Source organism: Brachybacterium sp. (assembly GCF_052095815.1).
Lineage (GTDB): Bacteria > Actinomycetota > Actinomycetes > Actinomycetales > Dermabacteraceae > Brachybacterium.
Genome location: NZ_JBQDLF010000004.1, coordinates 70592 through 127254, shown reverse-complemented (window position 1 = coordinate 127254; position 56663 = coordinate 70592). Strand labels below are relative to the sequence as shown.

Genomic DNA, 56663 nt, shown 5'->3' with positions numbered 1-56663 from the left:
TCGCGAAGTACATCACCGCGGACATCTTCGTCTCGGACGTCGGTGCCGGCCAGATCACCCTTGCCGAGGGTGAGCAGGCCGCATCCTCCGAAGCCGGTGCAGCCGGTGCAGCCGGTGCAGCCGGTGCAGCCGGTGCAGCCGGTGTCGCTGGTGCGGCCGGTGCCACTGGCGCCGGCGCTGGCACCGCCGGCGCAGACACCCAGGTCGCCGAGGAGACGGAGGAGACCACCTACGAGGAGACTCCCGAGAACAAGGGGTTCACCGGTCTCGTCGTGAAGTTCGGCGGGGCGATCGGCTACGTCATCAACACCCTGCTGGCCGCGGGCCGTCAGTCGATCGACATCATGCTCAAGACGGTCATCCCGTTCATGGCATATGTGGGGCTCCTGATCGGCTTCGTGAACTACACGGGGCTCTCGGACCTGATCGCGCAGGGCGTGAGCCCGCTGGCCTCGAACCCTCTGGGCCTGCTGCTGCTGTCCTTCATCGTCGCCCTGCCGTTCCTCTCGCCGATCCTCGGACCCGGTGGAGCGATCGCGCAGGTCGTCGGTGTGCTCATGGGAACGCAGATCGGTGCCGGGGCGCTGCCGGTGCAGTACGCGCTGCCGACCCTGTTCGCGATCGACGGCCAGGTGGGCGCGGACTTCATCCCCGTCGGCCTGTCCCTCGGCGAGGCGAAGCCCGAGACCGTCAGCGTGGGCGTTCCCGCAGTGCTGTTCACCCGCCTGGTCACCTCACCCATCGCCGTGCTGATCGCCTACGGGGCCTCGTTCCTGCTGGTCTGACGCACCGCAGCTGCACTCATCAGCTCTCACCAGCACGCGACAGCACCACCGCCACACACCACCCACCAGCCTGAAGGAGAGTCACCATGACCACCATCTGGAACGCCACCGTCTCCCGCATCGGCGGCGACGCCGCCGACATGATCGAGGAGGGCGTCATCATCCTCTTCGGTGAGCCCGTCCCGCCCGCCCTGTTCGACGTCAGCGTCGTCCATGAGGGTGCCGAGTCCCCGACCCGTGAGGTCGCCGCCGGTGACGTCATCACCTTCGGCGAACAGACCTTCGAGGTCACCGCCCTGGGTGACAAGGCCAATGCGAACCTCGCAGAGCTCGGCCACGTGGTCCTCTACGTCAACCAGCCCGACCAGGAGCTGCTGCCCGGTGCCATCCTGGCCACCGGCCCGGACGTCATCGTCCCCGCCGTGGGTGCATCGATCTCGGTGGCAGGTGCCTGAGATGGCTGACATCGGCTGGCAGTTCCCGGCCCTGCTGTTCCTCGCCATGGTCGTCTCAGGTGCGCTCACGCTCCTGCAGCAGCGGCAGTACTCGCGAGAGCTCAGCCGGATCGCCGCCGCATCCCACGGCACGGACGACGTGCTGCTCTCCGGGCGCGGGCGTTCCTTCCGCGGGGGCGCCCTGCTGATCCTCGTCGTGGATCGTGGGACCGGACAGATCACCACCGCGCGCGGCATGGTCGGCGTGAGCGTCTTCGCCCGATTCCGGGACCTGCCGGACCTCCTGGGGCCCACGGCGATGGTCTCCGAGCGGGCGCGCGGCAAGCAGCTCTCGGCCGCCGTGACGATGGCCCTGGCCCAGATGCCCTCTCCGCGCGGTCCCCGCGCGAGCCGGCCTCGTCCTGCCGGGGCGGCCTTCAGCCCCCGCCCCGCCACAGCGTCCCCCTCCACCCACCCTGCCCGACAGCCCGTCGCGACTGCCTGAGCAGCACACCACCGCAACCTCACCTCGCCCACCCGGGCACGCAGTCGCCACCGATATCGGTGGCAGAAGGGACATCATCATGGGTTACACCAAGGGGCTCCTGGAGCGCCAAGCGGAACTCGGCCACCCCGTCCGCGTCGGCGTCGTCGGCGCCGGTCAGATGGGCTCCGGCCTGATCGCACAGATCCAGAGGACGCCCGGCATGACCGTCGCGGCCGTCGCCGACATCGTCGTCGAGAAGGCGGAATCCGCGCTCCACAACGCCGGAGTCACCGATGTGCTCAACGCCGGCGACGACATCGATGCCGCTGCCGCGGCCGTCGGCGAGGGCCGTGCCGTGGCGATCCGCGACGGGCTGAACATGCCCAAGCTGCCGGTCGACATCGTGCTGGAAGTCTCCGGAGTCCCGGAGATCGCGGCACAGATCGCCTACACGTGCATCACCCACGGCACCGACGTCGCGCTGATGACCGTGGAAGCGGACATTACCGTGGGCGTGCTGCTCAGCAGCATGGCCAATGCCGGGAGCACCGTCTACACCATCTGCCGCGGCGATGAGCCGGTCGAGTGCCTCAAGCTCGTCGAGTACGCACAGGACCTGGGGCTCGAGGTGGTCGCGGTCGGCAAGGGCAAGAACAACCCCAACATCCCCACCTCGGTCCCCGCGGACAACGAGGCCGAGGCGGCGCGCAAGAAGATGAACCCGCGCATGCTCACCGAGTTCACCGACGGCACCAAGACCCAGCTCGAGATGGCGGCACTGTCCAACGCCACCGGGTTCCCGGTCGAGATCGAGGGCATGCACGGCGTGGAGAGCAACCGGGATCAGCTCGCCCAGATGCTGATCCCCAAGGCCGAGGGCGGGATCCTGAACGGGGACAGGGGACCGGTCGTCGAGTACGTGACCGGCGATGTGGCTCCGGGCGTCTTCGCCGTCGTGAAGTCGACCAGCGACGTGGTCACCCATGAGCTCGACTACCTCAAGCTCGGCACCGGTCCGTACTACATGCTGCTGCGGCCGTGGCATATCGCCTCCATCGAGGCGCCGCTGTCCATCGGTGAGGCCGTGCTGCACCGGAAGGCCGACTTCCAGTCGACCACGATGACCACTGAGGTCGTCGCCCGCGCGAAGTCGGATCTGGAGCCGGGCGTCACCCTCGAGGGCATGGGCGGGAACCACTACTACGGCTGGGCTGTGCCTGCGGAGACCGCCCGCGAGCAGAACCTGGTGCCCATCGGCCTGCTGATGGGCTCCGAGCTGACCTCCGCGAAGGCGGCCGGCGAGACCCTCACCTATGACGACGTGCGCGTGGACGAGACGCGTCCGCTGGTCGCGATGCGTCGCCTTCAGGACTCGCTCGTGGCACGCGGGGTGCTCTGAGAGTCCCTCCCGTCGCGGCCGACCTCGCCATAATGGTGGAGGGTCGGCCGCGTCGTGCTTCGTGGGCAGCACGAGCTCGGCGCAGAGAACAGGAGAGCGACAGTGAGCAAGCGGGACCGGCGGATGCTCGTCGAGGCGGCACGGCTGTACTACGACGACGGCATGGACCAGAACGCCATCGGCGAGAAGCTCGGGCTGTCCAAGTCAGGGGTGTCCCGGGTGCTCCGGGCCGCGAAGGACGAGGGGATCGTGCAGATCCACGTCATCGATGGCGAGGAGGTGCTGCGCGCCGCCGCTCTCGAGGAGAAGCTGGTGGCGGTCTACGGACTGCGGGGCGCCCGCGTCGCCAGGACCCAGGGCAGCATGGCGGATCCGCTCGATGCAGTGGCCAGGCTCGGCGCCGAGATCTTCCATGAGCTGGCCCCGAACGCTTCCCGCATCGGCTTCGGATGGGGCGTGACGATGCAGAGGATGATCGATGCCGTCCCGCCGCGCCGACTGGCGCCCGGGACGACTCTGACCTCCCTGGTGGGAGGAATGCCCACGGTCGACACCGGCCCTTCGGGCAACAACATGCTCGTGACCCTCGCGGAGCGCTGCGCCGTCCGCGCGGAACGGTTCGATGCCCCTGCCATCGTGGAGTCCGCGGCCACCTTCGAAGCCCTGACCTCGGAATCCTCCGTGCGCACCGCCTTGGACCGGGCGCGCGCGGTGGAGGTGGCCTTCGTGGGCATCGGGTCCTACGGGCGCGGAACCTCACGCCTGATCCTGGATGCGATGCAGCTCGATGCCGAGGAGGAGGCGCTGTTCCTCTCCCAGGACCCGGTCGGGGACCTCTGCGGGCACTACTTCGATGCGAGCGGCCGGCCGCTCGGGGAGCCCTCCTCGCGCCGGGTCATCGGGCTGCCCCTCGAGGATGTGCGCCGGTTGCCCCTGGTGGTCGGCGTCGCGGCGGGAGCGGAGCGTCGCCCCGGGGTCCACGCCGCGCTGCGCTCGGGAGCGCTCGATGTGCTCGTCGTCGATGAGGCGCTCGCCCTGGGCTTGGTGGAGAAGGCGGGGGAGTCAGCGGCGACGACCCCGCACGACCCCTCCTCTGTCCAGTGCCCCCAATGCGGGTATCGGGTGCCGACGGGGAACTGAGGGCTCGGCGTGGCCTCTCGTGGACCGTCTCCAACCCCGCCCCTGCCCGTGGATCAAAATATGCGAATTTTGCGAGACCCTGATGCGCTCGCGATGAGCGGTCCGATCACCGGGGATTCGCGGCGTGCCGCTCGAGGAACTCGAAGACCTCCGTGTCGTCCACGCCGGGGAAGCGCCCGGAGGGGAGCGTCGCGAGCACCCGGGCATGCATCTTGGCACTGGGCCAGGCGGTGTCCGCCCAGCGCTCCGAGAGGGCGACCGGGGGCCGTTTGCAGCACGACTCGTCGGGGCAGGTCGAGACCTGGCGCTCGCGGGTCGCCCGGCCGCGGAACCACTTCGCGTCGTCGAAGCCCACGCCGAAGGTGATGGTGAAGGCGCCGTGGGGACCCGATCCGGTCTGTGTCGAGGACCAGAAGGTGCCGGCGACGTTGTCGGTGTACTGATGCGCCTCCGAGGTGCGGTTGCTGTGGTTCCGGGCTCGCCGTGCGACCCATTTGCGGCACACCACCTGACCCTCGACAGCGCCGGTGACATCGGTGGGCAGCGGGAGGTCGTCGTTCTCGTAGGCCTTGTGGATCTCCCCGTCCGCGCCGACCCGCAGGAAGTGCACCGGGATGCCCAGGTGGGCGGTCAGCAGATTCGTCATCCGCAGCGCGGCGGCCTCGTGCGTGACACCGAAGGCGTCACGGAAGTCCTCGACTGCGAGATCCCTCGCCTCCTTCGCCGTGTTCAGGAAGTCCACGGACTGCCGACGAGGCATCAGGCAGCAGGCGGCGAAGTAGTTGATCTCGAGCCGCTGCTGCAGGAACTCCTGGTAGGAGGAGGGCGGCGCGTGGCCGAGCACGCGGTGGGCCATGGCCTGCAGCGCCATGGAGCGCAGGCCATGCCCGCCCGGGATCGAGGACGGCGGCAGGTAGATCCGCCCGTGCTCGAGATCCGTGATGCTGCGCGTGGAGCGCGGCAGGTCCTCGACGTACAGCAGGCTGAAGCCGAGGTGCTCGGCCATCAGGCTGACCTCCCGGTGGGTCAGTGCGCCGGATTCGTGCCCGACGGCTCCCACGATCTCCTCGGCGGCGTCCTCGATGTGCGGCAGGTGATTGTCCCGCTCCCGCATCCGGCGCCGGAGCTCGGTGTTCGCCCGCCGCGCCTCCTCCGGGGTGGCGGTCGCCTCGCGGGCCTTGCGATCCAGCTCCTGCAGCGTGCGCACGAGGGTGGCGAGGACATCCTGCGGCAGGCTCCGTGACACCCGCACCGGGGCGACGCCGAGAGCCGCGAACTGAGGCCCCTCCTGCAGTCGCTGGAGCTCGAGCTCGAGAGCGGTGCGAGCATCCGGGGCGTCCTCCGAGAGGAGGTCGAGGATCTCGACGTGGAGCGCCGAGGCGATCGCGGGCAGCTCTCGGGCGCGCAGCGCACGCTTGCCGTTCTCGATGAGGGACAGCGTGCTCGCGGTCATCCCCAGCTGCTCGGCCAGCGCGGTCAGGGTCAGCCCCGCACGGAGGCGGAAGTGGCGCATCTGAGCGCCCATGAGGCGCGTGGAATCATCGATGAGAGCCATGAAATTCAGAGTATATGAAATAACGCGGAAATTGACAGAGTCTTGCCCTTCGGTATCGCCATGCATGCCCGCAGGCTTGCTCCACCCGGTGAGAACGCCGGGAGCCACCGAAGAAAGGTCATCCGATGATCCTCGACGACGAGCGGACCACGACGGTGCCCGCGATCCTTTGCCTGAGCTCCGTGGGGCTGGGCGACCTCGCCATCGTGGGCGGGAAGAACTCCTCCCTCGGGGAGATGCTCCGCGAGCTCACCACAGCGGGGGTGCGGGTGCCGGACGGCTTCGCGACCAGTGCCGAGGCCTTCCGCCGGCACATGTCGGCATCGGGGCTCACCGAATGGATCAGCCAGCGGCTGCGGGACCTGGATGTGGAGGACACCCAGGTGCTCGCGGCCACCGGGGCCGAGATCCGCCGACGGATCGAGGAGACGGCGCTGGAGCCCGGCCTCGAGCAGGAGCTCCGCCTCGCCTTCAGCGAGCTCCACGAGGGGACCGGGCCTGGAGCGGCGACCGGGCTGGGGGGCGCGGCGGAGCCGTCCTTCGCCGTGCGCTCGAGTGCGACCGCTGAGGATCTGCCGGATGCCTCCTTCGCCGGCCAGCAGGACACCTTCCTCAACGTGCGCGGCATCGACCATGTGCTGGACGCCGTTCGGAAGGTCTACGCCTCGCTCTACACCGACCGGGCCATCGCCTACCGCGTGCATCACGGCTTCGTCCACGACGAGGTCGCGATCTCCGTCGGGGTGCAGCGCATGGTCCGCTCGGATCTGGCGGCCGCAGGCGTGATGTTCACCCTCGACACGGAGTCCGGCTTCGACGACGCCGTCTTCATCACCAGCGCCTACGGGCTCGGCGAAGGGGTCGTCTCGGGGGAGGTCAATCCGGATGAGTTCACCGTGTACAAGCCGGCTCTCCGTGACGGCCGACCAGCTGTGCTGCGTCGGATGGTCGGGACGAAGGATCGCCGGATGGTCTTCACCGAGGATCGCCAGGTCGGGCGGACCACAGCTTTCGAGGGGACGGGGGCCCAGGAGCAGCGTCGTTTTTCGCTCACCGAAGAGGAGGTGGCCGAGCTGGCCCGGATCGCGCTGACGATCGAGGAGCACTACGGCCGGCCCATGGACATCGAGTGGGGCAAGGACGGGGTGGACGGGAGGCTGTACGTGCTCCAGGCCCGCCCGGAGACCGTGGTCTCCCGCCGGGGCCCCGGAGTGGTCGAGCGCCATCGGCGCGTCGGGGAATCCGCGGTGCTGGTCGAGGGCCGCGCGATCGGTCAGCGGATCGGGAAGGGCGCCGTGCGGCGGATGGACTCGATCGACGAGATGCATGACTTCCGACCCGGCGATGTGCTGGTCGCGAGCATGACCGACCCGGACTGGGAGCCCATCATGAAGCGGGCGGCGGCGATCGTCACCGACCGCGGCGGCCGCACCTGCCATGCCGCGATCATCGCCCGTGAGCTCGGCATTCCTGCCGTGGTCGGCACCGGTGGTGCGACCCGGGTCCTCGCCGACGGTGACCAGGTGACCGTCTCCTGCGCGGACGGAGACACGGGCCTCGTCTTCGAGGGGCTGCTGGAGACCGAGGTCGAGCAGATCGATCAGGGCGAGCTGCCGCCTGTCGACGTCGACCTGATGCTCAACATCGGCAATCCCGATCAGGCATTCTCCTTCGCCGCGCTCCCGAGCAGGGGAGTGGGCCTGGCGCGCATGGAGTTCGTGGTCAATCGGCAGATCGGCATCCACCCCCTCGCACTGCTCCGTCCCGAGGAGCAGGATGTCGGGGTACGGGCCGAGATCGAGCGTCGCACCAGCGGATACCCCTCACCCCGGGAGTTCTTCGTGCGGCGGCTCGCAGAAGGGGTGGCGACGATCGCCGCCGCCTTCCACCCGCGGCCCGTCATCGTGCGACTGAGCGACTTCAAGTCCAACGAGTACGCGGGCCTGGTCGGCGGCCGCGCCTACGAGCCGCTCGAGGAGAACCCGATGATCGGCTTCCGCGGCGCCTCCCGCTACCTCTCGGAGACCTTCGCCGAGCCCTTCGCCCTGGAATGCGAGGCACTGCGCTACGTGCGCGAGGACATGGGCCTGACCAACGTGCGCCTCATGATCCCCTTCGTGCGCACTGCGGCGGAAGCGAAGGGCGTGGTGGCCGCGCTCGCGGGCCACGGGCTCGAGCGCGGGGTGAACGGGCTGCAGATCGTGATGATGTGCGAGGTGCCCTCGAATGCGCTCGACGCCGATGCCTTCCTCGACCATGTCGACGGATTCTCGATCGGGTCGAACGACCTCACTCAGCTCACCCTCGGGATCGACCGCGACTCCGAGCTCGTGGCCGGAGCCTTCGACGAGCGCGATCCTGCGGTGATCCGCCTGATCGACATGGCGATCGATGCCTGCCGGGCCCGGGGGAAGTACGTGGGGATCTGCGGACAGGGCCCGAGCGACCATCCCAAGCTCGCCGAGCATCTCAGGGCGAAGGGGATCTCGTCGATCTCGCTGAACCCGGACACGATCGTCGACACCTGGAAGCGGCTCGCCACGGTCTGATCGTTCGGCGCCGGGGGTCAGGGAGTGCCCGGCTCCGCCGGAGGCCGGGTCGGGTCGTGATCGTCGCCGTGGATCGGGACGTGCTGCTCGGGGATGTCCTCATAGGACGCCGGATCGGAGATCGGCTCGAGATGGGTGAGCACGGTGAGGTCCGGCAGGCAGTCGCGCAGCTCGTCCTCGAGCCCCTCGATGTAGTCGTGGCCGCGCTTGACGGTCCACTCGTCCGGCACCAGCACGTGCACGTTCATGTACTTCTGCTGGCCGGCCTCACGGGTCTGCAGCCCATGGAACGTGATGGTGCCGTCGGTGCGGCGGCGCAGCACTTCGGTGATGACCTCGTGGTCCTCCTCCGGCAGCGCCTTGTCCAGCAGGCCTGAGACCGCCTCGTTCAGCAGCCCGATGCCGGTGACGATGATGTTCACGCCCACCGCGAAGGCGACCAGCGCATCCAGTCTCTCCCAGCCGGTCAGAGCGACCAGGCCCACCCCGATGAGGATGCCGGCGCTGGTGACCACATCGGTCATCAGGTGCTTCCCGTCGGCCCGCAGGGTGATCGAGTTGTGCTCCTTCCCGGCGCGCATCAGCACCAGCGAGACCCCGCCGTTGATCAGCGAGGCGATCACGACGATCACCAGGCCGATGCCGAGGTTCTCGAGCGGCCGCGGGTTGATGAAGCGTTCGACGGCGGTGACCATGATGACCGCGGCCGCCACGAAGATCATCAGCCCCTCGACGGCGGCCGAGAAGTACTCGGCCTTGGCCCGGCCGTAGAGGAAGCGCTCGGTGGCGGGGCGGGCGGCGACCGTCAGCGCGATGAGGGCGACCACGGCGGCGACCAGGTTCACCGTGGACTCCGCGGCGTCGGAGAGCAGGCCGACGGAGTCGGTCATCGCCCAGGCGCCCGTCTTCAGGGCGATGGTGATGACTGCGGCGACGATCGAGAGCCACGCGAATCTGCGCAGATCCACGCGCTTGCCCGCGGCAGGGGTGGTCGGAGCGGGGGCGGTCATGCGCGGGAATCCTTCGTGGTCGGATCGGGGGCGAGGGTGCCGTCGGGTGCGATGTGCTCGAAGATCTGCTCGACCAGGGAGAGGACGTGCGGATCTTCCACCGTGTAGTAGCTGTGGCGGCCCTCGCGGCGAACGGAGACGATCCCGGCCAGGCGCAGCTTGCTCAGATGCTGACTGGTGGTGGGCAGGCTGAGCCCGACCTTCTCGGCAAGGGTGCCCACATCGAAGTGGCCGCCGCTCATGAGGCGCACCAGATGCAGCCGTGAGGGGCTCGCCAGCAGGGCGAAGGTGTTCGCCGCGGCGGCGAGCTGCGGCGCGGTGGGGGAGGAGCCCGCAGGGGGTCCCGGAATCGTCATGGGTCCAGGATCCCAGCGGTTCCATAGTTGCGCAATAAGCGAAGTGAGGTTGTGGGGCATGCCGCAGTCGGGCGCTGGCGGGTGCAGGGAGCAAGACGACAGAGAGCAGGACGGCGGGGAGCGGACGATGCCCGAAGGTCGTCCTCTCCCCGCCGTCCTCTCCCCGCCGTGCAGGTGCGGGTCAGTCCACGCTGCGAGCGGGCTCCGCCTGGATCGGCAGGCCAGCATCGCGGTAGGCCCGGAAGCCGCCGATCAGATCCGTGGCACGGTGGAAGCCGAGGTCACGCAGGTCGCGGGCCGCGAGCGAGGAGTAGTACCCCTCGTTGCAGACCACGACGACCAGATCATCATGCTCCGGCCCGTCCGCCATCCGGTGCGCACTGCTCGGATCAAGCCGCCATTCGAGCACCAGGCGCTCGATGACGGTGGCTCCGGGCAGATGCCCCTCGGACTCCCGGGTCGCGGCCGAGCGGATGTCGATCACGTGCGCCCCCTGCGCCTGAGCGGTGAGGAGGTCCTCCGGCGTGAGCCGATGGACGCCCTGCCGGGCAGCCTCGAGCACCTCGTCGATGCTGTGCGGCGCAGGCGCTCCGGCGCGGCGTCGACCGCCGGCCGGGGCGGTGCTGCTCACCGCTTGCGACCGGAGGAGAAGGAGGCGAGACCGCCGCCGACGGAGTTGCCGGTGCCGCCGCCGTCGGAGCTCGTGGAGTAGCGGGACGGAGCGCCCTGGCCCTGACGGCGCGCGCCGGAGGCGCTGCCGCCCTGCCCGCCCTGGCCGCCACGGCGACCGCCGCCCTGACCGCCGCCGCCCTGACCGCCACGGCCCTGACCGCCGGCGCCCTGGCCGCGTCGGCCCTGACCCCCGCGACCCTGACCCTCGGTGCGGGTCTCCTCGCCCTGACCGCCACGGCGGGCGCCGCCGCCCTGACCGCCACGGCCCTGGCCGCCACCCTGGCCCCCGCGACCCTGACCGCCGGAGCGTCCGCGACGCTCCCCGTTCATGCGGGCCTGGTCGAGCTCGGGCTCGGGCTGGCGGGGCTCATGGGTGGCCACTCGCTCGCCCGGGGCGAGCGAGGACAGCACCGGGCTGGTGGGCTGCACCTGGGAGTGGTACGTGGGGGTGATCCCGGCCTTGCGCATCAGGTCGCTGACATCGCGCTTCTGATCCGGGGTCTGCACGGTGATCACGGTGCCCGATTCGCCGGCGCGGGCGGTGCGACCCGAGCGGTGCAGGTACGCCTTGTGCTCGACGGGCGGATCGGCGTGGACCACGAGGGCCACATCGTCGACGTGGATGCCGCGGGCGGCGATGTCGGTGCAGACCATCGTCGTCGCGGTGCCGTCGCCGAATGCCTCGAGGTTCCGGGTGCGGGCGTTCTGCGAGAGGTTGCCGTGCAGGTCCACCGCATCGACGCCGCGCGCGCTGAGCTTGCGGGCGAGGTTCTTCGCGCCGTACTTGGTGCGGGTGAACATGATGGTGCGCCCGGGTGCGGCGGCAAGATCACGCAGCACATCGAAGCGGGTGGTGGCGGCGACCTCGAGCACGTGGTGCTCCATGGTGCCCACCGGGCTGGTCGCCGGATCCGCGGAGTGGGTGACCGGCTCGTGGAGGAACTCCTTGACCAGCTTGTTCACCCCGGAATCGAGGGTTGCGGAGAACAGCATCCGCTGGCCCTTCGACGGCGTCTTGGCGAGGATCTTGCGGACCATGGGCAGGAAGCCCATGTCAGCCATGTGGTCAGCCTCGTCGATGACGGTGATCTCGACGGCACCGAGGTCCACGTGACCCTGGTTCATGAGGTCGAGCAGACGGCCGGGGCAGGCGACGAGCACGTCGACGCCGCTTGCGAGGGCCTTCACCTGGGGGTTCTGGCCCACGCCGCCGAAGACGACGGTGCTGCGCAGATCGGCGGCCAGCTCGAGCGGCTTCAGCGACTCGGCGAGCTGCGAGGCGAGCTCACGCGTCGGCGCGAGGATCAGGGAGCGGGGGCGGCGCGCGACGCGACGGCGGGGCTCCGCGATCAGGCGGGCCACCAGCGGCAGCAGGAAGGCGTAGGTCTTGCCCGAGCCGGTACGGCCCCGGCCCAGCACGTCCCGGCCGGCCAGCGAGTCGGGCAGCGTCGAGGCCTGGATCGGGGTGGGCTGGGTGATGCCTCGCGGCGCGAGCGCCTTGATGAGGGCGGCGGGCACGCCGAGGCGTGCGAAATCAGGGGTGGTCACGAAAGGTGATCCGTTCTGCTCAGTGCATCCCACCCGGGGCATCGTCGCACGGCACTGCCCAGGGGCAGTGATCCTCGGCCGACGCTGTCTCCGCAGCGGAGCCAGCCGATCGCGTGGATCGGGGCTGCCTGTGCGGGACCTGTGCCGCGGCGGGAGGACGGCACTGCCAACCACACTACGTCCAGGCCAGCTCGGTGGCGATGAAGCGGGCCCGTGGTGTGAGATACCACCGGGTCGCCGACGATGCGGTGGGATGTGCCGGGTGCCCGCGTTCTCACGTGGGACACAAGGGCACCCTCCGGTAGCCTCCTGCGCAAGCATTCATCCCGTTTCCAGGAGGGCCGATGACACGTCGCGTCAGCATCAAGGACGTCGCCCTGCACGCCGGAGTCTCCTGGAAGACCGTCTCCAATGTGGTCAATGATCGCCCCGTGGTGCGGGACGAGACCCGCGCCCGCGTGCGGCTGGCGATCGAGGAGCTCGGCTACGTGCCAAATCATGCGGGCAGGGAACTGCGCGGCGGGCCCACCCGGACCATCGCGCTGGTGGTGCCGGAGCTGCAGAACCCCTATTTCGCACGCCTCGCCGAGCGCATGCAGGTCGCGGCTCGCGACCGGGGGTACACCGTCAGCGTCGAGGTGTCCCTGGGCAGCGCCCCGACGGAACGGGCCCTGGTGCGCGGCCACACGCCCCGGCCCGTGGATGCGGTGATCATCTCCCCCTCCGCGCTGGTGCCGGCTGATCTGCTCCCCTCCGGCGGGCCCCGGGTGGTGCTGCTGGGCGAGATGCTGCCCGCAGCACCGGAGGTCTCCCATGTGGCGATCGACAATGCCGCCTCAGCCGCCGACGTGGTGCGCCACCTGGTCGATCAGGGGAGGCGGCGACTGCTGTTCCTGGGCGGCGACGGCGCCGTCCGCTCCACGGCCACCGACCGCCTCACCGGATTCCGGGCCGCACTGCGATTCGCCGGGGTGCCGATCGTGCCCGAGCTGATCCGCACCGTGACGAAGTGGAGCCGCGAGGCCGGGTGGCGAGAGCTGGAGGCCGTGCTCGCGGCCGGGCTCGAGGTGGACGCGGTGGTGGCCGGCAACGATCTGCTGGCCCTGGGCGCTCTGCGCGCGCTCGCCCAGCGCGGCGTCGCCGTGCCCGAGCAGGTCGCGGTGGTGGGGTGGGATGACATTCCGGAGGCCACCTGGGCATCCCCCTCGCTGACCACGGTGGCCCCGGACCTCGAGGCCCTGATCTCCGCCGCCCTGGATGCCGCACTGGCCGAGGCTGGAGGAGCGGCGTCAGGCGGCGCGGAACTGGTGGTCGGGCACCGACTCATCGAGCGCGGATCCACCGGCGTCCGAGAGCAGGATTGATTGCGAGGGCATCCCGCGGGAAGGCTGAATTCCCACGTTGCAATCCCAGGCGAGATGCGCTTGACTGGACGCGCCCGATCAGTGCCGATCTCGTGCCGAGGAGCCGCCCTATGACCGCTCAGACCCCCACCCTGCCCGCGCAGCTCGCCGCCCTGTTCGCCCGGGCCGATGAGCTCGCTGCCATCCTGGACGCCCCGCCGTCGGCCGCTGGAGTCCCCCGGCCCGAGCATCCGCGGCCCCAGTTGCAGCGCCCCGCCTGGCTGAGCCTCAACGGGACCTGGCAGTTCGAGATCGACCAGGGCGACTCCGGTCGGGAGCGTGGGCTGCTGGAGCGCGAGCTCGCGCAGACGATCACCGTGCCCTTCGCGCCGGAGACCGAGGCCTCCGGGATCGGGAACCGCGATTTTCTGAACGCCGTCTGGTATCGGCGCACCGTCACCATTCCCGCAGACTGGGACGGCTTGCGCCCGATCCTGCGCTTCGAGGCCGTCGACCACGACACCACGGTCTGGGCCGACGGTGTCGAGGTGGCCCGCCACCGAGGCGGCTTCACCCCCTTCGCGGCGGACCTCTCGAGCGTGCCCGGCGTCGGCCCCGGCTCCGAGGTGGAGATCGTGGTCCGTGCCCGCGACCCGCATGACGTCCCCCAGGCCCGCGGCAAGCAGTCCACCTGGTTCCACGCCACCCACGCCAGCTACCACCGCACCACCGGCATCTGGCAGAGCGTCTGGCTCGAGGGCGTCCCCCTCGACGAGATCCGCTCCCTGCGGATCGTCCCCTCGCTCGGCGGCCGTGCCTTCTCCCTCACCGCGCCGCTTGCGCGCACCACCGGCGGCACGCGCCTTGAGGTCGTCGCCTCCGTGCCCGGCGGCGAGGAGGTCGCACGCGCCGAGGTGCGGGCTGATCTCGATCTCGCCCCGCACCTCCAGCTGGTGATCCCCGAGGATAAGGTGCGGATCTGGGGACCCGGTGCCCCGGAGCTGTACTCCCTCACCGCGCGCCTCCTGGACGCGGACGGCGCGGTGCTCGATGAGGTCCGTTCCTATGCGGGCCTGCGCGCGACCACCCTGCGCGACCACGAGTTCCGGATCAACGGTGAGAAGGTCTTCCAGCGCCTCGTGCTCGACCAGGGCTACTGGGAGGAGACGTTCATGACCTCCCCGGCCGACGAGGCGATGACCACCGACATCCGCCTCGCCCTCGAGGCCGGGTTCAACGGCGCCCGCCTGCACCAGAAGGTCTTCGAGCAGCGGATGCTGTTCTGGGCAGATCTGCACGGCTACCTGGTCTGGGGCGAGTTCGGGGACTGGGGCATCTCCGGCCACGGCCCGATGGGCGACAACCAGCAGCCCACTGCGACGTTCATCGGCCAGTGGATCGAGGCCGTCGAGCGGGATCTCAGCCATCCCAGCATCATCGGCTGGTGCCCGCTGAACGAGACCCATCAGGTGAGGCATGACCAGCTCACCCAGCTCGATGACGTCACCCAGGCGATGTACGACGCGACCAAGCTCGCCGACCCGTCCCGCCCGGTCCTGGACGCCTCCGGCTACTCCCACCGGGTGCGCGGCGCCGACATCTATGACTCCCACTCCTACGAACAGGATGTGGAGCGCTTCCGCGTCGAGCAGTCCGGGCTGGCGGACGGCACCCCCTGGGCGAACCGTCGCGAGCTCGCCCCGGATGAGATGCCCTTCGCCGACGGGACCTTCTCCCTGCCCTTCGCCGGCCAGCCCTATTTCGTCTCCGAGTACGGCGGCATCTGGTGGAACGAGCAGGAGGCCCGGGAGGCACAGGAAGCCGAACGCGCTGGCAACAACGCCGCCGAGTCCTGGGGCTACGGCGAGCGGGTGCGCAGCGAGGAAGAGCTCTATACGCGGTTCGAGGGACTCACCCGGGTGCTGCTCGAGGACCCGCTCATGTTCGGCTACTGCTACACGCAGATGACGGACGTCTTCCAGGAGAAGAACGGCGTGGTCGACTTCGACCGCGGCCGCAAGCTCGACCTCGCCCGACTGCGTGCGGTGCAGGAGAAGCCGGCTGCGTACGAGCAGGACTGAGCATCGCGGTGCCGGGGCGTCGTGCCGACGTCCCGGCGAGGGCTCAGCCCTGGCCCACCAGGGTGACGACCATGACCGGCGAGGCCTGCGCGAGCCAGACCCGGGTCCGCCACCCGTCGACGGCGATCTCGCCCGCCGCCGCAGGGCACTCCACGTAGTCCTCCTCGCCGAGCTCCTGAGCCAGCTCGTCGACGACGTCCGGCACGCTCACGGACCCGTCCGGGCATAGCGCACGGAAATTGTTCATGACCTGGTCAGTCGTGCTCAGGCGGGCATCGACCCAGTACGTCGAGGGGCCGGGGGCCCCGGAGCCCAGGGTCCCCGAGTACCAGAGGAACTCGGCGTCCTCGGGCAGATCTCTGGTTCTTTTCTGCACTGGTGCAGGATCGGTCTGCGCGGACTTGTCGATGTTCTTCGCCGGCACGGGGACCTCCTCGGGATCGAGCAGTGAACAGGATGTGAGGGCGAGCGATGCGATCACGCCCGCGATGACGCGGCGGGGGAATCGGGGATCATTCATGGCGCACTGATCGTGGCACTGTCCGGAGCTTCGCCTTCCAGCTGGCGAGACTCATGTGGTCGCCGATACCCATGTGATCGCGTCCTCCCCCTTCATTGCTCCCCAGTCATTGCTCCCCAGAGCTCACCATGATTGCTGATCCCAATGATCGATGCCGCATGGAGAAATACTCACCAGGTCTCCGAGCTCGGGTACTTACTTGTAGACATTTACGCTTGTGGACACTTACGACACCCTCCGCAAGGAAATCGTCTCCGCTCCTCCCTCGACGACGCCGCCGAGATCGTGCAGCCGGTACTCACAGAGCACGGATCCGGGGAGCTGCGGGATGTCGCGCAGAGGGCGTCGAACGGCATCTCATCGCCTGCCTGCGGTGCCCGCGGCACCCGACTACGCTGTTCCGGTGACCTCCACCGACACCGTGATGACCCGCAGCCCGCTCACCCTTGACGACGTCCCCGCGCTCACCGCGCTGATGAATCGCATCGACGTGGCGGATGAGCTCGGTGAACCTGCCGAGGAGCCCAGCATCCGGGAATGGCTCACGATGCCCGGGCTCGATCTGAGCGAGGACACCCTCGCGCTCCGCGATGGGGATGAGCTGATCGGCTTCGCCGCCATCGACGTCCACACCTCGCTGGACCGCGACGGCCGCGTGCGCTGCCAGCTGATGGGTGGGGTCGATCCCGCCCACCGTCGCCAGGGCCTGGGTGCGGAGCTGTTCGAATGGGCCGAGAGCCGCGCCGCGCAGCTCGCCGCCGAGCGTCACTCCGCGGAGGCCGACGCGATCTTCCGTGTCTCCGGAGGCCGTGACCCGGACCTGGACGCGCGGGAGGACGCCCCGCTCACCGGCGGCGCCGACGTGCGCCCGCTGATCGAACGGCGCGGCTACCGCCGGGCCCGCAGCTGGCTCGTCATGGTCCGCGACCTCCCCGGGGCGGCGCTTCCCTCCTTCGAGCGGGAGCAGGTGCAGGTGATCGCGCCCGAGCACGATCACGCCGAGGCCACCCGGCTCGCCCATATCGATGCCTTCGACGACCATTGGGGCTCGGCTCCGGTCCCGCCGGAGCGCTGGAACATCTGGTGGTCCTCCCACACCGCTCGTCGCGAGCTCTCCAGCATCGCGCTCGACGCGGAGGGCACCGTGCTCGCCTACGTCATCACCTCGGAGGACAAGCCCGGCGTGCTGCACATCGCACTGGTGGGCACCCGCCCCGGGGCACGTGGCAGGGGCCTTGCGCGGGCGGTCATCGCCCGCACCCTCACCGCGGCGGCCGACGCCGGATATGCCAAGGCAGAGCTCGAGGTCGACGCCGAGTCCCTCACCGGTGCGACCCGCCTCTACGACGCCCTCGGCTTCGCCCGCGACGCTGTCTACGGCACGTTCGAGAAGCCTGTCGGCCGACTGGTCTGAGGAGCACCCGATGAGAGCAGTCCGCTTCGAGACCTACCGAGGAACGCCCGAGCTGGTCGAGGTACCGAGCCCCGTCTGCCCGCCCCGCGGCGCAGTCGTCACCGTGCACGCCACCGGCGTGTGCCGCAGCGACTGGCACGCCTGGCAGGGACACGACGATTCCGTGCAGCTGCCGCACATCCCCGGCCATGAGTTCGCCGGCGTCGTCGCCGAAGTCGGGGAGGAGGTGACCCGCTTCGCGCCCGGTGACCGCGTCACCGCCCCGTTCATCCTCGCCTGCGGGCAGTGCGAGCAGTGCCTCGCGGGCGCCCCGCAGGTGTGTCCCCAGCAGCGCCAGCCCGGTTTCGACTTGCCGGGATCCTGGGCCGAGCAGGTGGTCGTGATCGAGGCCGACCACAACCTCGTCGCCCTTCCCGACGGGATCGACATGACCCTCGCCGCCGGGCTCGGCTGCCGGGTGGGCACCGCCCACCACGCTGTGCGTGCACAGGCCGACGTGCAGCCGGGGGAGCAGGTCGTCGTGTTCGGCTGCGGCGGGCTGGGCCTGGCCTGCGTGATGGTCGCGCTCGCCGCGGGCGCCGAGGTGGTCGCGGTCGACGTCTCGCCCCGCGCCCTTGCCGCTGCCGAGGCTCTCGGCGCCGCTGCGCTGACCTCGTCGCCGGACATCGCCGCCCGGGTGCGGGAGGTGACCGGTGGCGGCGCTCACGTCAGCCTCGATGCGCTCGGCTCCGCCGCGACCGCCCGCGCGGGGATCGAGTCACTGCGACCCCGCGGCCGGCACGTGCAGGTGGGGCTGCTGCTGGGGGAGGACGCCGACCCCGCCCTGCCGATCGGCCGCGTGATCGCCCAGGAGCTGCAGATCCTCGGCAGTCACGGCCTCGCCGTCGCCGAATACGGCGAGCTGCTCGCTGATGTTGCGAGCGGTCGACTGGATCTGGCAGGGACCGTCGGCCGTGTGATCGACGCCGCCGAGCTGCCGGCGGCGATGGTCGCGATGGACCAGCCGCCCACCACCCCGGGGATGACCGTCGCTCGCTGGCGCTGAGATGCCTGGGTGGGATGGATGCCGGGCGGGAAGTGCGTCGCCCAGGCACTGCAGACCACGGCCGGGGTGAGGAACGCCGCGACCGGCCCCGCCGTGCCCGGCCGAACTCGCCTGCTGTGGAAGCATTGAGCGCATGACCATCACTGCAGCAGCCGACGGCTCCGCCCTCGGCAATCCCGGCCCGGCCGGCTGGGCCTGGTACATCGACGAGGACACCTGGCGTGCGGGCGGGTGGCCCCACGGCACCAACAACATGGGCGAGCTGAAGGCTGTGCTCGATCTGCTCGAGGCCACCGCCGTCGACGCCGACCAGCACCTGCACATCCTGTGCGACAGCCAGTACGTCATCAACTCGGTCACGAAGTGGATGCCGGGCTGGAAGCGCAAGGGCTGGCGCAAGAAGGACGGCAAGCCGGTGCTGAACGTCGAGCTGTTGAAGGACATCGACCGTGCCCTCGCCGGGCGCAGCGTCGAATTCGAATGGGTCAAGGGCCATTCCGGCCATGCCATGAACGAGGCTGCGGACAAGCGCGCCAACGCCGCCGCGACGGCTTTCCAGAGGAAGCAGGACCCGCAGGTGGGCCCCGGCTATCCCGGCGCGGATGCTGCGCCGTCAGCTCCAGCCGCCGCAAAGGTCTCTCCGGAGGCCGCCGCGGGCGCGCCCAGTGCCGCCGCCCCGGCTGATGACCTCTTCAGCCTCTTCGACGAACCCGCCGCCCAGCCGACCCCGGCGAGCTGCTCGACCGCATCCGAGGAGACGGTGCTGGTGGCCGACGCGCCCGGCGCGACCGACTTCGAGCAGATCACCGCACGCGAGCTCGCACTGCTCAGCGCGACGTTGCGCGCGGATCCGCCGAGCGCCGCCGAGCTGCTGCACCCGGACTTCAGCGAGGTCGGTGCGAGCGGGCGCCGCTACGACCGCGACGAGATTCTCGCCCACCTCGCACCCTTGGAGGCCATCGAGGCGGAAGAGTTCATCGCCGACGAGATCGCCCCCGGCGTGGTGCTCCTGCAGTACTCGACCCATGGGCAGGGCGACACCGTGCACCGCAGTTCGCTGTGGGTGCGCGAGAACGGTCGCTGGCTGCTGCGCCACCATCAGGGCACCCGCGCCAGCGCAGGTCGCTGAGTCGCACCTGCTCGTCACTGGAGCGCGAGGCTGGGACTCAGCGGCCTACGAGGTGGTCGGCGTCTCCGGCGGTTCCGACTCGTCGTCGGCATCGCCGCAATCGGGGTTGTCCGCTGAATTGTGGTCCTCGGAGTCGTCGTGCTTGGGCTCGTCGCCGCTGTGTTTCTCGGGCGGGGGACCGGGCCACGGCGTGAATTCAGATGGCGTGAGCTGTGACGGTGTGAACGAGGTGCCCATGGCCCCGTGCGGGCTGCTCCAGATCCAGGCTCGCGGCGGTGATGACGGGTCGGCGAGAGCTGTCCCGGAGTCGTCTGCCTCGGATCCTGTCTCGGTCTCGATCCCAGTCTCTGCCTCGGCCCCTGTCCCGGTCGCTGCACCCGTCTCGGTCGCAGGCCCATTCGCGTTGCCAGCCGCGGTCATGTCGGCGGCAGCGTGGGAACTGCTCAGCGGGCTGAGCACCCACAGGCCGAGCTCCTTGAGCAGATTGCAGCGCACGCACAGCCCCTGGCCGTTCGCATAGCTGGTGGGGCCGCCCTTGTGATGCGGGACGACGTGGTCGATGTGGCGGATCTTCGCATTGCACCAGGGGGTGCGGCAGGTCGTGTCGCGCCAGCGGATCATCCGGGCGAGACCGGCGGGGAATACCCGCGCCCGGGACTCCATCGCGATCAGATCGCCGGTGCGCGGACTTCGGTACAGCCGACGGTAGAAGGCCGAGACCACGTCATCGGGATGCTCGTCCTCATCGGCTCGAAGGTGACCTGGTGGCTGACCAAGCAGGGTGTCTCGGATGATGTGGGCGGGGATGGTGCCGTAGCCCTCGAGTTCAGCGGTCTCGGAGCCATCGTCCTGACCCAGCAGTGCGGTGTCGGAGATGACGATGCCGACGTCCAGGCCGGGACGGGTGCGGGGCATCCTCGGAGCCGCCTGCTCGGCGGCGTCAACCTCGGGGGCTGCGCCTGCCGCATGGGCTTCCTGGGCTTCTTGGGATTCCCGAGCCTCTTCAGGCTTTTCGGAAGCGCCGGGCTCGTGGACCGGATCGACAGGCTCTGCGCCCGGGTCGCTGGGGGTGATGTGCTGGTCGTCGGGTGTGACGTGCTGATCTCTGGGCTCGACGTGTTGATCGCCGGGCTCCTCGGCCTGCCCACCACGCAGCACGTCGTCGACCAGCAGATCCGCTTCCAGCGCGGGGACGGAGGCCTTGGCCCCTGCGACGCGCAGTGACTCGGCGCGGGTATTCAGGGAGTTCATCAGTCCGGCGGCGTCGACCCCTCGCAGTACGGCGGTCACCCTGGCCATCCCGTCAGCCAGGGGAGTCATCCGCACGTGCCGGGCGCGAGCGGCACGCTCCGCACGCTGGCGGGATGTCTCGGGCTCGAGTTGCTGAACCAGCTTCTGAGTGTCGCTTCGCAAGCGCTTGTATCCCTTGCCCTGCAGGAACTCGGGGTGCTCGCGGAGGTGGTCATCCACCCTGTGGCAGGTGTCCGCGTTGGCACCGTCAAGCGCACCAGAGACTGCGGAGGCCTGTTGATCAGTCATGGCACCGGCCCACAGACGCTCGATCGCACTGGGCATGTTCTGCGTCAGTCGGCGGGCCTTCGCCAGGGAGAACGAGGAGGTGGACGGCGAGATCCGGCGGGCGAGCGCGGTCTCCTGCCCGGCGCCGCGGCCCTGCTTTGAGGACGGCACGCCCCGCGCGAGGTCATCGCGCCGGATCCGGTCCTCGGCGGCGACCTGCCAGGACGCATCGATCGCGGCGAGGGAGGCGCGCAGCTGATCGACGCCAGCGAGGACGGCGAGCGCTTCTTCGGCGCTCTCGGGGGCGGTATCCGGGAGCGAGTCGCGCACTGAGCGGGTGCGGGTGAACGCCATCAGGGTCGCGGCCAGGACCTGGGCGACGAGCGCGCGGGCCTCAGGACTGGTCTCGATTGCGCTGAACCGGCCCAGCACCTCCTCGAGGACATCTCCCGACGGCGGCGCCACGTCCCGGCGAGGGGTGTCCTCGCCGGGGTGGTCCCCGCGGCCCATCGGTGTCGATTCCATGCTTCCATCGTATGTAGATTCGAAAATGTCCGCTACCCCTGCAGGGAATCTGTGGATAGCCTCCAAGGTTGTGGACGGAATTGTGGATGAAATTGTGGATGGATGACCACTGTGGAGGAAAGGTTGGGGTGGGGGACGCGGTGAGGGGACGCTCGACCCTCAATTGTCATGGGAGCAGATGCGGCGTCTGTGCAGGTTGGAGCGTTACGCAGGGAGAGGTTCGGAATCTTGGGCGGCAGTGGCGTGCTGCTGACGAGAAAGCTGGACGGGCAGGAGGGTGTGCAGCTGAGGCATTCACGGGAATGTCTTCACGTAAAGCATCGATCGTGGCGTTCTGATTGGATCGAGAATGTCAAGACCTCCCGGAAAATGTGGATAAAGGCAGTTTGGTGCCGCCGGTGGCACCTCCGTGAGGGCGCAGTGCTGTCCGCGCGGGCGCGGTGCCGGGAGTCCTGGTCGGAGTTGCGGTGGCATGCCGCCCGCTTGGCATGCCGCTTGCTCGGAAGGGTTGACGTCCCCGTCCTCCAGCTGTCTATGCTGTGTATAGACAGTAGGTTCACTTTCAGTGGGGAGGGAGCGCGATGCACATCCCGATCGACCCCTCCGCCTCCGCGCCGATCTACGAGCAGATCCGGGAGGGCATCGCCACCGCGATCCTCACCGGCGCTCTCACCTCGGGGGACGCCCTCCCATCGATCCGCGCGCTCGCCCGCGACCTGCGGGTCAGCGTCATCACCACCACGCGCGCCTACAACGAGCTGGTGGCGGACGGCCTGGTCGACGCGGTGCGCGGAAAGGGCGTGTTCGTGCGCGCCCAGGACAGCGATCAGCTGCGCCGCCGCGCACTGGAGCAGATCGACGAGGGCTTCGACCTGGCGCTCCGCGCTGCCCGCACCGCAGGGATCGAGGACCGGGAGCTGGCCGCCCGCCTCGCTCACCGTCTGGAGGAGTTTCAATGACTCAGCGTCCGAGCAATGCCGTCACGATCCGTGACCTGGAGGTGCGAATCCACTCAGGCGACCGCCCGTACACCGAAGCCCTTCCGATCCTGCGCGGCCTGAACCTCGCAGTCCCGACGGGTCAGGTCACAGCTCTGGTCGGCGCCAACGGGGCGGGCAAGACCACCACCCTGCGCACGGTGACCGGCGCACTGGCGTTCACCACGGGAACCATCGAGGTGCTCGGAACAGCCCTCGGCCCCGCCCGGGTGCATCCCCCGCAGGGGGCGGCGAGCATGCCCGACATCTCGGCCCATCCGCGGCGCTGGACCCCGCAGCACGTGGCCAGACTGCGCCGCCGGGTGGTCCCCGGCTTCGACAGCTCCCGCTTCGAGGAGCTCCTGACCACCTTCGGGGTCCCGCACCAGCGGGAGCTTCGCCGCCTCTCCCGTGGCCAGGCAACCCAGCTGGGGCTCGCCGCGGCCCTGGCTCAGGATCCGCAGCTGCTGATCCTGGACGAGCCCTTCGCCCATCTCGATCCGCTCGCACGGATGGAGCTGATCGAGGTGCTGCGCGACTTCATGGCCGAGAAGGAGCGCACGCTCCTGCTGGCCACCCACGACCTCGACGGCATGGAGCGCTTCGTCGACCAGCTCGTCGTCATCGCGCAGGGGCGCGATGTCCTCAGCGGGGAGGTGGAATCCCTGCGGGAGGAGTTCCTGCTGTGCGAGCTGGACCGCACCGACGCGGAGGCGGGGCCCGGTCAGCCGTTCATCGGGCCGACGACGACCGGTACCCGCACCCGGGCCCTGGTCGCCGTCGATGACGCCGTGGGGTTACCGACCAGCGCGTCCCTGCGCCGGCCCGACGTGAGCGAGATCGTCACGCATGTGCTCCGCGCTGCGCGGACCGATGCCCCCACCCTGAGGAGGACTCACCGATGAGCACCACCACCGCTGCACGCACTCCCCGCGGACTGCCCACCGATAAACGGCCGACGGGCCTCATCCTTCACACCGAGCTGCGGCTGAATGCCGGCCGCGTGGCCCTCACACTCCTCCTCTGCGCGCTCGCGCTGCTCTGCGCGGTGCTCGCCACCGACCAGTACGCCGGCCTGCTGACCCTCTGGGCGGCTCTGGGCTGGTACCGCTACGGCCGGGCCGACACCATCGAGCGCGACGAGCTGAGAGCCAGCCTCGGGCTCAGCCGTGCGGACCGGGTGCGCGGTCGACTGGCGCTGATCGGCGTGGAGCATGCCGCGGTGGTCGTGACTGTCGCCGTTGGTGCGGTGATCTCGGTGCTCCTGGGCCGTGAGACGGCAGGGGGAGCCGCGCCTTTCTCCTTCACCGGTGACCCTGGCGCACCGCAGCTCCCGATCATCCTGGTCGGGGCGCTGCTCTCCCTGGCCGCCCTGGTGGCGACCGGGATCGTCGTCGGCGGCGAGTGCACGATGCGACGGCCCGGGCGGAGCATGGCCGTGCTCAGCATCCTGATCTACTTCCTCGCCGGAGTGGTGCTGGCGATCCCGATTGCGCTGGTGGAGATCGTGCTGCGGTTCGATCTCTGGTCCGGCCCTGGCGGGATGGTGATCGTCGGAGTGGTGCTGGCGGTGCTGCTCGCCGTGCTCCTGCTCCGCTTGCGGAGCTCAGCGCGCCGCTGGATCCGTGGCCTCGACTCCGGTCGACCGGGAACGGTGAGATGACCGTGCCCCTCGGCATGCCTCTCGACCTGCCCGCTGCGGGCCCCGCAGTCGCCGCGATCACGGTCCGTGCTCTCGATGTCCACCTGCCCGATGCGCAGCGATGGACCCGGCCGCTGCGTCACGTGCTGCGCGGTGTCACCTTCGGGGTGCCGCGCGGCCAGGTCACCGCGCTGGTCGGCACCAACGGCGCCGGCAAGACCACCCTGCTGCGCACAGTGTCCGGAGCGCTGGCGCCCAGCTCCGGCACGATCGAAGTGCTGGGAGCACCCCTCGGGGGCGCAGAGGACGCCCTGCCCGCCGGGGTCGGCGTCGTCCCCGACGCCCCTTTCCAGCCGGATCATTGGACGGCCGACGATCTGGTGCTCGCCCAGCGCCGCGTCGAGCCCTCCTACGACGCCCGCCTCACCGGCGACCTGCTGCGTCGCGCGGGAATCGATCCTGGTGCCCAGCTGCGCCGGCTCTCGGCCGGACAGCGGACCCGGCTGCTGCTCGCCGTCGCACTCGGCATCCGCCCCGATCTGCTCCTGCTCGACGAGCCCTTCGCGCGGCTCGACCCGCTGGCCCGCACCGACGTGCTCGACGAACTGCGGGAGCACCAGGCCGGGGGAGAGGACCGCACGATCCTGCTGTCCACCCATGACCTCGGCGAGATCGAACGGTTCGTGGACCACCTGGTGCTGCTGCATGAGGGTCGTGTCGTGCTCGAGGGCTCCGTGATCGATCTGATCGAGGAGCATCTGGTCGCCACGACCACCAGCGCCACAGCCAGCGCCACCGCCGCGACCTCGCCTCACCATCTGGGTGAGCACGCCGCGGTGCTGCGAGGTCCGCGCCGCAGCGGGGACCAGCTCGAAGCGCTGGTGCGCGCAGAGGACGCAGTGGGGCTGGAAGGGCTCACGGATCTGCGCCGCCCCACGCTCCAGGACGTCCTCACCTTCACCCTCCGGGAGGTCTCACGATGACCGGCACCGCTGACTCGCGCACTGCCGCGCGATCCGCGCCGCGCCCCTTGACCTCGCTGGGACGGGCGCTCGGGCTGGAGTGGCAGCACCACCGCGGGCGGATCCTGCTCTACGCGCTGCTCGCGGCGGTGATCGTGCTGGTCGCCATCCTCGCCGAACTCCGCCTCGGCGTGGTCGCGATCCTGCTCGCCGCGCGCCTGCCCGCGGATCTCGCCGACGCCTCCGAGGACGGCAGATACCAGCGCAGTGCGCTGTTGATCTCCCGCGCCGACGCCGTGCGCGCTCGCACCCTCATGATCTGCGGCGGGCAGCTGGTGCTCGCCCTCGGCGCCGTCGGCGCCATCTGCCTGACCCAGTGGCTCCCCGATGCGAGGCACTGGAGCAGCTTCGACATCCGGAGCACCGAACTCGGACCGCTGCCGATGACCTGGTGGGACCACCTCGTGGACATCGGGCTGTGGTCCGGGGCGATCCTGTGGACGCATGCACTCGTCGGCGGCCGCGCCATCCAACTCGGGGAGCGGCCCTCCAGGATCGGCGCACTTGCCCAGTTCATCGGAATCAGTCTGCTCGCCTGGCTCATGGTCGCCGGGAGCACGCTGCTGGCCAGCGTCGTCCTGATGAACCTGGAATCGGACGCGGCAGCCGCCCTCGGCGCGGCCGGCACCACCCGGTTCGTGGTCGCTGCCAGGGTCGGGCAGAGCCTCACTCTCGTGCTCACCTTCGGCGGCGGGGTCCTCGCTCTCCTGCTCGCGCAGCGTCGCTGGGTGCGCCGAGCCTGACTGGCGCTGCCGGGATCGGCCAGCACCCTGTGGGACCATGGCGCGCATGAGCACCAGCCCCGTCGGCAGCGCCGCACGCTCCCGGTCGCGGCGAGCGCGGTGATGACCTCCGTCCCCCTTGCACGCCGCGCCGGCGGGCCCGATCTCGCCCGCGGCCTCGCGCTGCTCGGCATCGCGCTGGCCAACACGGTGGGGTGGCTGCACGGCTCGCAGTGGACGGTGCTGCTGAAACAGCTCGACGCCACCGCGCTGGATCGTGCTGCGGACGTGCTCGTCGCACTGTTCGCCGACAACCGCGGATTCCCGCTGTTCGCGATGCTCTTCGGCTACGGCATCGGGATCCTCCACCGCCGCTCCCAGGAGCGCGGCGAGAGTGCGGGGCGCTTCGTGCTGCGCATGCTCCGTCGCCATCTGGTGCTGCTCCTGATCGGCCTCGCCCATGCGGTCCTGCTGTTCAGCGGTGACATCCTGGTCGGCTACGCGATCATCGGCATGTTCTGCACATTGCTGATCACCCGTCACCGCATGGTGATGCCGCTGGTCGCCGTGATCGCCCTGCCGGCGCTCGGCGTGTGGGGCTGGACCGATGGGACCATCGGGCTGAGCGGCGGCAGCGGATACGCCGCGGCCTCCGCCCCCGATTACCTCACCGGCCTCGCGCTGCGGGCCGAGGCGGCGCTGCGCAGCACCGCGCTCACCCCGCTCCTGGACCTCGGGCTGCTCACCCCGATGGCGCTCGGTGCGATTGCAGCCCGGCTGCGGCTGCTCGAGGAAGTACTCGCGAATCGTGACCTGCTGATCCCTCTGATGCGGTGGGGGCTGCTGGTCGGGGTGCTCGGCGCGATCCCGCTGACCCTCGCGCTGGTGCTGGATCCCGGTCACGCGCACCTGGACAGCGAGCTGCTGCTGGGCATCCTGGGCGTCGTGCACCAGTACTCGGGGATCGTGGGAGCCCTCGGTCTGGCCGCCGCCGCGGCGCTGCTGGTCGAGCACGTGCGACACCGCGGCGAGCAGGGGGTGGGGCGGGCCGAGCGGCTGCTGGGCTCGTCGATCCGTGGCATCGAGGCACTCGGTGCCGCCTCCCTGAGCGCCTATATCGGGCAGTCGATCGTGTTCCTGGCCCTGTTCCCGCCCTATGCCCTGGATCTCGGAGCGCGGCTCGGTACCGCCGGTGCGGCGGTGATCGTGCTGCTGACCTGGCTGGCGATGATCCTGCTGGCCGCTCTGCTGCGCAGCCACGGCCACCGCGGCCCGCTCGAAAGGCTGCTGCGCCTCCTGGCCGGTTCCGCCGCCCCGGCCCGACAGATCGCGACTCGACAGGGCGCGACCCGACAGGTCGCGACCCGACAGGGCGAACCCCGACGTGTCGAGCACCGACGGGTCGAGACTGCACCGGATCCTTGGAAGGGAGCACGCTCATGACCGTCTTCGCCGACACCCCGCGCTGGCCGCGCCACGGACTGCTGTGGGGCCATCTGATCTCGGACGCCTCGCTCGAGGAGCTGCACGAGATCGCCGCCCGGGCGGGCCTGCCTCCCCGCTCCTTCGACCTGGACCACTACGACTGGCCTACCTCCGCAGAGGGGGCGCTGCGGGAGGTCGGGGTGCAGTTCGTGGGCGATAGGGAGCTGACCCGGATCCTCATCTCGTCCGGGTTGCGGGTGAAGCTCCTGGACCGTCCTGCAGCCCGCGCCCGGCGCAGCGCCGCGCACGCCGCCGCTCTGGGCCTGGAGCGAGTCCCGCGGGACCTCATCGTGGGCCAGCTCGGGCACGTGGACCCGCTGCCGCCAGCGCGTGAAGCCGCCCGTGGCGCGTTCCGGATGACCAGGGAGGACCCGTCGGCCGCACCGCGCATCGAAGCCCATGACGACCACGCTCGCCGTGAGGCGATGGAGCTGCTGGAGCTGCTGGACCGGCTCGCGCGGGCTCGTGGGGAGGCCGCTTTCATCGGCCAGGTGCTCGAGGACGGGCGCTGACCCAGCCGCTCACCGCTCTGGCACCGCACCGCTCTGGCACCTCATCGTCCCGGGCTCCTCGGTGAGGAACCCGCGTCCCCGTGCCCCTCGGCGTTCAGGGCCTCTCGATGCTCAGGGCTCGTCCTGCTCCGGGGCCTCGCCGGGGCTCTCCGCGTTCAGCGCCCGCAGCTGATCCGGGCGCACCCGGGCCTCCGGCGAGATCTCGGTGCCCTGCACCTCGAGCCAGAAGGTGGCGCCGCCACCCTCGGTCTCGGACACCCCGATGGTGCCGCCGTGCTGCTGGACGATCGAGGCCGCGATCGCGAGCCCGAGCCCCGCCCCGCCGCCCTGCGTCGCCGAGCGCATCCGCGAGGCATCCGTGCGGTAGAAGCGCTCGAACACCTTCTCGCGCTGATCATCGTCGATGCCCTCGCCGTGGTCCCGGATCTCGATCCGCACCCGCTGCGGGGAGAGGTAGCCGACGGCGATCTCGACCGGGGAACCCTTGGGGGTGTGCCGGTTCGCATTGCCCACCAGGTTCAGGATCACCTGTCGCAGGGAGGCCTCGTCGCCGAGCACGCCGATGGACAGATGCGGCTGCACGGACAGCGGCGTTCCCGACAGCGAGGTCACCATCACCTGCCGACCGGGATCCAGCGCGCGCAGGTCCTGGGCCGCATCGAACAGGGCATCGGTGAAGTCCACCGGATCCAGGGCGAGCTCCGGCTTCTCGTCGAGCCGGGCCAGACGCAGCAGATTCTCCACCAGCGAGCCCATCCGCTTCGCCTCATCCTCGATGCGGCGCATCGCCGAGGCGACGTCCTCGTCCTTGGGGAGGGCACCCATCCGGTACAGCTCGCCGAAGCCGCGGATGGCTGCGAGCGGGGTGCGCAGCTCATGGGAAGCATCGCCCACGAAGCGACGCATCTTCGCCTCGGAGGCGGTGGCCCGCTCCTCGGAGGTCGACTGCGCGGCGAACGCCTGCTCGATCCGCACCAGCATCTCGTTCAGGGAGAAGGCCAGATCATGGACCTCGAGGCTGGTGCGGGTGACCGGAACCCGGCGGGAGAGGTCACCGCCGGCGATCTGGGAGGCGGTCGCCTCGACGTCGCGCAGCGGTTCGAGCGCCCGATGGGTCACATACCCGCCGAGGCCCATGCCCACCAGCACCACCATCGTCCCCACCAGCACGATGACCAGTGCCATCTCATGCATGGTGCGGTCCACACCGGTCAGCGGCAGCGCCACGTACACGCTGCCTCCGTCGGGTCCGGAGTTCAGCATCGCCACCACCCGCCACCGGTTCTCCGCGGAGTCCAGCACCGTGAAGGGGCGGCCGCCCTGCTGCAGGATCTGCTCCTCGCTCAGCGTCGGGAACGGGATGACGATGTCACCGGGGCCGTAGTAGACCACGGCTCCGTCGATGCGCCGCCCGTCCCGGTCCCGGATCTCGATCGCATATTCGACCGGGGTGTAGGTGCTGTTGCGGATCGCGTCGTCGTCCCCCTCCAGCTCCTGCTGGGCCAAGGCGAGCATCTCGCCCATGCCTGCCTGCAGGTTGCTGTCGACGGACTGGATCAAAGTGCGGTTCAGCAGGAACAGGGAGAGGCTCCCGGTGACGACCGTGCCGAGCACCAGCAGCGCCGAGATGAGGGCGACGATCCGGGTCCACAGGGACACGGGCCGTTCGGCGCGCAGGGTCGGCAGCGCCACGCCTCAGGAGCCTTCGGGGGCTCGCAGGACGTAGCCGATGCCGCGCTTGGTGTGGATCATCGGGTCGCCGATGACGTCGACCTTGCGGCGCAGGTAGGAGATGTAGGACTCCACGATCCCCACCTCGCCGGACCAGTCGTAGTCCCAGACGTGGTCGAGGATCTGGGTCTTGGAGACCACCCGGCCGGCGTTGAGCATCAGGTAGCGCAGCAGCTTGAACTCGGTGGGGGACAGCTCGATGTTCACGTCCCCGCGGTGGACCTCGTGGGAGTCCTCGTCCAGGCGCAGATCCGCGACCACCAGCGAGCTGTCCACGGTGGGCTCGGAGCCGCCGTGGGTGCGGCGCAGCACCGCACGGATGCGGGCCACGACCTCTTCGAGGCTGAAGGGCTTGGTGACGTAGTCGTCGCCGCCGACGGTGAGGCCGGTGACCTTGTCCTGGGTCTCGTCCTTCGCAGTGAGGAAGAGGATCGGGTACTGCTCACCACGGTCGCGCAAGCGCCGGGTGACGGTGAAACCGTCCATGTCCGGCAGCATCACGTCGAGCACCACCAGGTCGGGCTGATGCTCGGTGGCCTCGCGGATCGCCTCATTGCCGGTCGAGGCGGTGAACACCTCGAAGCCGGCGAAACGGAGGGAGGTCGCGAGCAGGTCGCGGATGTTGGGTTCGTCGTCGACCACGAGCAGGCGTGCTTCGTAGTCCTGTTCTTCGCTCGTCGTCATGGGACCACCGTCCTCCTCGACCTTGGGAATCGGCTGGATGTCAGCTGAACGGGCTCAGCGGGTGGCGCGGTGGATCTTGTCCTGCTGCTTGCGCAGCCTCCGGATCGTCCAGCTCATCTGGACCATCCGCACCGAGCCGACCAGCGCCATCACCAGCGCGCCGGCGATCGCCGCGAGCAGCATCGCCACTCCGAGGGGCAGATCGAACTCTGCGCCGAAGTACCGGAAGCCGGCGGTGACGTTGTTCTGGATCACGAAGATCAGCAGCAGCACCAGGATGATCGCGCCGAGGATCAGCCCGATCCACATGCCGGCGGTCTTCCCGCCGCCGCCGACGGGTTCGAGCTCGGGGGCGGGTTCCGAGGTGGTGGGCTGGGAGACGGGCCGCTCAGCGGCGCGACGCCCGGTGGCCGAGCGTTCGGTGCCCGCGACGGTCTCACCCGCGGTGCTGTCGGTCGGGCCGGAGGTCGGGGAGACGGGACGGGGTGCGCCGTCGTGACCGGTGGGACGGAGGGAATCGTCGGATGAGGTCATTGTCGATCTCCTGGGGGGAGGGCCGACGGAGCGCCGGCGGTTGGGATGCGTCCCCACTCTATCCAGCTAGCGGCCTGCCCGCCGGTCAGCGCCGGTGGGTCCCGGACGGCTCAGTCCGCCTCCGCAGCAGCCTTGAGGTCGTCGGCGTCCATGATCGTGTACGCATAGCCCTGCTCGGCGAGGAACCGTTGACGGTGGGCGGCATAGTCCTGATCCTGGGTGTCGCGCATGACCACGGTGTAGAAGTGTGCCGTGCGGCCGTCCGCCTTCGGGCGGAGCAGGCGGCCCAGCCGCTGCGCCTCCTCCTGGCGGGAGCCGAAGGCGCCGGAGACCTGCACCGCGACGGAGGCCTCCGGCAGATCGATCGAGAAGTTCGCGACCTTCGAGACGACCAAACGGTCGATCTGACCGGTGCGGAAGGCGTCGAACAGCTCCTGGCGGCGCTTGACCGGGGTCTGGCCGGTGATCAGGTCAGCGTCCAGGCGTTCGGCGATCTCCTCGAGCTGGTCGATGAACTGCCCGATCACGAGCATCGGCTCGCCCGGGTGACGGGAGGCGATCTTCTGCACCACCTCGATCTTCGCGCCATGGGCGGCACTCAACCGGGGACGGTCAGCGGCTTCGGCCATGGCGTAGGCCATCCTGTCCGCGGCCGGCATCGTCACCCGCACCTCGGTGCAGTCCGCCGGGGCGATATATCCCTGGGCCTCGATGTCCTTCCAGGGGGCGTCATAGCGCTTGGGGCCGATCAGGGAGAACACCTCACCCTCCCGGCCGTCCTCGCGCACCAGCGTCGCGGTGAGCCCCAGCCGGCGCCTGGCCTGCAGGTCCGCCGTCATCCGGAAGACAGGCGCCGGCAGCAGGTGCACCTCGTCGTAGATGATCAGACCCCAGTCACGGGCGCTCATCAGCTCCAGATGCGGGTGGATCCCCTTCCGCTTCAGGGTCAGCACCTGGTAGGTCGCGATCGTCACCGGGCGCACCTCCTTGGCGGCCCCCGAGTACTCACCGATCTCGTCCTCGGTCAGCGTGGTGCGGCGCAGCAGCTCGTCCTTCCACTGACGGGCCGAGACCGTCGAAGTCACCAGGATCAGCGTGGTGCGCTGCATCGAGGCCATCGCCCCGGCGCCGACGAGGGTCTTTCCGGCGCCGCAGGGAAGCACCACCACACCGCTGCCGCCATGGCGAAAGCCGTCCACCGCCTCCTCCTGGTAGGGGCGCAGCTGCCAGTCCTCCTCCCGCAGGGAGATCGGGTGGGCCTCGCCGTCGACATAGCCGGCATGATCCTCGGCCGGCCAGCCGAGCTTCAGCAGCGCCTGCTTGAGGGCGCCCCGCTCCGAAGGGTGGACCACCATCGTGGTCTCATCGAGACGGGCGCCGAGCATCCCCTGGATCCGCGTGGTCCGTGAGACCTCTTCGAGCACCGCCCGATCCAGTGCGTGCAGCACCAGTCCGTGGACGGGATCCGAGCGGAGCTGGAGCCTGCCGTAGCGGTCCATCGTGTCCGCCACGTCGATCAGCAGCGAGTGCGGGACCGGGTAGCGGGAGTGGTCCACGAGCGCGGCGACCACCGATTCGGCGTCATAGCCTGCGGCGCGCGCGTTCCACAGTCCCAGATCCGTGATCCGGTAGGTGTGCACATGCTCCGGGGCGCGCTCGAGCTCCGCGAAGGCGGCGATCGCGATGCGGGCGGTCTGCGCCTGCGGATGGTCGACCTCGAGCAGGAGGGACTTGTCGCTCTGGACGATGAGGGGGCCGTCGGTCATCACAAGAGGCTACGCCGGAACTCGAGCTGCGCCGGGGTCTCAGACAGAAGCGGGCTCGACGAGCGCGTTGCCCGTGACCCGCTGGTGCACGCCGAGCACCAGCAGCTGCATGACCGGGATCACGGCCACCGCGAGGATCGGGATGATCATGGTCAGGCAGATCGCGAACGCGAGCAGCATGGTGACGACGACTGTTCCGACGTTCTTCGTCACGAGGCGCACGCTGGCGGAGATCGCCTCGCCGAACCCTGCTCCCCGGGCCGCCTCGACGGTGGCGAAGTAGAGCAGAACGGAGACGACGATCGCCGGGACGTAGAACACGAAGCTCACGCCCTGCGCGAGCTGTCCCAGCACCGCGCTGAGGAGCGCGACCACGAAGGCCACGGCGATGGTGGTCCCCGTGCCGACGAAGCCCTCCTTGATCGTCGGGCGGCGGCCGGCGAGGACTGCGGTGCCGGCGTGGAGGATGCCCGAGACCCACAGCGCGCTCACGAGCGCCACGACGAGCGAGATGAGCACGCTGCCGACGCTGAACGCCGGTGCCTCAGTGGCGTATCCCGGCGTTCCACCGCTGCGTTGCAGCGCGATCGAGAGCATGACGCTGAGGATCACGAAGGCGATGATCACGACGATGAGGATCACGGCATAGACCAGGGCCGGCACCAGGAAGGCGCCGAGATTGCGGGTGAAGGCGTTCCAGGCCCAGCGGATGCCGACGGCCACCGGCCCACCAGCGATCACCGGCGCGTTCGGCTGTGGGGAGGGCTGTGAGGAGAAGGAGGGGTCGGAAGACCCATGTTCGTGAGAGGACTGATCCGCGGGCTGGGAGGGGGAGGGCACGGAGTGCTGCCTTTCGAGGGGAGCGAGGTGAGGCCGGCAGGCCGCTCTCCCACCGTACGGGCCGATCAGGGCTCGGGGCTCGAAGCTCGGAATGTCTGAGTCCGAGCTCAGGGGCAGGCCTGGGCTCCGGCGCGGGCCGGCTCCGGCAGCTCATGGCCTCGCAGCCGCTCGTACATCCCGAGCTCGAAGAGCACGATGAACGGGGTCATCACCAGGATGCCCACCACAATCGTGGCTCCGATCGAGAGGATCACCGAGAGCACCAGGTACGCGACGATCGCGGTGCCGAGGTTCGCGCGCACCAGGGCATAGCTCTCCTTGAGCGCGGCCACCGGGGCGGCACCGCGGGCCGACGCCGGGATCGCGAACATGAACAGCACCGCGGCGATCAGCCCGGGAATGTAGAACAGGAGCATCCCCACCGCCACGATCAGGCCGTACAGCAGGGAGGTCAGGACGATGCGCCAGGGCCCCACGAGCGCCTGTCCGATGGTGGGCCGACCGCCCTGGAGGACGATCTCCGCGGCGCGACCGGACGCCGACTGCCACATCAGGCTGAACGGGATCAGGAGCACCATCGCGCCCAGCATGATCGCGTAGAACAGGACCAGCTCGACGACGGGGACGTAGTCCGAGGTCCACTGGTCGGTACGCGAGAACATCGCGGCGGTGGCACCGATCATCCCGCCGACGATGATCACGGTGTAGATCGCGCAGTAGATGAACCCCACGACCAGGTAGGACACCGGATTGCGCAGCAGCGCCGTGCCGGCGAAGCGCAGGGCCGCCCCGAGGTCCGCGGCGAGATCCGTCCCGGGCGCTGGACCCGCACCCGGACGCCTCCCGGCGCCTCCAGCTGCTGCCGGCGGCACCGTGGCGGAGCTGTCGATCCCGGGGGCGCCGTAGCTGTGGGGGCTGCGGGAGGGTGGTGCGGAGTACGGCGACGGGACGGTCATGGGGAGTGCTCTCTCTCGGGGCCGGTGAGGGCGGTGCAGGGCGGGGACCACGGTACGGGTGCGCAGGCTGTGCTCAAGGCCCGACAATGCCGGAGCGTGATCCCCGAGAGCGCTGCTGTCGGGGCCTGAGGGCCCCGAAAGGCGCTTCCCTCCGAGCTCTCCGGTCACGGCAAGCCCTGGCACTGCCGAGCACCTCCGGCGCAACATCCCTAAGATGGGAGCTGATGGACCGGGACGCCCGACCTGTCGACGTCTCGTCGGCCGCGAGGTTCCGCCCGGCTCGACAGCACCCGACATGAGGAGAACCCATGGCTAGCTTCGCTCCGTCCCCCGCCGATGTGGCAGACATCGGCGTCACCGGAATGGCGGTGATGGGCTCCAACCTGGCGCGCAACTTCGCCCGCAACGGCTTCAAGGTGGCGCTCCACAACCGCAGCGTCGCCAAGACCGAGAAGGTCATGACCGATCACAGCGGCGACGGCGAGTTCTACCCCTCGGAGTCCATGGCGGACTTCGTCGCCTCCCTGCAGAAACCGCGCGTCGCGCTCATCATGGTCAAGGCCGGCAAGCCCACCGACGCCGTGATCGACGAGCTCGCCTCGCTCATGGAGCCGGGCGACATCATCGTCGACGCCGGCAACGCCCTGTTCGGCGATACCCGCCGCCGCGAAGCCGCGCTGCGCGAGAAGGGCCTGCACTTCGTGGGCACCGGCGTCTCCGGTGGCGAGGAGGGCGCGCTGAACGGCCCCTCGATCATGCCCGGTGGCACCAAGGAGTCCTACGACCGCCTCGGCCCCATGTTCGAGAAGATCTCCGCGCATGTCGATGGCGCGCCGTGCTGCACCCACGTCGGCGCCGACGGTGCGGGCCACTTCGTGAAGATGGTCCACAACGGCATCGAGTATGCCGACATGCAGGTCATCTCCGAGGCCTACGACCTCATGTCCAAGGCCCTCGGCAAGAGCGCCTCCGAGATCGGTGACGTCTTCGCCGAGTGGAACAAGGGCGACCTGGAGTCGTTCCTCATCGAGATCACCGCCGAGGTGCTCCACCACACCGACGCCTCCTCCGGCAAGCCGTTCGTGGATGTCATCCTCGACCGCGCGGCCCAGAAGGGCACCGGCGCCTGGACCGTGCAGACGGCCCTGGACCTCGGCGTCCCGGTCACCGGCATCGCCGAAGCGACGTTCGCCCGCTCCGTCTCCGGCTCCACGCCGCAGCGTGAGGCCGGCCGCAAGGTGCTGCCCGCCGAGGCGCAGACCCTCGAGATCGCCGACCCCGCCCAGTTCATCGATGACCTGCAGAAGGCGCTCTACGCCGCGAAGCTGGTCTCCTACTCGCAGGGCTTCGACGAGATCGCCGCCGGTGCCGAGGAGTTCGGCTGGGACATCGACCTGGGTGCGATGGCCCGGATCTGGCGCGGTGGCTGCATCATCCGCGCCCGCTTCCTCAATCGCATCACCGAGGCGTACGAGCGCGACGCGAAGCTCCCGCTGCTGCTGGCGGACGAGTACTTCACCACCGAGATCGCCAAGTGCATCCCGGCTTGGCGCCGCATCGTGGCCTTCGCGGCCTCGACCGGCTACCCGGTGCCGGTGTTCTCCTCGACCCTGTCGTACTACGACGCGGTGCGCGCCGAGCGCCTCCCCGCCGCCCTGGTCCAGGCCCAGCGCGACTACTTCGGTGCGCACACCTACCAGCGCGTCGACGCCGAGGGCACCTTCCACGTGGAGTGGTCCGAGGATCGCCGCGAGACGAAGCAGGACTGATCGCGCAGGACTGATCGACGTACTGCGAGCTTGCGAGCGGTAGGAGCTCAGTCGATCTGACGCAGGACTGATCGACGTACTGCGAGCTTGCGAGCGGTAGGAGCTCAGTCGATCTGACGCAGGACTGGTCGACGGGGCGGGGTGCCGGTGACGGTGCCCCGCCCCCGAGTACGACGAAGGCCCCGGACCAGCAGGTCCGGGGCCTTCGTCAAACGCTGTGCGAGATCACATCGAGCCGCTCGAGATCGCCGCGCCGACGAGGACGGCGTAGAGGATGCCGACGACCACGTAGAGAACGATGACGATGATCGTGAGGATCATGGCCCACTTCGTGAACTTCTGTGCGGTCTCCGGCTCGGTATCGGCCTTGAGGTAGCCGAGCAGGCCGAGCACGCCGGAGATGACGCCGCCGCAGATGAAGCCGACGATGGTCCAGATCAGGGCCTTCTTCTTGATGGCCTCGATGTCGTAACCCGAGTTGGGTGTGGTCATGGGAATCCCCTTCTTCCTGATGATCATTCCCCGGCGGTGACGAGCCGGGCCCCAGGTCGGGTGTTCTCATACGTCCGGTCCTGGCGACGGGAATACTATCGCGAACCGGGGGAGGGTCCGCCATGGGGAGGACTCCCCATAATCCTTCGGATCCCTCGTACCAGGGCCCTGGCTCCTGGCATCTGGCGCCCGGTTCCACTCAGCTCAGGGTCACGCGGTGCACGAGCACCGTGAACTCCTCATCTCGGCCGACCTCCCGGGCACGCAGGCGACCCCCTTCGAGGGAGAGCGGCTGGGCGTGCTTCACGACCACCCCGCCGCGCCCGTCGACGATGCCGAGCGGGATCTCGTCATTGCGCGAGATCGCATCCAGCAGGCGATCGGTGACCGAGAGATCGCTTGCACCCTCCTCCGCGGCGCGGAGCCGGGCCACTGCCTCGAGGGTGGGCACCCGCAGCTCGGGGCCGTCGATGGTCACCAGGTCCGGCTCGACCGGACCTCCGCGCAGGGAATGGGTCAGCTCCTCGGGGACCGGGCGGCCGTCCGCTCCGACGGCCTGAGGGGAGAGCCCGGCCTGGCGGGCCATCTGCAGGGCGAACCCGGGCTCGGAGAGGGTGACGGCGACGGTGGGGGCCAGCCGGTGCAGGTCCAGAACGGCGGCCTCGGGTGCGACCTGCAGCAGGTCGAGCACCTCGACGTCCGCGGTGAGCACGGTGGTGGCTCGGGAGACCTGCACCCGGCCGTGGCGACGCTGCTCATCGCGCAGCAGGTAGGTCAGCGCCTGGGGAACGGGTGTGCGGCAGACCTCCTCCAGCAGGATCAGCAGCGCCTCCGCATCGCGGCCGTCCCCGAGCGCCCGACGCACGGCGGCGGTGGTGAAGCGCAGCGTCAACGCACCCCCGCGGGAGACCACTTCGGTCCAGTCCAGCAGCGGCAGCAGCCGCTCGGCGGGCCGGCCGGGGATGACGGCGGTCAGGTCAGCATCCAGCAGCACCTCGGCGACCGGGGTCGGGGCTTCCGCTGCGAGGACGGTGGCGAGTCGGGCGTCCGCGCTGGTGATCTCCTCGTCCAGAGCGAGGACCAGTTCGTGGCCGAGCACGGTGAGCGCCCCGCCGTCGAGCAGGCCCAGCGCCTGTCCCTCGACCAGCAGCGCGCCGGTCTCCTCCTGGATCACCTCGGCGGGGACCAGCGGGAACGCCCACGCCAGGGCTGCGGCCAGGGACTCCTCGCTCGCGTCCACGCCGGGGGAGGTGCGCAGCAGCCGCAGCAGGCTGCCGCGGCGGGTGCGCACTCCGTCGCGCCGGGTGAGGTCGGACAGCAGGGAGCGGCCGGTGCCGGAAGAGTCCGGGGTCCCCACCACCGCCGCGAGATGGTGTCCGCGCGCCCAGGCCAGCGTCAGCTCCGCCCAGCGCTGCTCCGCGGCGAGCAGGCGGTGCGTATCCCAGTCCTGAGTGGGGTGCCATTCCTGACCGTCGTGGCCGATCAGCCCGGCCTGCCAGGCGGACTGCAGGACCGTCGCGTAGGTCAGCAGCGGTGCTCCGGCACGCTCTGCCAGGCGGCGCAGGTCCCGTTGGGGGAGGCCTCCGCGGCGCAGGACCCCCGGCGGGTCCTCGTCGAAGCCGCGCACCGTGCCCAGCAGGCGGAGAGCCTCGAAGGCGCGCTCGACGGCCTGGGCGGTGCGCGAGCCGGGGATCCGTTCGGTGAGCTCGGGGCCGTCCGGGGCTGGACGCTGCGCGAGATGGGTGCGGCGCAGCCGGCCATCCCGCAGGGCGAGCTGGACAGAGCGAGGGATGTGCAGTGACTTTCCGTCGGCCACCACGATGCCTGCGGCGAGCAGCTCTGCGGCGAGCCGGCCGCCACCGGTGACCGCGCTGGGCCCCCAGGCGAGCGTCTCCAGCACCTCGGGATGCGTGCTGCGGGCCCGTTCCACCCGCTGCTGCGCCTCCTGCGCGCTGGGGTCCTGGGGAGTCGCGGCGGCGAGACCCGCAGGGGTGCGCATCCCCTCCCGGAGGGGGCGGATCAGGTGCAGCTCATCTTCGCCCCAGACCACGGCGAGGGTGATCAGACGTTCCAGGGCGGGAGCGATCGTGGGCGGGTCCGCGGAGACCGCCGCAGCCAGCCGGGCGGGGGACGCACCGTCGTCGAGCACGGCGAGGGCCTCGACCAGATGCAGCTCCGGCAGGGTCAGCGCCTCCAGGGCGCGCCGCGCGGAGGTGGCGCCTGCGGCCCGAGCGGCGAGCGGGCCGATCCCGCGGGGAAGGGGCGAGGTGAGATCCGGTCGGGCGACGAGCAGGGCCTCGAGGCGTTCGTCGCCGAACCGGCGCAGGGAGTCCGCGAGGGACCGGATCGCAGCGGTCATGATGCATTCCAGCATAGGCTTGCCCGCTGTGAGGAGCCTCGGCACTGGGGGCTCCGCTGCTCGCCCCCATAGCCCAATCGGCAGAGGCGGCCGACTTAAAATCGGCACAGTGCGGGTTCGAGTCCCGCTGGGGGCACCACGGCGATAAGCAGCTGAGGAGCGTGCTGTTCGCTGCTTCCCGGGGTACTGTGACGCAGGTGCCGGGGCGCTCGCCGCAGAGCTGCGTCGATGTCGGCCACAATGGGAGCATGACCGTTCCTGCCGATGACTCCTCCCTGGCCCTCGACCACCGTGAGCGGATGGCACCCCGTCTCGACGAGGTGCTCTCCCGCCTGGAGGCAGCGGCACAGCGGGTGGGCCGCGACAGCCGTGAGATCACCGTACTGCTGGCCACCAAGACGCGCACCCCGGTGGAGATCGCCGTCGCGGTGGAGCTGCTGCGCGAGCGGGGCCGACGGGCCGCGGTGGGGGAGAACCGGGCGCAGGAGATCGCCAAGCACGCCGATCCGCTGCTCGTGGACAACGCGGTGCCGCGTCACTTCATCGGCCGTCTGCAGACCAACAAGGCCCGCGACGTCGTGGGCTTCGCCGAGCTGATCCACAGCGTGGACCGCGAGGGCATCGCCGACGCGCTCGAGCGCCGCGCCGAGACGGCCGGCCTGACCCGCGAGGTGCTGGTGCAGGTCAACACCTCCGGCGAGGAGTCCAAGGGCGGCTTCGCGCCCACCGTGGATGCCATCGCACCGATCGTGGAGCGACTGCGGGCGAGCAGCTCCCTGAGGCCCGTCGGCCTCATGACCATCGGCGCGAACACCAGCGATGACGCCGCAGTGCGCGCCTCCCTGCGGATGCTGCGCGAGCTGCGCGACTGGGCCCGCGAGGAGCTGGGCGCCCCCGAGCTCGAGCAGCTGTCGATGGGCATGAGCGGCGATCTGGAGATCGCCGTCGAGGAGGGTGCCACGATCGTCCGCGTCGGCTCGGCCATCTTCGGGGCCCGTCCCGCCTGAGCGGCCTGCCCCATTCGGGCGTGACTGTGCATCGCGTGACTGTGCATCGCATGACTGTGCATCCCGGGCGCGCCCGGGCCCACGTGTGACCTGATTCTCGAGGCCCGACCGCGGGACTCCCTGGCGTCCGCACTCCGCCCCCGCATAGCCTGGTCCCCGAAGGTGCCGAGCGCGGACGCAGAGCCGCAGCGGCACCTTTTCTGCGCCCGGACTCCGTCGCGCACTGCCGGAGCCCGCTCCGGCGCCGCCCCCGCTCGCTCCCCGTTCTGTCCTCCGTGTTCCTCTGCTCGTCGCCCCGTCTCTCCGCTGCCCGGGAGGTGCCCATGACCGCCATGATCCAAGGCCAGATCCCTGCCCGCCCGCCCGTGTCCCGGGCCCGCCGGGTGTTCGCCCTGTTCGCCCTCGCCCTGGGCGGATTCGGGATCGGCTCCTCCGAGTTCGTGAGCATGGGCCTGCTGCCCCAGATCGCCCAGTCTCTGCTGCCCGACCTGATGGCCACCCAGCCGGACCAGGGCATCGCCCGGGCCGGCTGGTTGATCAGCGCCTACGCGATCGGGGTCGTGATCGGCGCCCCGGCGCTGTCCCTGCTCGCCGTGCGCATGAGCCGCACCCGCATCATCCTGATCCTCGCGGTCGCGCTGGTCGTGAGCACCGCGCTGTCCGCCCTGATGCCGAGCTTCGGGCTGACCCTCGCCGCCCGCTTCCTGGCCGGCCTGCCCCATGGCGCCTACCTGGGGGTCGCGGCGCTGCTGGCCAGCTCCCTGATGGGGCCGGGCAGCCAGGGCAAGGGCGCGGCCCTGGCCCTGTCCGGGCTGACGGTCGCGAACCTCGCCGGGGTGCCGCTGCTGACCGCCCTCGGCCAGGCGCAGGGCTGGCGCGTGTCGTTCCTGGTGATCGCCGCGGTGTTCGTGGTGACCGCGGTGCTGCTGCGCCTGACCGTCCCGGCTCAGGGCGTCCCCCGGGGCCGCCGGATCGTCGATGAGCTGAGGGCTTTCCGCCGCCTCCAGCTCTGGGTCGTGATGCTGATCGCCGCCGTCGGCTTCGCCGGCTCCTTCGCCGTGTACAGCTACATCGCGGATATCGGCCAGCAGGTCGCCGGGCTCGGCGCGGGATACATCCCGTGGCTGCTCGCCGCGGCGGGCCTCGGTGCGACGGTCGGCAACGTCCTGGGCGGGATCGCCGCGGATCGCTCCTTGAACGGCACCCTGCTGCTCGGCTTCCCGCTCTACATCGCGGGCATGGCAGTGATGATCGTGACGGTCACCGATCCGGTGGGACTGACTCTCACCTTCACCCTGGTGAACTTCGCGCACTCCGCCCTCAGCCCGGCCATGCAGACCTGGCTGATGCGGATCGCGGGCCGCTCGGAGATGCTGGGCGCCGCCCTGCACCACGGGGCGTTCAACGTGTCCAACGCGGTCGGGGCGCTGCTGGGCGGTGCGGTGATCGCGGCCGGCTTCGGTCTCGCCGCCCCGACGCTCGTGGGCACGCTCCTCGCCTCGACGGGCTTCCTGATGCTGCTGGCGACCCTCGCGCTGCTGCGCCTGCGCTCCCGGCGCCGGCTCGCCCAGCTCGAGCAGGCCGGGATCGAGCTCTCCCGGCGGGAGCACGCCACGATCGACGGCTGAGGGCTCAGGACAGGTCGGGCCCGACCAGCGGCGCGGGCAGCCCGTACTCGTGCTCTAGCACCTCACAGGCGGCGCCGGCCGCGATGAGGTCCACCCCGCGGGTGGAGAGCAGCACCTCGACATGCACGCGCGCCCCGGCGCGCAGCCCGTCCTCCAGGGCACGCCGGATCGCGTCCATCGTCACCTGATGGTGCGCATAGACAGAGCGACCGCCGAGCACCACCCGGTCCACGTCCACCAGGCGCACCAGGTTCAGCACCACCGTCGCGAGCACATCCGCGGCGCGCTGCTGCTCCCCACGGGACAGTGCGGCGAGGTACTCAGCCTCGGCGCAGCCGCGCCGCCCGCAGGGGCACTGCTCCCCGCCCATCCGCACCACCATGTGGCCGGCCTCCCCGGCGCGGGAGTGGGCTCCACGCACCATCACCCCGTCCAGGCGCAGGCTCGCCCCGAGCCCCTCCTCGGCGAGCACCAGCACCGCATTGTCGAGCAGGCCGGGCTGCGACCAGCTCTCGCCCACCAGCGCGGCGCGGGAATCGTGGTCCAGGAGCACCGGGACCGAGAGCTCGGCGAGCAGGAGATCGCGGATCCCCGCCCCCCGCCAGGCATCGGTGGGGGAGGAGGAGCCGCGGTAGACGCCTTCGACCGGGTCCACCGGCCCCGGCATCCCGACGCCGACGCCCAGCAGCTCGCCGGGCCCGTGCCGCGCGAGCTCCCGCGCCTGCCCGGCGAGGCTGGCGATCAACTCCGAGACGGGCCGCTCCGCGTCGATCACGGCCTCCCGCCGCTCCAGGATCTGTCCGGTGAGGTCCGCCACCACCCCGTGCATCCGTGAGCGCGTCAGATGCAGTCCGATCGCACGCCGCGATTCGGGGACGATCCGGTACAGCGTGGTGGGCTTGCCAGGGCCGGAGGAGACGGATCCGCTCTCCGCCATCAGCCCGCGGTCCATCAGGCGGGCCAGGATCTTGGAGATCGCCTGCGGCGTGACCTGCAGGGCGTCGGCGAGACCGGTGCGGGCCACGGGTTCGCCGCGACGGGCGACGGCGAGCACGGCGGCGTCATGTGCGCCTGCCACGCGGTCCAGCGGTCCGGTCGTCCTCACGATGCCCATCCTCGCATGGCGGCCGTGTGACGAGGATCCGCCGAGCCACCCCCTTGACCTAACGCAACAGCGTTGGCTTATTGTGTCCGTTCGGTCGATGACGCCCTTCTGCATCTGCTCTTCCGATAGTCGAGGAACTCCCATGACCCTCTCCACCGATCTTCGGCCCACCCCGGCGCCCGATCCCGCGACCACTCCCGCCCCGCACGAGATCACCCCACGGCGCCGTGCCCTGGCCCTGTTCGCTCTTGCCCTCGGCGGCGTGGGCATCGGCGCCTCCGAGTTCGCGACGATGGGCCTGCTGCCCGGCATCGCCGACGGCCTGCTGCCCGCACAGATGGCGGACGATCCCGATGCGGGCATCGCCCGGGCCGGGCTCCTGATCACCTCCTACGCGCTCGGCGTGGTCGTCGGCGCGCCGGTGCTGGCACTGCTCTCCGTGCGCTGGAGCCGCACCACCATGATCACCGCCCTGGCCGTCGCCCTCGTCGCGGGCACCGTGCTCTCCGCGCTGATGCCGACCTTCGAGCTCACCGTGGTCGCCCGCTTCCTCGCCGGCCTCCCGCACGGCGCCTACTTCGGGGTGGCCTCGCTGCTGGCCGCCTCGCTGATGGGGCCGGGCAGCCAGGGCAAGGGTGTGGCCGTCGCGCTCTCGGGCCTGACCGTCGCCAACCTCGTCGGCGTGCCCCTGATGACCGCGCTCGGCCAGGTCGCCGGGTGGCGCGTCGTCTACCTGGTGATCGCCGTGATCTTCGTGCTCACCGTGCTCGCCCTGCGCTGGGCGGTCCCGCACCAGGCGCCGGTCGCGGGGCGGCGGATGGTCGACGAGATCGTCGCGCTGCGCCGTCTGCAGCTGTGGATCGTCATGGCCATCGCAGCGGTCGGTTTCGCGGGCGGCTTCGCCGTCTTCAGCTACGTCGCCGACATCGCCACCCAGGTCTCCGGCGCCTCTGTCGCGCTGGTGCCATGGGTGCTCGCCGCAGCGGGCCTGGGGATGACCCTCGGCAACATCGCCGGCGGCGCCGCGACGGATCGTTCGCTGAACGGCACCCTGCTGATCGGTTTCCCGCTGTACATCGCCGCCCTGGTGGGGCTCTTCCTCGGCTCGCAGGACTCCCTGGTCGGGCTGCTGCTGGGCTTCTTCGCCGTCAACGTCGCGAGCTCCGCCCTGAGCCCGGCGCTGCAGACCTGGCTGATCCGCGTGGCGCACCGCTCCGAGGTGCTCGGCGCTTCCCTGAATCAGGCCGCGTTCAACGTCGCCAACGCGCTCGGCGCGGTCCTCGGCGGAGCGGTGATCGCCGCGGGCTTCGGCTATCGCGCCCCGATGCTCGTCGCGATCGTCCTCGCGAGCCTGGGCTTCGCACTGGTCGCCGGGACCCTGCTGGGGCTCCGCCTGCGAGCACGGCACACCCTTGCGGTGCTGCGCGAGCACGAGAGCACCTACACCGGGTCGATCCCGGCCATCTCCCCGGAGCGTGTCGAGCCTGTGCCCGCGGTCACGGACGCGATCCCGGTGAGCGTCGGCTCCTGAGCGGAAGCCGAAGTCCCGGACCGGACGGGTCTCGACGGCCGGGCCCCACCGCGCTGCTGCATTAGCGCCCCTTTGGGTTATGGGCCAGCCGGCTTATGCGTCACATCCGTTCACGCAACTCTCCTGACTGGCGTGATGCTGACCTACTGTGACTGGGAGCCGCCGAATCGAGGAGCGAGGAGCCGCAGTGCACATCCAGACCACCGCCGTGCATACCCTGAGGGATTTCGAGCACGGGGCCGTGGTCCCGCCGGTGCACCTCTCCTCGACGTTCGAGCTCGACCGGGCGACCGAGGAGGGCGAGTTCGCCTATCAGCGCGGTGCGAACCCGACCCGGGCGCAGCTCGAGACCGTGCTGGCCGCGCTCGAAGGAGCGGAGCACGGCTTCGCCTTCGCCTCCGGGATGGCCGCCACCGCGGCCGCGCTGTCGACCCTGGTCGTCGGCGATGAGGTCCTGCTGCCGGCGAGCGTCTACGGCGGCACCTATCGCTTCGTGGATCTGGTGCTCCCCGGCCGTGGGGTCACCGGACGCTTCGTCGATGACCTCGCAGCGCTCACCGACGAGGACTTCACCCCCACCACCCGAGCCGTCTTCATCGAGACCCCGGCCAATCCGACCCTCCGGATCACCGATCTGCGCCGGATCTCCGAGCTCGCGCACCGCCACGGCGCCCTGGTGATCGTGGACAACACCTTCATGACCCCGGTGCTGCAGAAGCCGCTCGAGCTCGGCGCCGATGTGGTCGTGCAGTCCGCCACCAAGTACCTCGCCGGCCACTCCGACCTGCTCGCGGGCACGATCACCACGAACGACGACCAGCTCGCCCAGGCCGTCGCCCTCGCCCAGAAGGCACAGGGCGGGGTGCTCGCCCCGCAGGACTCCTTCCGGCTGATCCAGTCGATCAAGACCCTGCCCCTGCGGCTCGAGCGTCAGCAGGCCAACGCCGAGGCGATCGTGGCCCACCTGAGCTCCCGCGAAGACGTGGCCCGGGTCTGGTTCCCCGGCTCGCACAGCGAGGAGGAGGCTCGGATCCATGCCTCCCAGGCGAGCGGCGTCGGCGCGGTGCTCTCGTTCGAGCTCGCGGAGGGCCTGGACCGCATCGCCTTCCTCGAAGCGCTGCGCTATCCCGCCTTCGCGGTGAGCCTCGGCGGGGTCGAGTCCCTGATATGCCGCCCCGCCACCATGACCCACGAGGCGATGACCGACCAGGCCCGGACGAATGCCGGGATCACGCCCGAGATGCTGCGCCTGAGCGTCGGCATCGAGGACATCCATGACCTGCTCGACGACCTTGACCAGGCACTGGCCGTCGCCGCACGCTGAGCCTGCGGCACACCGCGTCCCCACCCTTCCGGACACCACAGAGGACCCCACCATGAGCATCGCCCCTCGCCCCACTCGCCGCCTCGCTCTCGCGCTCGGCGGGGGCTCCATCGCCGCTGTCCTGGCCGCCTGCAGCTCCGAGGGCGGCTCCGGCGGAGGGGACGAGGACATCCTGGCCCGCGTCCAGGAGAACGGGACCATCCGGATCGGTCTCGAGGGCACCTACCGCCCCTACGCCTTCCATGACGAGACCGGTGAGCTGGTCGGCTTCGAGAAGGAGATCGCCGACGCGATCGCCGAAGGGCTGGGGGTCACGCCGGAGTACATCGAGACCGAGTGGGACTCGCTCATCGCCGGCCTCGACGTGGACCGCTACGACCTGGTTGTCAACAACGTCGGCATCACCCCGGAGCGGGAGGAGAAGTACGCCTTCACCGAACCCTACGCCCGCTCGATCGGCCGTATCGCCGTGCCGGAGGGTTCCGAGGTCCAGACCGTCGAGGAGCTCGAGGGCAAGCGTTCCGCGCAGACTGCGACCAGCAACTGGGCGCAGCAGATGGAGGCCCTCGGTGCCGAGATCGTCCCGGTGCAGGGCTTCGCCGAAGCCATAGAGCTGGTGATCCAGGGGCGGGCCGACGCGACCGCCAACGACATCATCTCCTTCCAGACGTACCAGGAGGAGCATCCCGATGCCGCCTTCCGCCTGCTGGACGCCGAGCTGCCCACCGACGTCACGGTCGGCGCGATCATGCAGAAGGGCCAGGATGCCCTGCTCGGCGCGGTGGACGAGATCCTGGACGGGATGAAATCCGATGGCTCCCTGAGCGCCATCTACGAGGAATGGGTGGGCCAGGACATCACCCCTGAGGGCTGAGACACCCGATGCCCCGCTTCCTCGAGCTCTGGATCGAGTCGCTCCCACGGCTGCTGACCGCGATGATCGAGATGACGGTCCCGCTGTCGCTGCTGTCCTTCGCGATCGCGCTGGTGATCGCGGTGGTGGTGGCCCTGACGCGGCTGTATGCGCCGGCGCCTCTGAAGGCGGCGGCCTGGATCTATGTGCAGGTGTTCCGTGGGACACCGCTGGTGGTGCAGCTGTTCATCGTCTACTTCGGCCTGCCCAGCGTGGGCATCGAGCTGGCTGCGTTCCCAGCGGCGGTGATCACGCTGGCCCTGAACACCGGGGCCTACGCCTCCGAGGCGGTCCGCGCCTCGATCCTCTCGATCCCGCGCGGACAGTTCGAGGCCGCTCAGTCGCTGAATCTCTCGCGCGCGGCCACCTTCCGCAAGGTGGTCGCCCCGCAGGCCATGCGGATCGTGCTGCCGCCGCTGGCCAATGACTTCATCGATCTGGTCAAGGGGACCAGCCTGGTCTTCGCGATCACCCTCATCGATGTCTTCCAGGTGGGTCGGCAGATCGCGGCCGCCACCTATGAGCCCCTCATCATGTACACCGAGGTCGCGCTGATCTATCTGGCGCTGGTCTCCCTGCTCAGCCTCGGCCAGAACCAGTTGGAGAAGAAGGTGTCCGCCCATGTCCGCTGATGATCCGCTGCGGGTGCGTGGCCTGCGCAAGACCTTCGGTGAGCTGGTCGCCCTCGACGATGTCTCCCTGGACGTCGAGCGCGGCACCACCTCGGTGCTGCTGGGCCCCTCCGGGTCCGGCAAATCCACCCTGCTGCGCTGCCTGAATCTGCTCGAGAAGCCCGACGGCGGCACGATCGACCTGGGGGAGGGGCCGATCGAGGTCGGCGGGAGGCTGACCGCCACCCGGGTGCGGGAGATCCGCTCCCGCTCGACAATGGTGTTCCAGCAGTTCAATCTCTTCCCTCATCTCACCGCGCTCGGCAACGTCACTCTCGCCCCGCGCGAGAACCGCGGCCAGACCCGGCAGGCGGCGGACCAGCGGGGAAGGGAGCTGCTGGAGAAGGTGGGGCTCGCCGACAAGGCCCACTCCTATCCCGACCGCCTCTCCGGCGGGCAGCAGCAGCGGGTCGCGATCGCCCGGGCCCTTGCCATGGACCCCGATTTCCTGCTGTTCGACGAACCGACCTCCGCGCTGGATCCGGAGCTCGCCGCCGAGGTGGTCGCGGTGCTCGCTGAACTCGCCGCCGAGCAGCGCACGCTCGTGGTCGTCACCCATTCCCTCGCCTTCGCGAAGCAGGTCGCGAACAGGGTGCTGTTCCTCGAGGACGGGAAGGTCCTGCAGGACGGCACACCCGAGGAGTTCTTCTCGAGCGAGGACACACGGCTGCGCCGCTTCCGCGAGGTCATCAGCTCGGTCTGAGGGCCTGGCCCGGCATGCGGCCCTTCGCTCTGAGCAGAGCATGCACACAGCGAGATCTCGGGTTTCCGCCGTACCATGGCGGAATCGGTCCGACGAAGCGCACTCCTGGCGTCGGTCGTCGACCCACCTGATCCCACGTGAGGAGCCCCATGGCACGCCACAACATCGTGTTCGGCCGCGACCAGGCCGTTCAGAACGGTGCGAACTACAACGCCCCGCGCTTCGGCAACTCGGCACAGGCCGCACCCGCCCAGAACACCCAGTGGTCCTCGGGCTTCGCCCAGCAGGGCTACGGCCAGAGCGCGACGGCCCAGCCGGGTGCGGAGCAGCTCGAGGCGATGTACGCCCGTCCCTCCGCGACCGGTCACGACACCGGCCGGATGACGATGCGGGATGCGCTGAACGCCATCACCGCGACCCTCGGCATCGTCATCGTGGTCGGCTTCGCGGTCGCGATGCTGCCCTACGCGCTGGCCTTCATGGCTGGCGAGGCCGGAGCCCAGGCGGGCCTGGCGATCGCTGGCGCCGCGACCCTGATCGGCGTGGTCGGCGGGCTGATCACGGCGCTGATCAACATCTTCAAGAAGCAGCCCTCGCCGATCCTGGTGGTGCTCTACGCCGGATTCGAGGGCCTGTTCCTCGGCGGCCTCAGCGGCACCATGGAGTACTTCTACCCCGGCATCGCGCTGCAGGCCGTGGTGGGCACCCTCGCCGTCGCCGGCACCGTGCTGGTCCTGTTCCGGATGGGCGTGCTGCGCACCTCCCCGCGCCTGAACAAGATCTTCATGGTCGCGATGATCGCCTACATGCTGTTCGGCCTGGTCAACATCGGCGCGATGCTGCTGATGGGCCAGAGCCTGCGCGACGGCATGCTGGGCCTGGCCATCGGCGGCATCGCCGTGGTGCTGGCCTCGTACTCGCTGGTGATGGACTTCGAGGGCGTCCAGCACGCGGCCGAGGCAGGCGTGCCGCGCAAGTACGCCTGGCGCCTCGCCTTCGGCGTCACGGTCACCATGGTGTGGCTGTACGTCGAGATCCTGCGGATCCTGATGATCCTGCGCGGCAACGACTGATCAGCATCACCTCGGGCGGCGACTGCGTCCCCGTATCCTGAACGGCGGGTCCCTCTGGGGCCCGCCGTTCCCGTTTCCGACCAGAGGAGCTGAGGGTGACCGACGTGTGGCAATGGCTGCTCGACCACGGGGTCCTGGTGTTCACGTACGTCTACTGGGCGCTCGACATCGTGCTGCGTCTGGTGAGCCTGATCGTGGTGCCCCGCAACCGTCGGCCGGGTTCGGCGATCGCCTGGCTGCTCGCGATCATGGTGATCCCGCTGATCGGCTTCCCCCTGTACCTGATGCTGGGGAACGCACAGCTGCCGCGCCGCAGGCGCGAGAAGCAGCGGGCCGTCAACCGCCTGATGCGGGTGCGGGCGCAGAATATCCCCGACAGCGAGCTCGATGAGGACGTGCCCAGCTGGCTGCAGGCTGCGGTGCGGCTGAACCGTGAGCTCGGCGCCTTCCCGCTCACGGGCCGGAACTCCGCGGATCTCGAGATCGACTACGACACCTCGATCGCGCGGATGGCAGCTGACGTGCGCTCCGCACGCGAGAGCGTGCACGTGCTCTTCTACATCATGGGGCTGGACGAGATCACCGAGGACTTCTTCGCGGCCCTCGGAGAGCGCGCCGACGCGGGCGTCCCGGTCCGGGTGCTCTACGACCACTGGGGTGCGCTCAGCCACGGGTCGCAGTATCGGGCGATGCGCCGCATGCTCGACGCCCACGGCATCGAGCACTTCCCGATGAACCCGATCCAGCCGTTCCGGGACGGTGCCTTCCAGCGGCCTGACCTCCGCAACCACCGCAAGATGGTGATCGTCGACGGCGAGGTCGGCTGGATGGGCAGCCAGAACCTGATCGCCGCCCACTACGACAAGCGCTCCAACATCCGCCGCGGGCTCCACTGGCAGGAGACGATGGTCCGGTTCCGCGGCCCGATCGTCTCGGAGCTGAACCTGCTGTTCGCCACCGACTGGTTCTACGAGTCCGAGCAGATGCTGCCGGAGGAGACGGTGGTGCGTCCCTCCCCGGACACCTCGGGCAGCTACGAGTGCCAGCTGGTGCCCAGCGGGCCCGGCTTCGTCGCGGAGAACAATCTGGCGCTGTTCAACCAGCTGTTCTACTCCGCCTCCCGCCGGATCGTCGCGGTCTCGCCCTACTTCGTGCCCGACGAGTCGATGCTCGCGGCGCTCGTCACCGCCGCCCGGCGCGGGGTGGAGGTCGAGCTGTTCGTCTCCGAGATCGGGGACCAGTTCCTGGTCTTCCATGCCCAGCGCTCGTACTACTCGATGCTGCTCGAGGCCGGGGTCACGATCTGGCTCTACCGCGCCCCGACCATCCTGCACGCCAAGCACGTCACCATCGACGACTCGGTGACGGTGATCGGCTCCTCGAACATGGACATGCGCTCGTTCCTGCTGCAGATGGAGTGCTCGCTGATGGTCGGGGGCACCGACTTCATGGTGAAGATGCGTGAGGTGGAGGCGACCTATCGCTCGCGCAGCCGACAGCTCACCCTCGAGGAATGGCGACAGCGTCCTCGAGCGATGCAGGTGGTCGACAACCTCTGCCGGCTCGCGTCCTCGGTGGTCTGAGTCCTCGGTGGTCTGAGCTGGACTCAGGAGATTCCGGTGAGCGACTCGTAGGCCTGGTCCGCGGCTTCCATGTGCTCGGCAGTCCCGGTGTTGGTCTCGGTCATGAACAGGCTCGGGCCCTGGTCGGTCTCGAGCACCACCACCACCAGTTCGGTGGCGGTCACCTCGTCGATGTCCGAGACGGCGAAGTTCACGGTCGCGGTCGTGCGGTAGCCGGGCAGTCCGGCGATCGTGACCGGTTCGGTGATCTCGTCATCCAGTGAGCGGCCACTGGTGCCGCCCCAGATGTCCGAGGAGAAGTAGCAGCTCACGATGGTCTGTGAGGCGACCTCGGCCCCGGGGTACTCGATGCCGGGCTGCCACTCGATCGCGCCGACCACCATGGTGGAGGTCCAGTCTTCCGTGACCTGGGCCTGAGCGCCCTGCAGGTCATTGGCGTAGGCGATGCCCCGCGGGCCGCCGCGCTCGGCGTAGAGCGTCGGCGGGATGAACTGCAGCCCGCCTCCGCGCAGCTTGCCGGAGGGGTTGGTGGAGGTCCGCTCGGACCGCTCCGGGGTCCAGCAGCGTTCCGCCTCGACGTCGGTCGGGGTGGGCGAGGGCGTCTCCGAGGTGGACGGGGTCTCCGGAGCGACCGACGTGCTCGCGGACGAGGAGGTCACCGTCGACCCTCCGCCGCCCCCTGCGGGGCGCAGCACCAGGTAGCCCACGGTCGCGCCCACGATGAGCAGGAAGACCACGGCGAAGGCGATCCCGCCGATCAGCAGGGCGGCGCCGCGCCCACCGTTCCCACCGGCCTGCTGCTGGGTGGAGGTGTACTGGGGTCCGGTGTGCACTGCGGCTCCTTCGACGGGCGATGATCTCTCGACGTGCGGTGTTCGGGACGGGTCATCATTCGACGACGGCGAGGCTCGCGATGATGTCCTCGAGGTTCTGGGCGTGTTCAGGCTGATCGGCGGCGACATCGCCGGTCAGGGCGCTGGGGCCGTTCGGGGTCTCCACGACGATCGAGGTGACGACCGAGGCGCTCGAGGACTCGAGCACGCTGGGATCCTCGAAGTGGTAGGTCGCCTGGACGATCCACGCGGCGGTGCCGTCCACGCTCATGACTTCGGAGCGGTAGTCGGTGACCTCGGGATGCTCACCGAAGTGGGAGAGCACCCCCGAGGTGGTGGCGTAGCACTGGAAGATCGCGACCGCAGCGGGCTCGAGGCCGGGATATCCGCCCTCGTCCTCGGGGAAGGAGACCCGGCCGAGGTTCAGCACGCTGAACCAGCCGCCCTCCACCTGGCGGGAATCGGCACCGACCTCGGTGAGATAGGGCAGCGAGCTGACCACCCAGCCGTCTCCCCAGCCCGGAGGATTCGTGTACTCCAGCCCGCCGCCGCGCACCTTCCCGGGTTCGGCGGGCGGGGAATCGGCGTTCAGCGGCACCGTGCACTCGGTGGTCGGCGCCTGGGTGAAGATCGGCGGGGGCGGGGCGATGTCCGGGTCCTGGGGATCCGGCACGTACTCCGACTGCCCCTTGGCCGAGCGTTCGCCGGTCTGATAGGCGGTGGGGTCGGGGTCCGCCAGCACCGAGCGGAAGACGGTCTGCGAGAGGACCAGCGCGACCACTGCGAGCACCACAACCGCGGAGCCGATGACGGCCAGCATCGTGGTGCGGCTGCGGCGCAGGGCACGATCGCTCGGCGCGCCGAGGGTCACCGGTCCCTGCGAGGAATCGAAATCGGGCAGCCCGTCCGAGGACTGCGCGGAGAAATCGGGCAGCGAGGACTCCTCCGGCTGCTGCTCGCCGCCTGACTCCGTGCCCATCCCCACCTCCGCTGTCTCCCCATCGCCGCTGTGCGGAGTTCCGTTCGCGTTCCCCGCGGGCGCCTTCGGCGTGCCCGCCCCGGGTGATTCTCGCACGCGGGGCCCCGCGGGATCGCTCCCAGGATAGAGATGCCAGCCGTGATTGGTACTCTCCGCTCACGGACAGGCCCGCAGCCCGGGGCTCGCCCGTCCCGTGCCCCTCCGGAGCCGGGTTCCCCGAGAGATGGAGTCCGCATGCGCCCGCCCCTCATCCTGACCATCGCCGACTCGGAGACCCACGGTGCCGCCGGCATCCAGGCGGATCTCAAGACTTTCACGGCGCTGGGCACCTACGGGGCGAGCGCGGTCAGCATGATCACCGTCGTCACGACCAACGGCGTGCAGAGCACCCATCCGCTGCCCGGCGACGTGGTGCGCCGCCAGATCGACGCGGTCGCGGGCGACCTCCGGCTCGACGCCACCAAGATCGGTGCTCTGGGCAGCGCCGCAGCGGTCCAGGCGGTGGCCGCCGCGCTCCGCGCCCATCGCGGAAGGCTGGGACGGATCGTGCTGGACCCGGTGATGGTCAGCGCCGACGGCACCGCGCTGATCTCCGCGGAGGGGGCGAGCGCGCTCGCGACGGAGCTGCTGCCGCTGGCGGATGTGCTCACCCCGAACATGGCCGAGGCCGCCCAGCTGCTGGGCCGTCCGCTGGCGACCTCGATCGACGAGATCCGCGAGCAGGCGCTCGCGCTGCAGGCGCTGGGGCCGGGCGCGGTGCTGATCACCGGGGGCCGGCTGGAGGGCGAGGATGTGGTGGACGTGCTGGTTCATCAGGGCGGCACCGATCTGCTGCGGGCCCGGCGGCTGCCGGACCGGCGAGTCCGCGGTGCCGGATCGACCTTGTCCGCCGCGATCGCGGCGCAGCTCGCCCGGATCGCAGAGTTCGACCGGGCGGGGGAGCTGGGGGAGATCGGCGAAGCGGGCACCGATGATGACATGGTGACCATCGTCGCCTCCGCCCGCGAGTTCGTCGCGAGCGCGACGGAGAACGCCCAGGGCTGGCAGATCTCCCGCCATGAGGGAGGCTTCAGCCCGGTGAACCACCTCATCACCCTCGACAGGGACTGACCTCCCGGCGCGGAGGAGGAACTCGCGGGGGCGGGCTATCCCTGGAGCAGCCCCAGCTGCTCCTTGAGCGCGAGCATCCGGCCCGCGGACTCCCGCACCCGCTGCTCCTGCTCCGGGCTCTGCGCGGCCCAGCCTTCGATCGCATCGACCAGCTCTCCGGTGAGCGAGGCATCGGCCGTCAGCACGGCGTCGCCTCCCGCCTCCAGCAGGCGGGTGGCGCGCTCGGCGACGGGGACGGAGGCGACGGCCTTCGCCGCGCCGATGTCGTCGGTCACCACCAGCCCCTCGAACCCGAGTCCGTCGCGCAGCAGATCCTGGATCGCCGCGGCGGAGAACATCGCCGGGACTCCGGCCTCGAGCTGCGGATAGATCGCCGAGGACATCATCACCAGCTGCGCGCCGGCCTCGATCCCGGCGCGGAAGGACTCCAGGAACGGATCCTCGGGCCCGGTGACCTCGTCCTCGATCCCCTCGGCGGAGAAATCCGTGTTCTGCTCCACGCGTCCCAGGCCCGGGAAGTGCTTGAGGGTCGCGGCGATGCCCTGGGCGGCAAGAGCTGTGGTCGCGGCCGCCACGCACGCGCCCACCGCGTTCGGCTCGGTGCCGAAGCCTCGGTCCAGCCCGCCGACGGGCTCGTTGGCATCGCCCAGGGCGGGATCCACCACGTCAGCGACCGGCGCGAGCGCGACCTGGATGCCGCGGGCGGCGAGATCCTCACCGATGCTCGTGTACGCCTCTGTCACGGCGTCGATTCCCTGCGCGCCGAGCTTCTCGGCCGACGGGGTCTTCCGGGCGGCATCGCCACGCAGCATCCTGACCTGCCCGCCCTCCTGGTCGACGGCGATCAGCGCCGGGAGATCGGGACGGGAGAGCTCGCGCGCGGCGGTGACCGTGCGGTCCACGGCCTCGGCGCTCTCCCAGACCTGGAGCAGGAAGATCCCGCCCGCGTGATGCTCGGTCAGCACCTGCTCGGGGATCTCGGAGCCGGCAGGGATCCCCACCAGCACCAGCTGCCCGGCGAGCTCGCGAGGGGAGAGCGTCTCCAGCAGCAGCTCAGCAACGGTGGGGGGCTCCGTGGTGGCGGGGGCTGTGCTGGTCGCCGCTGTGCTGGCCGTCTGCGATGGCGGTCCCTCGGCGCCGCCTCCGTCGCTGGAGCCGCCGGGCCCGTCGGCTCCCGGGTCCTGGTCGGGTCCCTCGGCAGTGCAGGCGGCGAGGGCCGCCGCGGGGGTGAGAGCCAGGAGGTGACGACGACGCATGGCGTCAGTGTTCCATGAGCGGCACCGATGCCAGCGGGACGTGAGCGGAGCCACCTGCGCCCCCGTAAGGTGGCCCCATGAGCACCGAGACCCCGCCGCAGGAGCATCCCCATGCCCCGCGGATCGAGTCCGGCACCGGGACGTCGCTGGCGGCCTGGGTGCAGCGGATCGACGACGCCGGAGGCCGCGAACTCGACCACACAGCGATTGCCCGCCTGCTGCCGCAGCGGTGGGAGATCAGCGAGTGGTGGGCACAGGGCGTGACCGTCGCCTATGAACAGATCATCGGCCGTCGTGTGGTGGGCCAGGGCTGCGCGGGCGATTTCGCCGCGTCCGCCTCCCGCACCCTTCCCGGAGATCCCGATGCCGTGCGCTCGCGGTGGGATGCCTTCATGTCGGCTGCGCGTCGCGAGGAGCTGGGGCTCGAGCAGCCCAGCCTCAGCGATACCCCGAAGTGGCGCTATTGGCGTGCTGCCGTGAGCGACGGAAGCCGGCTCTCCGTGAACATCACCGCCAAGGACGAGGAGCGCAGCACCCTCGGTATCGAGCACAAGGGCCTCGAGACCGCTGATGCCCGGGAGGTCTGGACGACCACCTGGAAGACCACACTCACCGACTTCACCGACGTCACCGACGTCACCTGACGTCACCGACATCACTGATCCCGCCGACTTCGACCAGGAGAACCGATGACCGACCCCGCCGCGATGACCGACCCCGACGTGATGACGGACTCTGCCGCTCGCCCCGCCCCGGGTCCCCAGCTGCCCGCCCCCGATGGCAGCGCGGATCCGCATCAGTGGCTCGAGGAGGTCACTGGGGACGAGGCGCTCGCGTGGGTGCGCGAGCGCAACGCAGCGGCGGAGTCGGAGCTGGACGGCGTCGGCGATCCCCATGATCCCTCGGGTGACCCGCTGGCCACGACGCTGCAGGAGGAGATCCGAGAGATCCTCGATGCCAAGGACCGCATCCCGGGCGTCACCAAGCGCGGCGACTTCCTCTACAACTTCTGGACCGATGCCGAGCATGAGCGCGGGCTCTGGCGGCGCACCACCCTGGAGTCCTACCGCACCGAGGAGCCCGAGTGGGAGGTGCTGCTGGACGTCGATGCGCTCAACGAGGCCGAGGGGGAGGACTGGGTGTGGCACGGCGCGAGCCTGCTGCGCCCGCAGGAGGGGCAGCCCTACCGCCATGCCCTGGTCGATCTCTCCCACGGAGGCTCGGATGCGGATGTCACCCGAGAGTTCGATCTCGAGACCCTCTCCTTCGTGACCGCAGCCGAGGGCGGCTTCGAGCGTCCGGAGGCGAAGGGATCGCTGAGCTGGATCGACGCCGACACCGTCTGGGTCTCGACCGATTTCGGCGACGGCACCATGACCAGCTCCGGCTATGCGCGCCAGGCCCGGATCTGGCACCGAGGCACCCCGCTGGATGAGGCTCAGCTGGTGCACGAGGTCGCCGACACCGATATGGCGATCTTCGCCGCCCATGACTCGACCCCTGACTGGGAGCGGGACTGGGTGATCGAGGCGCACGCCTTCTACAACAACACGATCCACGTGGTCGACCGCTCGCAGCAGCCACCGGCGCTGACCACGGTCGAGGTCCCCGCAGACCTCGAGGCCAGCGCGCACCGGGATCTGGGCATCTTCAGCCCCCGCAGCGACTGGGAGATCGGTGAGTCGGTGTACCCGGCCGGCTCCCTGGTGGTCGGCGACTTCGCGGCCTTCCAGGCGGGCGAGCCCGAGCTGCAGATGCTGTTCGAGCCCACCGAGACCACTTCGCTCGCGGACATGACCATCACCCGCACCACCGTGGTGCTGTCGATCCTCGAAGACGTCGTGCACCGGCTCGAGGTGCACACCCGCGACGAGCACGGCGCCTGGGTGCGTCAGGACCTCTACCCGGAGCTGCGCGGCTCCATCGGGGTCTCCGCGGTGGACGCC

50 protein-coding genes and 1 tRNA gene (2 of these 51 running past the window's edge) are annotated in these 56663 nt (G+C 70.1%); 32 read left to right on the top strand and 19 right to left on the bottom strand.

Features of this window, described 5'->3' with window-relative positions; genetic code table 11:
• The 5 genes from srlE to ACTH43_RS03050 all read left to right on the top strand — a co-directional run.
• A protein-coding gene (gene srlE, locus ACTH43_RS03070; RefSeq protein ID WP_441443456.1) for a PTS glucitol/sorbitol transporter subunit IIB crosses the window boundary here: on the top strand, positions 1–785 show its 3' portion. Its footprint begins 304 nt before the window's first position; the window shows 785 of its 1089 coding nt (coding positions 305–1089); its start codon lies beyond the left edge, outside the window; its stop codon occupies positions 783–785.
• An 86-nt stretch (positions 786–871) separates the two neighbouring features.
• Positions 872–1240 (top strand): PTS glucitol/sorbitol transporter subunit IIA, encoded by a 369-nt coding sequence (locus tag ACTH43_RS03065; RefSeq protein WP_441443455.1) that lies wholly within the window; start codon positions 872–874, stop codon positions 1238–1240.
• A 1-nt stretch (position 1241) separates the two neighbouring features.
• A complete protein-coding gene (locus ACTH43_RS03060) occupies positions 1242–1724 on the top strand; it encodes a transcriptional regulator GutM (protein WP_441443454.1) in 483 nt (160 codons plus the stop codon).
• A gap of 79 nt (positions 1725–1803) precedes the next feature.
• Positions 1804–3105, top strand: coding sequence for an NAD(P)H-dependent oxidoreductase (locus ACTH43_RS03055; protein ID WP_441443453.1), 1302 nt, complete (start codon positions 1804–1806; stop codon positions 3103–3105).
• Positions 3106–3207: 102 nt separating this feature from the next.
• Positions 3208–4245, top strand: coding sequence for a sugar-binding transcriptional regulator (locus ACTH43_RS03050; protein ID WP_441443452.1), 1038 nt, complete (start codon positions 3208–3210; stop codon positions 4243–4245).
• A gap of 106 nt (positions 4246–4351) precedes the next feature.
• Here the strand turns inward: ACTH43_RS03050 and ACTH43_RS03045 are convergent, their stop codons facing one another.
• Positions 4352–5800, bottom strand: a complete 1449-nt coding sequence (locus ACTH43_RS03045) for a helix-turn-helix domain-containing protein (protein WP_441443451.1) — start codon at positions 5798–5800, stop codon at positions 4352–4354.
• A 125-nt stretch (positions 5801–5925) separates the two neighbouring features.
• Between ACTH43_RS03045 and ppsA the strand changes: the two genes are divergently transcribed.
• Positions 5926–8349: a phosphoenolpyruvate synthase gene (gene ppsA / locus ACTH43_RS03040; RefSeq protein WP_441443450.1), complete on the top strand. Its 2424-nt coding sequence runs from the start codon at positions 5926–5928 to the stop codon at positions 8347–8349.
• A 17-nt stretch (positions 8350–8366) separates the two neighbouring features.
• Here the strand turns inward: ppsA and ACTH43_RS03035 are convergent, their stop codons facing one another.
• The 4 genes from ACTH43_RS03035 to ACTH43_RS03020 form a co-directional block, all read right to left on the bottom strand.
• The gene (locus ACTH43_RS03035; RefSeq protein WP_441443449.1) at positions 8367–9359 is read right to left on the bottom strand and encodes a cation diffusion facilitator family transporter; all 993 of its coding nucleotides are present in this window, start codon (positions 9357–9359) and stop codon (positions 8367–8369) included.
• Positions 9356–9715, bottom strand: a complete 360-nt coding sequence (locus tag ACTH43_RS03030) for an ArsR/SmtB family transcription factor (protein WP_441443448.1) — start codon at positions 9713–9715, stop codon at positions 9356–9358. Before ACTH43_RS03030 ends, ACTH43_RS03035 begins: the two co-directional genes overlap by 4 nt.
• A gap of 181 nt (positions 9716–9896) precedes the next feature.
• Positions 9897–10346 (bottom strand): rhodanese-like domain-containing protein, encoded by a 450-nt coding sequence (locus tag ACTH43_RS03025; RefSeq protein WP_441443447.1) that lies wholly within the window; start codon positions 10344–10346, stop codon positions 9897–9899.
• Positions 10343–11935: a DEAD/DEAH box helicase gene (locus ACTH43_RS03020; protein ID WP_441443446.1), complete on the bottom strand. Its 1593-nt coding sequence runs from the start codon at positions 11933–11935 to the stop codon at positions 10343–10345. Before ACTH43_RS03020 ends, ACTH43_RS03025 begins: the two co-directional genes overlap by 4 nt.
• A 344-nt stretch (positions 11936–12279) precedes the next feature.
• Here ACTH43_RS03020 and ACTH43_RS03015 point away from each other — a divergent pair, with 344 nt between their 5' ends.
• Positions 12280–13299: a LacI family DNA-binding transcriptional regulator gene (locus ACTH43_RS03015; RefSeq protein ID WP_441443445.1), complete on the top strand. Its 1020-nt coding sequence runs from the start codon at positions 12280–12282 to the stop codon at positions 13297–13299.
• A 110-nt stretch (positions 13300–13409) separates the two neighbouring features.
• Entirely contained in the window at positions 13410–15359 is a 1950-nt protein-coding gene (locus tag ACTH43_RS03010) for a glycoside hydrolase family 2 protein (RefSeq protein WP_441443444.1), read from the top strand.
• Between the two features lie 43 nt (positions 15360–15402).
• Here the strand turns inward: ACTH43_RS03010 and ACTH43_RS03005 are convergent, their stop codons facing one another.
• Entirely contained in the window at positions 15403–15879 is a 477-nt protein-coding gene (locus ACTH43_RS03005; protein ID WP_441443443.1) for a hypothetical protein, read from the bottom strand.
• Positions 15880–16282: 403 nt separating this feature from the next.
• Here ACTH43_RS03005 and ACTH43_RS03000 point away from each other — a divergent pair, with 403 nt between their 5' ends.
• From ACTH43_RS03000 to ACTH43_RS02990, 3 genes are all read left to right on the top strand, one after another.
• The gene (locus ACTH43_RS03000) at positions 16283–17293 is read left to right on the top strand and encodes a GNAT family N-acetyltransferase (protein WP_441443442.1); all 1011 of its coding nucleotides are present in this window, start codon (positions 16283–16285) and stop codon (positions 17291–17293) included.
• Positions 17294–17303: 10 nt separating this feature from the next.
• Positions 17304–18338: an alcohol dehydrogenase catalytic domain-containing protein gene (locus tag ACTH43_RS02995; protein ID WP_441443441.1), complete on the top strand. Its 1035-nt coding sequence runs from the start codon at positions 17304–17306 to the stop codon at positions 18336–18338.
• Between the two features lie 133 nt (positions 18339–18471).
• Positions 18472–19467, top strand: coding sequence for an RNase H family protein (locus ACTH43_RS02990; protein ID WP_441443440.1), 996 nt, complete (start codon positions 18472–18474; stop codon positions 19465–19467).
• Positions 19468–19512: 45 nt separating this feature from the next.
• On the opposite strand, the gene ACTH43_RS02985 is transcribed toward ACTH43_RS02990, so the two are convergent.
• Positions 19513–21510 carry an HNH endonuclease gene (locus ACTH43_RS02985; RefSeq protein WP_441443439.1) on the bottom strand — a complete coding sequence of 666 codons (1998 nt, stop codon included), beginning with the start codon at positions 21508–21510 and terminating at the stop codon, positions 19513–19515.
• Positions 21511–22091: 581 nt separating this feature from the next.
• On the opposite strand from ACTH43_RS02985, the gene ACTH43_RS02980 reads away from it, so the two are divergent.
• The 7 genes from ACTH43_RS02980 (at position 22092) to ACTH43_RS02950 (ending at position 27870) form a co-directional block, all read left to right on the top strand.
• On the top strand, positions 22092–22469 hold the full coding sequence (locus ACTH43_RS02980; protein ID WP_441443438.1) for a GntR family transcriptional regulator: 378 nt from the start codon (positions 22092–22094) through the stop codon (positions 22467–22469).
• Positions 22466–23392, top strand: coding sequence for an ATP-binding cassette domain-containing protein (locus tag ACTH43_RS02975; protein WP_441443437.1), 927 nt, complete (start codon positions 22466–22468; stop codon positions 23390–23392). Before ACTH43_RS02980 ends, ACTH43_RS02975 begins: the two co-directional genes overlap by 4 nt.
• Positions 23389–24150 (top strand): hypothetical protein, encoded by a 762-nt coding sequence (locus ACTH43_RS02970; RefSeq protein ID WP_441443436.1) that lies wholly within the window; start codon positions 23389–23391, stop codon positions 24148–24150. Before ACTH43_RS02975 ends, ACTH43_RS02970 begins: the two co-directional genes overlap by 4 nt.
• Positions 24147–25112 carry an ABC transporter ATP-binding protein gene (locus ACTH43_RS02965; RefSeq protein WP_441443435.1) on the top strand — a complete coding sequence of 322 codons (966 nt, stop codon included), beginning with the start codon at positions 24147–24149 and terminating at the stop codon, positions 25110–25112. The genes ACTH43_RS02970 and ACTH43_RS02965 overlap by 4 nt, the downstream gene beginning before the upstream one ends.
• The gene (locus tag ACTH43_RS02960) at positions 25109–25894 is read left to right on the top strand and encodes a hypothetical protein (protein ID WP_441443434.1); all 786 of its coding nucleotides are present in this window, start codon (positions 25109–25111) and stop codon (positions 25892–25894) included. The genes ACTH43_RS02965 and ACTH43_RS02960 overlap by 4 nt, the downstream gene beginning before the upstream one ends.
• Before the next feature lie 102 nt (positions 25895–25996).
• Positions 25997–27316, top strand: coding sequence for a DUF418 domain-containing protein (locus ACTH43_RS02955; RefSeq protein WP_441443433.1), 1320 nt, complete (start codon positions 25997–25999; stop codon positions 27314–27316).
• Complete coding sequence (locus ACTH43_RS02950) at positions 27313–27870, top strand: DUF4031 domain-containing protein (protein ID WP_441443432.1); 558 nt, start codon at positions 27313–27315, stop codon at positions 27868–27870. The genes ACTH43_RS02955 and ACTH43_RS02950 overlap by 4 nt, the downstream gene beginning before the upstream one ends.
• A 111-nt stretch (positions 27871–27981) precedes the next feature.
• On the opposite strand, the gene ACTH43_RS02945 is transcribed toward ACTH43_RS02950, so the two are convergent.
• The 6 genes from ACTH43_RS02945 to ACTH43_RS02920 form a co-directional block, all read right to left on the bottom strand.
• The gene (locus ACTH43_RS02945) at positions 27982–29562 is read right to left on the bottom strand and encodes an ATP-binding protein (RefSeq protein WP_441443431.1); all 1581 of its coding nucleotides are present in this window, start codon (positions 29560–29562) and stop codon (positions 27982–27984) included.
• Positions 29563–29565: 3 nt separating this feature from the next.
• Positions 29566–30285 (bottom strand): response regulator transcription factor, encoded by a 720-nt coding sequence (locus ACTH43_RS02940; protein ID WP_441443430.1) that lies wholly within the window; start codon positions 30283–30285, stop codon positions 29566–29568.
• A 54-nt stretch (positions 30286–30339) separates the two neighbouring features.
• Positions 30340–30819, bottom strand: coding sequence for a LapA family protein (locus tag ACTH43_RS02935; RefSeq protein WP_441443429.1), 480 nt, complete (start codon positions 30817–30819; stop codon positions 30340–30342).
• A gap of 110 nt (positions 30820–30929) precedes the next feature.
• Positions 30930–32585 carry a DNA repair helicase XPB gene (locus ACTH43_RS02930; RefSeq protein ID WP_441443428.1) on the bottom strand — a complete coding sequence of 552 codons (1656 nt, stop codon included), beginning with the start codon at positions 32583–32585 and terminating at the stop codon, positions 30930–30932.
• Between the two features lie 39 nt (positions 32586–32624).
• On the bottom strand, positions 32625–33308 hold the full coding sequence (locus ACTH43_RS02925) for a hypothetical protein (RefSeq protein ID WP_441443427.1): 684 nt from the start codon (positions 33306–33308) through the stop codon (positions 32625–32627).
• A 224-nt stretch (positions 33309–33532) separates the two neighbouring features.
• Positions 33533–34381: a hypothetical protein gene (locus tag ACTH43_RS02920; protein WP_441443426.1), complete on the bottom strand. Its 849-nt coding sequence runs from the start codon at positions 34379–34381 to the stop codon at positions 33533–33535.
• A 308-nt stretch (positions 34382–34689) separates the two neighbouring features.
• Between ACTH43_RS02920 and gndA the strand changes: the two genes are divergently transcribed.
• On the top strand, positions 34690–36150 hold the full coding sequence (gndA, locus tag ACTH43_RS02915) for an NADP-dependent phosphogluconate dehydrogenase (RefSeq protein ID WP_441443425.1): 1461 nt from the start codon (positions 34690–34692) through the stop codon (positions 36148–36150).
• Between the two features lie 225 nt (positions 36151–36375).
• On the opposite strand, the gene ACTH43_RS02910 is transcribed toward gndA, so the two are convergent.
• Positions 36376–36642: a hypothetical protein gene (locus ACTH43_RS02910; RefSeq protein ID WP_441443424.1), complete on the bottom strand. Its 267-nt coding sequence runs from the start codon at positions 36640–36642 to the stop codon at positions 36376–36378.
• Between the two features lie 199 nt (positions 36643–36841).
• Positions 36842–39001, bottom strand: a complete 2160-nt coding sequence (locus tag ACTH43_RS02905; protein ID WP_441443423.1) for a helicase-associated domain-containing protein — start codon at positions 38999–39001, stop codon at positions 36842–36844.
• Between the two features lie 62 nt (positions 39002–39063).
• Between ACTH43_RS02905 and ACTH43_RS02900 the strand changes: the two genes are divergently transcribed.
• The 3 genes from ACTH43_RS02900 to ACTH43_RS02890 all read left to right on the top strand — a co-directional run bounded on the left by ACTH43_RS02900 (position 39064) and on the right by ACTH43_RS02890 (position 41636).
• Positions 39064–39140 (top strand) — tRNA-Leu (locus tag ACTH43_RS02900).
• 109 nt (positions 39141–39249) lie between these two features.
• Positions 39250–40008: a YggS family pyridoxal phosphate-dependent enzyme gene (locus ACTH43_RS02895; RefSeq protein WP_441443422.1), complete on the top strand. Its 759-nt coding sequence runs from the start codon at positions 39250–39252 to the stop codon at positions 40006–40008.
• Between the two features lie 323 nt (positions 40009–40331).
• The gene (locus tag ACTH43_RS02890) at positions 40332–41636 is read left to right on the top strand and encodes an MFS transporter (protein ID WP_441443421.1); all 1305 of its coding nucleotides are present in this window, start codon (positions 40332–40334) and stop codon (positions 41634–41636) included.
• Positions 41637–41640: 4 nt separating this feature from the next.
• Here ACTH43_RS02890 and ACTH43_RS02885 read toward each other — a convergent pair whose 3' ends face one another.
• A complete protein-coding gene (locus tag ACTH43_RS02885; protein WP_441443420.1) occupies positions 41641–42750 on the bottom strand; it encodes an ROK family protein in 1110 nt (369 codons plus the stop codon).
• Between the two features lie 133 nt (positions 42751–42883).
• Here ACTH43_RS02885 and ACTH43_RS02880 point away from each other — a divergent pair, with 133 nt between their 5' ends.
• The 7 genes from ACTH43_RS02880 (at position 42884) to cls (ending at position 50539) form a co-directional block, all read left to right on the top strand.
• Positions 42884–44272 (top strand): MFS transporter, encoded by a 1389-nt coding sequence (locus ACTH43_RS02880; protein WP_441443419.1) that lies wholly within the window; start codon positions 42884–42886, stop codon positions 44270–44272.
• Between the two features lie 187 nt (positions 44273–44459).
• Positions 44460–45596, top strand: coding sequence for a trans-sulfuration enzyme family protein (locus ACTH43_RS02875; RefSeq protein ID WP_441443418.1), 1137 nt, complete (start codon positions 44460–44462; stop codon positions 45594–45596).
• Positions 45597–45648: 52 nt separating this feature from the next.
• Positions 45649–46470 carry a transporter substrate-binding domain-containing protein gene (locus ACTH43_RS02870; protein WP_441443417.1) on the top strand — a complete coding sequence of 274 codons (822 nt, stop codon included), beginning with the start codon at positions 45649–45651 and terminating at the stop codon, positions 46468–46470.
• Positions 46471–46478: 8 nt separating this feature from the next.
• Complete coding sequence (locus ACTH43_RS02865; protein ID WP_441443416.1) at positions 46479–47141, top strand: amino acid ABC transporter permease; 663 nt, start codon at positions 46479–46481, stop codon at positions 47139–47141.
• Positions 47131–47883, top strand: a complete 753-nt coding sequence (locus ACTH43_RS02860; RefSeq protein ID WP_441443415.1) for an amino acid ABC transporter ATP-binding protein — start codon at positions 47131–47133, stop codon at positions 47881–47883. The genes ACTH43_RS02865 and ACTH43_RS02860 overlap by 11 nt, the downstream gene beginning before the upstream one ends.
• Positions 47884–48032: 149 nt before the next feature.
• Entirely contained in the window at positions 48033–48956 is a 924-nt protein-coding gene (locus ACTH43_RS02855; RefSeq protein WP_441443414.1) for a Bax inhibitor-1/YccA family protein, read from the top strand.
• A gap of 95 nt (positions 48957–49051) precedes the next feature.
• Positions 49052–50539 carry a cardiolipin synthase gene (gene cls / locus ACTH43_RS02850; protein ID WP_441443413.1) on the top strand — a complete coding sequence of 496 codons (1488 nt, stop codon included), beginning with the start codon at positions 49052–49054 and terminating at the stop codon, positions 50537–50539.
• A 23-nt stretch (positions 50540–50562) separates the two neighbouring features.
• Here cls and ACTH43_RS02845 read toward each other — a convergent pair whose 3' ends face one another.
• Together ACTH43_RS02845 and ACTH43_RS02840 are read right to left on the bottom strand one after the other, a co-directional pair.
• The gene (locus ACTH43_RS02845; RefSeq protein ID WP_441443412.1) at positions 50563–51372 is read right to left on the bottom strand and encodes a hypothetical protein; all 810 of its coding nucleotides are present in this window, start codon (positions 51370–51372) and stop codon (positions 50563–50565) included.
• Positions 51373–51427: 55 nt separating this feature from the next.
• A complete protein-coding gene (locus tag ACTH43_RS02840) occupies positions 51428–52351 on the bottom strand; it encodes a hypothetical protein (protein WP_441443411.1) in 924 nt (307 codons plus the stop codon).
• A gap of 234 nt (positions 52352–52585) precedes the next feature.
• Between ACTH43_RS02840 and thiD the strand changes: the two genes are divergently transcribed.
• Complete coding sequence (gene thiD / locus ACTH43_RS02835) at positions 52586–53461, top strand: bifunctional hydroxymethylpyrimidine kinase/phosphomethylpyrimidine kinase (RefSeq protein ID WP_441443410.1); 876 nt, start codon at positions 52586–52588, stop codon at positions 53459–53461.
• A 35-nt stretch (positions 53462–53496) separates the two neighbouring features.
• Here the strand turns inward: thiD and ACTH43_RS02830 are convergent, their stop codons facing one another.
• Entirely contained in the window at positions 53497–54717 is a 1221-nt protein-coding gene (locus ACTH43_RS02830; protein ID WP_441443409.1) for a glycoside hydrolase family 3 N-terminal domain-containing protein, read from the bottom strand.
• Positions 54718–54794: 77 nt separating this feature from the next.
• Here ACTH43_RS02830 and ACTH43_RS02825 point away from each other — a divergent pair, with 77 nt between their 5' ends.
• The gene (locus tag ACTH43_RS02825) at positions 54795–55361 is read left to right on the top strand and encodes a hypothetical protein (protein ID WP_441443408.1); all 567 of its coding nucleotides are present in this window, start codon (positions 54795–54797) and stop codon (positions 55359–55361) included.
• A gap of 45 nt (positions 55362–55406) precedes the next feature.
• On the top strand, positions 55407–56663 hold the 5' portion of the coding sequence (locus ACTH43_RS02820) for a prolyl oligopeptidase family serine peptidase (RefSeq protein WP_441443407.1). The gene runs 957 nt beyond the window's last position; the window shows 1257 of its 2214 coding nt (coding positions 1–1257); it begins with the start codon at positions 55407–55409; the stop codon falls past the right edge of the window.

Coding starts and splice junctions, on each gene's coding strand:
- ACTH43_RS02865 (WP_441443416.1), top strand. CDS start 46,479: ATGCCCCGCTTCCTCGAGCTCTGGATCGAGTCGCTCCCACGGCTGCTG.
- ACTH43_RS02920 (WP_441443426.1), bottom strand. CDS start 34,381: ATGACCGTCCCGTCGCCGTACTCCGCACCACCCTCCCGCAGCCCCCAC.
- ACTH43_RS02885 (WP_441443420.1), bottom strand. CDS start 42,750: ATGGGCATCGTGAGGACGACCGGACCGCTGGACCGCGTGGCAGGCGCA.
- ACTH43_RS02830 (WP_441443409.1), bottom strand. CDS start 54,717: ATGCGTCGTCGTCACCTCCTGGCTCTCACCCCCGCGGCGGCCCTCGCC.
- ACTH43_RS02930 (WP_441443428.1), bottom strand. CDS start 32,585: ATGACCGACGGCCCCCTCATCGTCCAGAGCGACAAGTCCCTCCTGCTC.
- ACTH43_RS02975 (WP_441443437.1), top strand. CDS start 22,466: ATGACTCAGCGTCCGAGCAATGCCGTCACGATCCGTGACCTGGAGGTG.
- ACTH43_RS02990 (WP_441443440.1), top strand. CDS start 18,472: ATGACCATCACTGCAGCAGCCGACGGCTCCGCCCTCGGCAATCCCGGC.
- ACTH43_RS02860 (WP_441443415.1), top strand. CDS start 47,131: ATGTCCGCTGATGATCCGCTGCGGGTGCGTGGCCTGCGCAAGACCTTC.
- ACTH43_RS02955 (WP_441443433.1), top strand. CDS start 25,997: ATGACCTCCGTCCCCCTTGCACGCCGCGCCGGCGGGCCCGATCTCGCC.
- ACTH43_RS03055 (WP_441443453.1), top strand. CDS start 1,804: ATGGGTTACACCAAGGGGCTCCTGGAGCGCCAAGCGGAACTCGGCCAC.
- ACTH43_RS02825 (WP_441443408.1), top strand. CDS start 54,795: ATGAGCACCGAGACCCCGCCGCAGGAGCATCCCCATGCCCCGCGGATC.
- ACTH43_RS02870 (WP_441443417.1), top strand. CDS start 45,649: ATGAGCATCGCCCCTCGCCCCACTCGCCGCCTCGCTCTCGCGCTCGGC.
- ACTH43_RS02895 (WP_441443422.1), top strand. CDS start 39,250: ATGACCGTTCCTGCCGATGACTCCTCCCTGGCCCTCGACCACCGTGAG.
- ACTH43_RS02965 (WP_441443435.1), top strand. CDS start 24,147: ATGACCGTGCCCCTCGGCATGCCTCTCGACCTGCCCGCTGCGGGCCCC.
- ACTH43_RS02950 (WP_441443432.1), top strand. CDS start 27,313: ATGACCGTCTTCGCCGACACCCCGCGCTGGCCGCGCCACGGACTGCTG.
- ACTH43_RS03065 (WP_441443455.1), top strand. CDS start 872: ATGACCACCATCTGGAACGCCACCGTCTCCCGCATCGGCGGCGACGCC.
- ACTH43_RS02995 (WP_441443441.1), top strand. CDS start 17,304: ATGAGAGCAGTCCGCTTCGAGACCTACCGAGGAACGCCCGAGCTGGTC.
- ACTH43_RS03010 (WP_441443444.1), top strand. CDS start 13,410: ATGACCGCTCAGACCCCCACCCTGCCCGCGCAGCTCGCCGCCCTGTTC.
- ACTH43_RS03045 (WP_441443451.1), bottom strand. CDS start 5,800: ATGGCTCTCATCGATGATTCCACGCGCCTCATGGGCGCTCAGATGCGC.
- ACTH43_RS02980 (WP_441443438.1), top strand. CDS start 22,092: ATGCACATCCCGATCGACCCCTCCGCCTCCGCGCCGATCTACGAGCAG.
- ACTH43_RS02880 (WP_441443419.1), top strand. CDS start 42,884: ATGACCCTCTCCACCGATCTTCGGCCCACCCCGGCGCCCGATCCCGCG.
- ACTH43_RS03005 (WP_441443443.1), bottom strand. CDS start 15,879: ATGAATGATCCCCGATTCCCCCGCCGCGTCATCGCGGGCGTGATCGCA.
- ACTH43_RS02910 (WP_441443424.1), bottom strand. CDS start 36,642: ATGACCACACCCAACTCGGGTTACGACATCGAGGCCATCAAGAAGAAG.
- ACTH43_RS03060 (WP_441443454.1), top strand. CDS start 1,242: ATGGCTGACATCGGCTGGCAGTTCCCGGCCCTGCTGTTCCTCGCCATG.
- ACTH43_RS02960 (WP_441443434.1), top strand. CDS start 25,109: ATGACCGGCACCGCTGACTCGCGCACTGCCGCGCGATCCGCGCCGCGC.
- ppsA (WP_441443450.1), top strand. CDS start 5,926: ATGATCCTCGACGACGAGCGGACCACGACGGTGCCCGCGATCCTTTGC.
- ACTH43_RS02935 (WP_441443429.1), bottom strand. CDS start 30,819: ATGACCTCATCCGACGATTCCCTCCGTCCCACCGGTCACGACGGCGCA.
- ACTH43_RS02840 (WP_441443411.1), bottom strand. CDS start 52,351: ATGGGCACGGAGTCAGGCGGCGAGCAGCAGCCGGAGGAGTCCTCGCTG.
- ACTH43_RS02855 (WP_441443414.1), top strand. CDS start 48,033: ATGGCACGCCACAACATCGTGTTCGGCCGCGACCAGGCCGTTCAGAAC.
- ACTH43_RS02940 (WP_441443430.1), bottom strand. CDS start 30,285: ATGACGACGAGCGAAGAACAGGACTACGAAGCACGCCTGCTCGTGGTC.
- ACTH43_RS02905 (WP_441443423.1), bottom strand. CDS start 39,001: ATGACCGCTGCGATCCGGTCCCTCGCGGACTCCCTGCGCCGGTTCGGC.
- ACTH43_RS03015 (WP_441443445.1), top strand. CDS start 12,280: ATGACACGTCGCGTCAGCATCAAGGACGTCGCCCTGCACGCCGGAGTC.
- gndA (WP_441443425.1), top strand. CDS start 34,690: ATGGCTAGCTTCGCTCCGTCCCCCGCCGATGTGGCAGACATCGGCGTC.
- thiD (WP_441443410.1), top strand. CDS start 52,586: ATGCGCCCGCCCCTCATCCTGACCATCGCCGACTCGGAGACCCACGGT.
- ACTH43_RS02970 (WP_441443436.1), top strand. CDS start 23,389: ATGAGCACCACCACCGCTGCACGCACTCCCCGCGGACTGCCCACCGAT.
- ACTH43_RS02890 (WP_441443421.1), top strand. CDS start 40,332: ATGACCGCCATGATCCAAGGCCAGATCCCTGCCCGCCCGCCCGTGTCC.
- ACTH43_RS03035 (WP_441443449.1), bottom strand. CDS start 9,359: ATGACCGCCCCCGCTCCGACCACCCCTGCCGCGGGCAAGCGCGTGGAT.
- ACTH43_RS02985 (WP_441443439.1), bottom strand. CDS start 21,510: ATGGAATCGACACCGATGGGCCGCGGGGACCACCCCGGCGAGGACACC.
- ACTH43_RS03030 (WP_441443448.1), bottom strand. CDS start 9,715: ATGACGATTCCGGGACCCCCTGCGGGCTCCTCCCCCACCGCGCCGCAG.